This is a genomic window from Bacteroides sp. AM37-9 (assembly GCF_003603455.1).
Taxonomy (GTDB): Bacteria; Bacteroidota; Bacteroidia; order Bacteroidales; family Bacteroidaceae; genus Bacteroides; species Bacteroides xylanisolvens.
In genome coordinates this window covers 1-57671 of the sequence record NZ_QTNF01000037.1, presented here as the reverse complement: position 1 = coordinate 57671, position 57671 = coordinate 1, and the positions used below count along the sequence as shown (strand labels likewise).

At 43.8% G+C, this 57671-nt stretch carries 47 protein-coding genes and 1 pseudogene (1 of these 48 running past the window's edge); 29 read left to right on the top strand and 19 right to left on the bottom strand.

The features are described from left to right. From DW862_RS21090 to DW862_RS21025, 14 genes are all read left to right on the top strand, one after another. Positions 1-6: the 3' end of an AAA family ATPase gene (locus tag DW862_RS21090; RefSeq protein ID WP_008770908.1), read on the top strand. It extends 1752 nt beyond the left edge of the window; 6 of the gene's 1758 nt are visible here — the last part of the coding sequence; its start codon lies off the left edge, out of view; the stop codon is at positions 4-6. 171 nt (positions 7-177) lie between these two features. After that, positions 178-615 carry a DUF6078 family protein gene (locus DW862_RS21085; RefSeq protein WP_008021877.1) on the top strand — a complete coding sequence of 146 codons (438 nt, stop codon included), beginning with the start codon at positions 178-180 and terminating at the stop codon, positions 613-615. 254 nt (positions 616-869) lie between these two features. Next, complete coding sequence (locus DW862_RS21080; protein WP_120070256.1) at positions 870-1871, top strand: tyrosine-type recombinase/integrase; 1002 nt, start codon at positions 870-872, stop codon at positions 1869-1871. Between the two features lie 407 nt (positions 1872-2278). Then, positions 2279-2650: a hypothetical protein gene (locus DW862_RS21075; RefSeq protein ID WP_004314687.1), complete on the top strand. Its 372-nt coding sequence runs from the start codon at positions 2279-2281 to the stop codon at positions 2648-2650. Between the two features lie 36 nt (positions 2651-2686). Beyond that, positions 2687-3985 carry a DUF3575 domain-containing protein gene (locus tag DW862_RS21070; protein WP_120070252.1) on the top strand — a complete coding sequence of 433 codons (1299 nt, stop codon included), beginning with the start codon at positions 2687-2689 and terminating at the stop codon, positions 3983-3985. Continuing rightward, on the top strand, positions 3982-5034 hold the full coding sequence (locus DW862_RS21065; protein WP_118408112.1) for a DUF5119 domain-containing protein: 1053 nt from the start codon (positions 3982-3984) through the stop codon (positions 5032-5034). Before DW862_RS21070 ends, DW862_RS21065 begins: the two co-directional genes overlap by 4 nt. 68 nt (positions 5035-5102) lie before the next feature. Further along, positions 5103-6386: a fimbrillin family protein gene (locus DW862_RS21060; protein WP_008021867.1), complete on the top strand. Its 1284-nt coding sequence runs from the start codon at positions 5103-5105 to the stop codon at positions 6384-6386. A gap of 96 nt (positions 6387-6482) precedes the next feature. Next, the gene (locus DW862_RS21055; RefSeq protein ID WP_117684467.1) at positions 6483-7688 is read left to right on the top strand and encodes a fimbrillin family protein; all 1206 of its coding nucleotides are present in this window, start codon (positions 6483-6485) and stop codon (positions 7686-7688) included. Between the two features lie 35 nt (positions 7689-7723). Continuing rightward, on the top strand, positions 7724-9445 hold the full coding sequence (locus DW862_RS26200) for a fimbrillin family protein (RefSeq protein WP_181981102.1): 1722 nt from the start codon (positions 7724-7726) through the stop codon (positions 9443-9445). Positions 9446-9653: 208 nt separating this feature from the next. Then, entirely contained in the window at positions 9654-11237 is a 1584-nt protein-coding gene (locus tag DW862_RS21045; protein ID WP_229129661.1) for a fimbrillin family protein, read from the top strand. A 150-nt stretch (positions 11238-11387) separates the two neighbouring features. Next, positions 11388-11681 (top strand): nucleotidyltransferase family protein, encoded by a 294-nt coding sequence (locus DW862_RS21040; RefSeq protein WP_117684469.1) that lies wholly within the window; start codon positions 11388-11390, stop codon positions 11679-11681. 24 nt (positions 11682-11705) lie between these two features. Then, positions 11706-12002, top strand: coding sequence for a DUF86 domain-containing protein (locus DW862_RS21035; protein ID WP_004314950.1), 297 nt, complete (start codon positions 11706-11708; stop codon positions 12000-12002). A gap of 116 nt (positions 12003-12118) precedes the next feature. Then, on the top strand, positions 12119-13822 hold the full coding sequence (locus DW862_RS26490; protein ID WP_243636518.1) for a fimbrillin family protein: 1704 nt from the start codon (positions 12119-12121) through the stop codon (positions 13820-13822). Positions 13823-14048: 226 nt separating this feature from the next. Beyond that, entirely contained in the window at positions 14049-15608 is a 1560-nt protein-coding gene (locus DW862_RS21025) for a fimbrillin family protein (RefSeq protein WP_117684471.1), read from the top strand. A gap of 257 nt (positions 15609-15865) precedes the next feature. Here DW862_RS21025 and DW862_RS21020 read toward each other — a convergent pair. From DW862_RS21020 to DW862_RS21010, 3 genes and pseudogenes are all read right to left on the bottom strand, one after another. Further along, positions 15866-16082 (bottom strand): annotated as a pseudogene (locus DW862_RS21020) (sugar O-acetyltransferase); the annotation flags it as partial. 44 nt (positions 16083-16126) lie between these two features. After that, positions 16127-17206, bottom strand: coding sequence for an alpha/beta hydrolase (locus tag DW862_RS21015; RefSeq protein ID WP_120070249.1), 1080 nt, complete (start codon positions 17204-17206; stop codon positions 16127-16129). A gap of 152 nt (positions 17207-17358) precedes the next feature. Then, positions 17359-18204, bottom strand: coding sequence for an AraC family transcriptional regulator (locus tag DW862_RS21010; protein ID WP_004314956.1), 846 nt, complete (start codon positions 18202-18204; stop codon positions 17359-17361). A gap of 384 nt (positions 18205-18588) precedes the next feature. Between DW862_RS21010 and DW862_RS21005 the strand changes: the two genes are divergently transcribed. From DW862_RS21005 to DW862_RS20945, 13 genes are all read left to right on the top strand, one after another. Beyond that, positions 18589-18870, top strand: coding sequence for a tol-pal system YbgF family protein (locus DW862_RS21005; RefSeq protein WP_004307591.1), 282 nt, complete (start codon positions 18589-18591; stop codon positions 18868-18870). Between the two features lie 54 nt (positions 18871-18924). Beyond that, positions 18925-19152, top strand: coding sequence for a ferredoxin family protein (locus DW862_RS21000; protein ID WP_004297419.1), 228 nt, complete (start codon positions 18925-18927; stop codon positions 19150-19152). Between the two features lie 11 nt (positions 19153-19163). After that, on the top strand, positions 19164-20246 hold the full coding sequence (locus tag DW862_RS20995; protein WP_004297418.1) for a 3-methyl-2-oxobutanoate dehydrogenase subunit VorB: 1083 nt from the start codon (positions 19164-19166) through the stop codon (positions 20244-20246). Between the two features lie 7 nt (positions 20247-20253). Continuing rightward, positions 20254-20427, top strand: a complete 174-nt coding sequence (locus DW862_RS20990) for a hypothetical protein (protein WP_004297417.1) — start codon at positions 20254-20256, stop codon at positions 20425-20427. Positions 20428-20439: 12 nt separating this feature from the next. Beyond that, positions 20440-21204: a thiamine pyrophosphate-dependent enzyme gene (locus DW862_RS20985; protein ID WP_004297416.1), complete on the top strand. Its 765-nt coding sequence runs from the start codon at positions 20440-20442 to the stop codon at positions 21202-21204. A 20-nt stretch (positions 21205-21224) separates the two neighbouring features. After that, the gene (locus tag DW862_RS20980; RefSeq protein ID WP_004297415.1) at positions 21225-21767 is read left to right on the top strand and encodes a 2-oxoacid:acceptor oxidoreductase family protein; all 543 of its coding nucleotides are present in this window, start codon (positions 21225-21227) and stop codon (positions 21765-21767) included. 121 nt (positions 21768-21888) lie between these two features. After that, complete coding sequence (locus tag DW862_RS20975) at positions 21889-23940, top strand: putative porin (RefSeq protein ID WP_120070245.1); 2052 nt, start codon at positions 21889-21891, stop codon at positions 23938-23940. Between the two features lie 17 nt (positions 23941-23957). Continuing rightward, a complete protein-coding gene (locus DW862_RS20970; protein ID WP_120070241.1) occupies positions 23958-24797 on the top strand; it encodes a transporter substrate-binding domain-containing protein in 840 nt (279 codons plus the stop codon). Positions 24798-24956: 159 nt separating this feature from the next. Next, positions 24957-25229 carry a hypothetical protein gene (locus DW862_RS20965; RefSeq protein WP_087318853.1) on the top strand — a complete coding sequence of 91 codons (273 nt, stop codon included), beginning with the start codon at positions 24957-24959 and terminating at the stop codon, positions 25227-25229. Positions 25230-25309: 80 nt separating this feature from the next. Next, positions 25310-26296 carry a Gfo/Idh/MocA family protein gene (locus tag DW862_RS20960; RefSeq protein ID WP_004314960.1) on the top strand — a complete coding sequence of 329 codons (987 nt, stop codon included), beginning with the start codon at positions 25310-25312 and terminating at the stop codon, positions 26294-26296. A 155-nt stretch (positions 26297-26451) separates the two neighbouring features. After that, on the top strand, positions 26452-26922 hold the full coding sequence (locus tag DW862_RS20955; protein WP_004314961.1) for a nucleoside deaminase: 471 nt from the start codon (positions 26452-26454) through the stop codon (positions 26920-26922). A 39-nt stretch (positions 26923-26961) separates the two neighbouring features. Further along, positions 26962-27771 carry a fimbrillin family protein gene (locus DW862_RS20950; protein WP_120070238.1) on the top strand — a complete coding sequence of 270 codons (810 nt, stop codon included), beginning with the start codon at positions 26962-26964 and terminating at the stop codon, positions 27769-27771. A gap of 352 nt (positions 27772-28123) precedes the next feature. Further along, positions 28124-29725 (top strand): hypothetical protein, encoded by a 1602-nt coding sequence (locus DW862_RS20945; RefSeq protein ID WP_120070234.1) that lies wholly within the window; start codon positions 28124-28126, stop codon positions 29723-29725. Between the two features lie 429 nt (positions 29726-30154). Here the strand turns inward: DW862_RS20945 and DW862_RS20940 are convergent, their stop codons facing one another. Both DW862_RS20940 and DW862_RS20935 read right to left on the bottom strand, forming a co-directional pair. Then, positions 30155-31825, bottom strand: a complete 1671-nt coding sequence (locus tag DW862_RS20940) for an OmpP1/FadL family transporter (protein WP_120070261.1) — start codon at positions 31823-31825, stop codon at positions 30155-30157. 26 nt (positions 31826-31851) lie between these two features. Beyond that, positions 31852-33180 carry a hypothetical protein gene (locus tag DW862_RS20935; RefSeq protein ID WP_120070231.1) on the bottom strand — a complete coding sequence of 443 codons (1329 nt, stop codon included), beginning with the start codon at positions 33178-33180 and terminating at the stop codon, positions 31852-31854. A 225-nt stretch (positions 33181-33405) separates the two neighbouring features. Between DW862_RS20935 and prmA the strand changes: the two genes are divergently transcribed. After that, entirely contained in the window at positions 33406-34254 is an 849-nt protein-coding gene (gene prmA / locus DW862_RS20925; RefSeq protein WP_087323778.1) for a 50S ribosomal protein L11 methyltransferase, read from the top strand. Positions 34255-34480: 226 nt separating this feature from the next. Here prmA and DW862_RS20920 read toward each other — a convergent pair whose 3' ends face one another. The 10 genes from DW862_RS20920 to DW862_RS20875 form a co-directional block, all read right to left on the bottom strand. Further along, positions 34481-34987, bottom strand: a complete 507-nt coding sequence (locus DW862_RS20920; protein ID WP_118408101.1) for a flavodoxin — start codon at positions 34985-34987, stop codon at positions 34481-34483. A 12-nt stretch (positions 34988-34999) separates the two neighbouring features. Next, on the bottom strand, positions 35000-37036 hold the full coding sequence (locus DW862_RS20915; protein ID WP_008774897.1) for a thiamine pyrophosphate-dependent enzyme: 2037 nt from the start codon (positions 37034-37036) through the stop codon (positions 35000-35002). Between the two features lie 37 nt (positions 37037-37073). After that, positions 37074-38510, bottom strand: coding sequence for a dihydrolipoamide acetyltransferase family protein (locus DW862_RS20910; RefSeq protein ID WP_120070227.1), 1437 nt, complete (start codon positions 38508-38510; stop codon positions 37074-37076). A 108-nt stretch (positions 38511-38618) separates the two neighbouring features. Next, complete coding sequence (locus tag DW862_RS20905; protein ID WP_120070223.1) at positions 38619-39341, bottom strand: lipoate--protein ligase family protein; 723 nt, start codon at positions 39339-39341, stop codon at positions 38619-38621. Positions 39342-39360: 19 nt separating this feature from the next. Further along, positions 39361-40704: a dihydrolipoyl dehydrogenase gene (gene lpdA, locus DW862_RS20900; RefSeq protein ID WP_120070221.1), complete on the bottom strand. Its 1344-nt coding sequence runs from the start codon at positions 40702-40704 to the stop codon at positions 39361-39363. Between the two features lie 76 nt (positions 40705-40780). Continuing rightward, complete coding sequence (locus DW862_RS20895; protein ID WP_120070219.1) at positions 40781-41674, bottom strand: glycoside hydrolase family 25 protein; 894 nt, start codon at positions 41672-41674, stop codon at positions 40781-40783. 168 nt (positions 41675-41842) lie between these two features. Continuing rightward, the gene (locus DW862_RS20890; RefSeq protein WP_120070216.1) at positions 41843-43489 is read right to left on the bottom strand and encodes a diphosphate--fructose-6-phosphate 1-phosphotransferase; all 1647 of its coding nucleotides are present in this window, start codon (positions 43487-43489) and stop codon (positions 41843-41845) included. 206 nt (positions 43490-43695) lie between these two features. Continuing rightward, entirely contained in the window at positions 43696-45075 is a 1380-nt protein-coding gene (locus tag DW862_RS20885) for an efflux transporter outer membrane subunit (RefSeq protein ID WP_008643984.1), read from the bottom strand. After that, on the bottom strand, positions 45075-48179 hold the full coding sequence (locus DW862_RS20880; RefSeq protein ID WP_118408098.1) for an efflux RND transporter permease subunit: 3105 nt from the start codon (positions 48177-48179) through the stop codon (positions 45075-45077). The genes DW862_RS20885 and DW862_RS20880 overlap by 1 nt, the downstream gene beginning before the upstream one ends. 3 nt (positions 48180-48182) lie before the next feature. Beyond that, entirely contained in the window at positions 48183-49439 is a 1257-nt protein-coding gene (locus tag DW862_RS20875; protein WP_004314976.1) for an efflux RND transporter periplasmic adaptor subunit, read from the bottom strand. 270 nt (positions 49440-49709) lie between these two features. On the opposite strand from DW862_RS20875, the gene DW862_RS20870 reads away from it, so the two are divergent. Beyond that, positions 49710-51926, top strand: a complete 2217-nt coding sequence (locus DW862_RS20870) for a patatin-like phospholipase family protein (RefSeq protein WP_008021830.1) — start codon at positions 49710-49712, stop codon at positions 51924-51926. Between the two features lie 397 nt (positions 51927-52323). Here the strand turns inward: DW862_RS20870 and DW862_RS20865 are convergent, their stop codons facing one another. From DW862_RS20865 to DW862_RS20850, 4 genes are all read right to left on the bottom strand, one after another. After that, positions 52324-53787, bottom strand: a complete 1464-nt coding sequence (locus DW862_RS20865) for a carboxypeptidase-like regulatory domain-containing protein (RefSeq protein ID WP_120070214.1) — start codon at positions 53785-53787, stop codon at positions 52324-52326. Between the two features lie 47 nt (positions 53788-53834). Beyond that, positions 53835-55052 carry a hypothetical protein gene (locus DW862_RS20860; RefSeq protein WP_120070212.1) on the bottom strand — a complete coding sequence of 406 codons (1218 nt, stop codon included), beginning with the start codon at positions 55050-55052 and terminating at the stop codon, positions 53835-53837. A gap of 6 nt (positions 55053-55058) precedes the next feature. After that, positions 55059-55808, bottom strand: a complete 750-nt coding sequence (locus DW862_RS20855; RefSeq protein ID WP_004325599.1) for a YjbH domain-containing protein — start codon at positions 55806-55808, stop codon at positions 55059-55061. A gap of 414 nt (positions 55809-56222) precedes the next feature. Continuing rightward, a complete protein-coding gene (locus tag DW862_RS20850; RefSeq protein WP_120070208.1) occupies positions 56223-57176 on the bottom strand; it encodes a tyrosine-type DNA invertase cluster 3b in 954 nt (317 codons plus the stop codon). Positions 57177-57671 lie beyond the last annotated feature (495 nt).

Genomic DNA, 57671 nt, shown 5'->3' with positions numbered 1-57671 from the left:
TTATAATGAACAATCTCTTCACCCTTCACTTTTCCTTGTATTATCCTATCTATAAGCAGTTTATAGGTGAAGGGTGTTCCCTTCACCCATCCTTTCACGTTTTTTCTTTTTCAAATTGTACCTTTCCACAATAAAAGCACTACCTTTGTCAATCATGTATGTAATATACAATATAAAATGAACGACAATAAATTAAAAAACAAAACAGTCCCTTTCAACTACGCCCGCTGCTACAACGAGCAATGTCCGAAAGCTTGTAACTGCCTGCGTCGGGTGGCTGCACTTCTCACTACCGCTGACACGTCCTATATCAGCATCGTAAACCCAATGTGTATTCCGGCCACCGGAATTGACTGTCCCCACTTCCAAAACGCAGAAAAGATACATGTGGCATGGGGTATCAGCCACCTGCTGGACAACGTACCTTATAAGGACGGAACAAACATCAAGCAACAACTGATCGGGCATTTCGGAAAAACGCTTTACTATCGCTTTTATCGCGAAGAACGCTTCCTAAGCCCCGCAGAGCAAAACTATATCCGCCAGCTTTTTCGCCGGAAAGGTATCACCGAAGAACCGGTCTTTGACAGTTACACGGATGAGTATAATTGGTAAAGCTGCGTTCTAACTAGTTTCTAGCCTGCTGAAACTTTTTGTTTCAAGCGCTAGAAACTAAAAGTTTCAAAGGGTGAAACGATTCGTTTCACACCGAGAAACAAACTGTTTCACTACGGGAAACCATTCGTTTCAAGGTATGAAACAAAAAATGGAACTAGTTGAAACATCTTTTGTTTTCTTCGCCCATAAAATTCTTTATCTTGCATCCATAAACATTTCCCCAGTAGGTCTGTTTCAAAAAAGACCGCGGGATGCGGAAATCAAAATTTAAATTTATGGATAAAGAAGAAAAGAATGTTGAGATGGTGCATCTGTCACCATACATGAAGTCGGTGATTGAAAGGTTGACGGCAGACAAGAAACGCCCGGCAGTACATACTTATAATGCCACGCTAAACTCTTTCACGAAGTTTTCCGGCGGACAGGGCACAGAAGAAATGCTGGTAACGGACGTTTTTACGGCAGGCAAGCTGAAAGAGTACGAAGCATGGCTGCGAAGCAGAAATGCAAGCTGGAACACGGTTTCCACCTATATGCGAGTGCTCAAAGCGGTTTACAACAGGCTCGTGGAAGCAAAGCACCTGACTTATGATGCCAGACTGTTTGATAGTGTATATACAAAGGTGGAAGCACAGTCCAAACGGTCGCTTACAGAAGAGCAAATGAATACATTACTGCGCACAGATTTTGAAAAACTGCCCGAAGACGTACAAAATGTACTCGCTTATTTTCTGTTGATGTTTCTTTTCCGTGGAATGCCATTCATTGATATGGCCTACCTGCGCAAACAAGACCTAAAGGAACACTGTATCACCTACTGCCGTCACAAAACCGGAAAGAAAATGGTAGTACGCATTCCGCATGAAGCAACTGCTCTGTTTGAGAAATGCCGGAACAAGAAAACTGATTCCGGTTATCTCTTTCCTATTCTTGACGAAACAACAGAAAACGAAAAGAAACTATACGAGAATTATCGTCAGGCTTTACGCACATTCAACCGCAAGCTAGCCAAAATGGCCGCATTGCTGCTCCCCGGCACTAATATCAGTTCGTACACCGCACGACACACCTGGGCAACACTAGCCTTTTACTCAGGCATTCCCATCGGTATTATAAGCAAAGCCCTGGGACACTCGTCCATCAAGGTAACAGAAACTTATCTGAAACCTTTCGAAAATGAAAAGGTAGATGCCGCAAATGATGAACTGATAATGTCGGTTGTAAAACGTTCTAAAGAAAAGATAGTAGCGTAAACGACCAAATAACAACAGATTAAAAGAGAAACTATTACTTACCAAGTAACGGACGTTTTACGATGCAAAGTAGTGAATATTTCTTCATATATCCAAATATATATTGTAAAATCTTCTTTTATTTTCAATATTAAAGAACTATATACTGACACAAAACCTGACAAAACAACATATTATCACGACTATGCTTCTTAAGGGCATACGCCCCCAGTTCATTTCTGTACTCCAAAAATGAAACATTCTTTCATGCACTTTTCCCGCCAGAAAAGTCTTTCTATTATAAATCAAGCCTACGAAAAAACGCTTTTCACCGCTGCTTAATTATGAACAACAGCCGTTACTTGGTAAGTAATTCAGACGGGTATTTCCGTTACTTGGTAAGTAACAGATAAATTAAAACGCAAAGTATGTTAACACAAGCCACACAAGCAGCAATAGCGATCCTGCATGATATTTCTACAGGTATCTACTTCCGTTCAGCCAACTTCCGGTTTACAGAGGAAGAATGGGAAAATCTGTTCCATAAATTAGAGGAAGGACATATTATACGATTGTTACCGAACTGTGAAGCAAACATAATATCATCCTACGTATTGTGCCGCTCCTTGAACGACCTTTCCTTATTAGATATACTTGAAGCATTGGGCGAACCTATTTATTGTATCCGCCCTACTCCCGAATCCCTCTATTTGCAGAATATGCAAGTCGCTCAAAAGACAGGCGTGCTCAACCAGGTTACGCGGATGCTTCTGACAGGAATCAAAATATCCGACTGGTAACCGTATAGTACACATAAAAATGACACACATCAACTTATGAAAAATAAACCTACATATTTAAAACGCCTCGCTTTTCTTTTCGGTTTACTATTATCCCTTTCTGCTGATATCTTTGCACAGGAGGGGCATACCGAAGAAATTTCTGTCAAGCCTGCCTTGCTTCATTTCCACTTTGACAAAGCTTTGGTAGACAGTGGCTATATGGACAATGGACGCACATTACGCCGTTTAGATGAACTTTTCTCGGACAGTATTCCGACCGCACGGATAGATTCAATATACATACTGTCTTTCGCTTCGCCCGAAGGTGTTCCGTCCTACAACAACCGCCTGGCAATGCGGCGTTCTCATGCGGTGAGGAATTACCTGATATGGAAATATCCCCACCTCGACAAGTGCCGTATCCTTCCGTGTCCGCAAGGTGAAAACTGGCAGGAATTACGCCGTATGATAACAGAAGACGCGAACCTGCCCAAACAAAAAGAAGTGTTGCAAATCATTGATTGCACACCGGAAACGGAAAAGCGCAAGGCGCAGTTGAAAAAACTGGATAATGGTATTCCCTACCATTACATCCGCCAAAAGATATTACGCTATTTGCGCAATGCTTCCATCTGTACGGTCAAATTATATGCCGACACCCTGCCGGCTCTACCCGAGCCTGTCTGTGTAAAGCCGGAATACCAACGGCAAGAACCGTATGCGCATAATCTGCCGAATCCCTTGACAGAAGAAACAAGGCGAACTATGGAGCAAGTCCGACAGCAGGAACAGCTTGCAAAAAATAAACGCCCGCTATTTGCCTTGAAAACGAATCTTCTGTTCGACGTCGCCATGATGCCGAATATAGAAATAGAAGTCCCCATCGGCAAACGTTGGTCCATAAATGGTGAATATATGTTCCCGTGGTGGCTGTTCGACGGCGACAAGTACTCCATGCAAATCCTTATGGGCGGTCTGGAAGGCCGCTACTGGTTGGGAAGCCATCAGAAGCGCGAGAATAGCGAAGTGCTGACCGGGCATTTCTTCGGGTTATATGCCGGAGGAGGTAAATACGACCTTCAGTGGAAAGAGAACGGTTATCAAGGAGAATTCTTTATTGCTGCAGGCATCAGTTACGGCTGGGCAACACGGATTGCACGCAATCTGCACTTGGAATTCAATATAGGTATTGGTATGCTACGTACCGATTACCGGCATTACCATGCACGGGACAACTACCAGACCTTGCTCTGGCAGGAGAATGGCAAATACACCTGGTTCGGCCCTACAAAAGCCAAGCTCTCTCTCGTCTGGCTGTTGAACCGTAAAGTGAGGAAAGGAGGTATAAAATGAGTGATAAGTGGTTAATAACAAGCAGCGGACAGCTACTGTTCTTCTGTCTCTTATGTGTTTCCATCCTGCTTGTCTCCTGCGAGCGTCGTGACCTGACCTACTATGAAGTATCGGAGATTACCCTAACTGCCGACTGGAATGATTCGGGATTGGACGACAAAGAGCAAAAATACGGTGCCACAGCCGTGTTCTATCCGCGGAATGGCGGCGAACCGAAAATCTTCATGATGGGTGACCGTTCGGGCGACGCAGTACGCCTGCCGATGGGAGTGTATGACATCATTGTCTTCAACCGTTCGTTCAACGATTTCAGCAACATTGCTTTCCGTGGCAACAGTTATGAGACACTGGAAGCATATGCCCGCAAAGTGGAGACGCGTGTGGACAAAAAGACACGTGTGGAAACACGCACAATCATTTCCTCCCCCGATGAATTGGCGGCAGCCACGCTGAAAGGTTTCACTGTTACGGAAGATATGCTGGGAAATTATAGCCAGACCACCTACGGGCGGACGGCTCCTTCACGTTCGTCGGAAGAGACGCCGGACGGACTTTACCACCTTCATTTCGTTCCGAAAAAGCTGACCCGCGAAGTGTCCGCCGTGCTTCATATAGAAGGACTGAACAACATACGTTCAGCAACCTGCCGCTTGGGCGGAGTGGCAGAATCTATTTTCCTTGCAACAGGAAAAACATCCGCCAACACGGTGACGCAGGAGTTCACACCGTCAAATCCGGAATTCTCGCCCGGTTCTCCTTTCAACGGTACGTTGAGTTGTGAGTTTGAAATATTCGGTCTCAACGTTATTGATAACAACAACCTGCATCTGGATGCATTACTGGTGGATGGAAAAACTGAATTTGAAGGGGATTGTACCAACGTAAAAATAACGGAAAACGACGACGGAACAGGGAGCGTCACGCTTATTCTGGAAGCCAGTACTGAAAAAGTGCCGGACGTAAAACCAGAAGGAGGAGCCGGTTCCGGCTTTGATGTGGACGTAGACGGATGGGGGAACGAAATCAATACGGATATTCCCATCAATTGACTCTATAAAGATGAATGTGCAATAAATTTATTAATATATAAACAATGAAAAACTAAAGCTAAGAAACAATGAAAACGATTAACGCTATGATGTTATCGCTTGCGGCACTGACGATAGCAGGCTGCTCGCAGAATGAAGTGACAGAAATCAGTCCGGACGCTCACCCGCAGGTGGGATTCGGTGTGTACACGGGAGTACCAACCAGAGGTGTGGACATGACTACGGAAAGTATGAAGGATGATCCGACAGATGCCAATAAATATGGTGGATTCGGCATCATGGCCTACTTTACGGGACAAGATAACTTTGAAACTGTAAAGACCACGGTAACCCCCAGCTTCATGCACAACCAGATGGTAAAGTTTGACGGAACCAACAATGTCTGGACGTACTCTCCGGTGAAATACTGGCCGAACAGACAGAATGACAAAATTTCTTTCTTCGCTTATGCACCTTATGAGAGCGACTGGCAGAACGGCAGCAAATCAGGAGTAATCACCTCGGCAGCCACTGCTCCGGGTATCCCCTACATCAAGTTTAAGCTCAAAACAACGGACAAACTCGACAAGATGGTGGATCTTGTGGTTGCCGACCAGCGTGACAAAACGTATACGGCCGAAAATGGAGGCAAGATCAGCTTTACCTTCGAGCATACGCTCTCGCGTATCTCCTTCCGCGCACAGTTGGGAGCCGGTGACTTCGATGGTATGGACGGTACGAACAGTTTCGTTTATATCACCCACATGTGGATTGTAGGTACGGACCACAGTGCTGACGGCAGTAATCTTTCGCTGATAGACCCGGCATCGCCCGTTAATGCGAATTCCAAATTCTACACCAGTGCCAAATGGTCTGAACTTCACTGGAACTATGAGGCGGATGCCACTATTGCCCAGGCAGACTTCAGTCTCGACAAGATGCTGAACCTGGAAAGTCCGGGTATCGATATATCCACCCCCGCCGCAGGACATGACGCACGTACACAAGGTATCCGAATCACAAAAGCGTCACAAGGGACAGCAGAGAAGGCCGTTCCGCTTTTCAAGGATAAAGAGTACCTTTATCTCATTCCGGTAGGAGAAAAGAGCGGCACAGATCTAACCCAAAACAAGGGTTGTGCCAAAGGAGACATCAAGATAGGTTTCCATTACGATATCGTGTCCAAAGATGCGACTAATGCCGGCAAATTCATTGCCAGCCATGGGGAAGCTTTCATCGAGCTACCGGCAGGACACATGAAACGTAAAGAGTCTTATTTGTATACTCTGAAAATCAATCTGCATAAGATTGAGATTAGTGATGCTACGGTCACTCCATGGGAAGATATCAAAACGGAAGCAACAGTAGAATAATCAAACGCTGATTCCGGCAACCAAAGCCGGCACATCAGACCGGGCAGGGTTGAATGTCCCTTCCCGGTCACCAAAGAAAATGAAGAAAGAAGAAATATGAAGAATCGAACGATAAAAGCCGGACGGCTATTCATTCACAAAAACGGGATACGCGCCGGAGTCACCGTCTTTCTCCTGACGCTGCTCGCCGCATGCGGTGCGGACGACAACACGCCGGACATGCCGCAGGGAGACATTCCTCTGGACTTCGGTGTGTCCGTAGACCAGGCCGTCAGCCGTGCGGCAGAGACTACTGCTTCCAGCCTTTCCTCCATGGGGGTGTATGCCTATTATACAGGCAACAGCAATCTGAGCACTTCGGACAAGCCCAACTTCATGTGCAACCAAAAGGTGGAGCGAACCAACAGTGCATCTCCCTGGACGTACTCACCCGTGAAGTACTGGCCCAATAATCCGGCAGATAAAGTGAGCTTTTATGCTTACGGACCTTACGCCCCAAAAGGGCTGAATGTGTCCGGCACCACACAAAGCGGTCCTCCCACCATGGAGTACACAATACAAGGTGCGGAAGCCGACCAGGCAGATTTGGTCATTGCCGGCGCGCTGCCGAACCAGACGTATGCGAGCAACAACGGAAAGGTGAGCTTTAAGATGTTCCATGCCCTGACGCGGGTGGATATTAATGTGACAAACGTGGATAAGGCGACGGGGATGACAATTACAGTTTTTACAATGGGCAGTTTATTGGATGGAAAAAGACCCCTTCCTTATGATAACGAGGAGTGGAACCTTTTGACAGGTGGTAGTGGGATTCTCACTAAGGTAACCTGTATTCCCACACGCCTCCCATACAGTCCTGCCACAGACGGAACGAAAACAAACCTCGCCACTTTCTTTGTCATGCCCATCCGTAAAGGATTAGCTTACAAGCCTTCCTTTAAGATTGCTTACACGACCCCCGGCAATGTACCCTCCGGCGAGGCTCCGGTGCAGACAATAGAATGGAACGATAAAATTCCTTCGCCCGAAACATGGACTATGGGGGCGCATATCAGCTATAATTTCAAGCTTGAGAAGAAAAAACTCACCATCACCACTTCTACCCATCCCACATGGGATGATGCCGGGACGGGCACCGTCACCGGAAGCGTAGTCATCACCTACGCTGTCAATCCTTCCGACCCCAATTGGGGGACGGGCGGCTCGGGCTCGGTGAACGGCAAGCCCGTGGTAACCCACAGCACCGTGCAGAACGACGTGCAATGGGAGGACGGGGGAACGGAAATCGTGGAAAAGAGTTGATTCCAAGTCGTAAATCCTACTAAAACAAGATAACAATGAGATACATCAAGCACTTATTCGTCCGTTCTTTCTACCAGTGCGCAGCCCCCGCCCGCCTTGCCTTGCTCTGCGCCGGTTTCGCAGCACTGGGCGGTTGTACCAACGAAACAGACAGTGTCGGCGGATCATCCACGGCAGACGGTCACATTCCCCTTGCCTTGGAGATAATGGCAAGCGGCTTCACCGGACAGCCGGACGCCTCGCCTGACACCCGCGCTTCTGAACAGGATAATTATGACACTTGGTTTGAGGAAACCGACGCCATCGGCCTCTTTGCCGTAAGGGGCATCGGTACGCCGGTCGCCGCCATCGTGGACGGCATCAACAATTCCAAGCTGACATACGCCCCCGCCGACGACGCTTCACATAAGCCAACGTGGCAACCGGCAGATGCCGCCACCACCTTATATTATTATGCGGACGTGACCTATATCGCCTACTACCCCTACAAAGACGGCATCGCGATAGACCCCACACAAAGCGCGGCCACTATCCTTGCCTCCTTTTCCGGGAAGACGGAACTGCAACCCGCTGCCGACCAGTCCACCCCCGAAGCATACGCCGCCAGCGACCTGATGACCGCCAGCGGCACGGCCACCGATACCGCCGACCCCAGCCGGAAGTTGCTGTCGCTTACCTTTACCCACAGCTACTCGCTGCTGGTAGTGAAAACCAACATTATGGCGCCTAAGTATGATGCGCCCGACGGAAGCTTCAAATATCATTCCAGATTGCGCGTAGCTGTTGCCGACGCCATTGCCGCCAATGCGGTGCTAAACGACGTAAAGGCATGGAAGAAAACGGATGGAGAGTTTCGCTCCATCGTGAAACCTACGGGAAACAATGCCCTGAGCGGAAGCTACGAGAGAGGTGGCATTATCGTGGAATACAGCGGCACAGCAGGCACGGCAACACAGAACCGGCAAGCTGGCAAATACTATGAACTGACGGTGAACGCCACCATGCCCAACACTCCGGCCACGGCAACGCGCGCCCTTAAGGCAGGCGACTTCTACTATGCCGACGGCACCGTATGGCCTGGAGGCGTGGCGCCCGAGGTAGAAGACGCGCCGATGAAGGAAAGCTGCATAGGCGTGGTCTTCTGGGTGGGTGACCCCGGCACAGGCGATGCACAAGGGCAGGGAGATGCCTTGCTTGCTTCGGAGCATTCCGGATGTACGCACGGACTGGTGGTGAGCCTCACTAATGTCAACACGAGCACCGAGCATTGGAGCGAAACTGCCGAAGCTGTAAACGATTGGACAAATGGGTCCTCAGGACCCGGCATAGATATTCGGGCGACGGATAAATACCAAGGATATTCCAATACAAAAGCACTGACGGCCTACAACAATAACATCCGCACTTCAACCCCTGCATCGCTTATCCTTCCCATCGAAAGCATTCTTGCCTACAGGCAAGCCACTCCGGCACCGGTAACAAGCAGCGACTGGTACCTACCTTCGGTAATGGAACTAAAATATATGTTATGGGGGCAGGGACAGGCTCAGCCACAAACAGGGGCAGGGAGGAAGCTTATGAAAGAGCAATTACTAAAGATTGACCAGTCTTATTATTTAAGCGGACAGCCCTATTGGACCAGTACGGAAATTGATGCCTCCTTAGCTTATGGTATTCCGGGTAATGAAATCTTAACTACATTGAGTAAAAACGCTCAGTACAATACGTTCAACTCACTTGCCATTCTAGCATTTTAACATACATAGCGATATGAAGAAAGATATTTACCTTATCGTCCTCGCCTCCCTTTGCATCCTCCTTGTAACACTGGATAGCTGCACAAGTGAAACAGACATCCTAAGCGGAGGCACCGCCGACGGCACGCCCCTCACCGTCCGCGCCACAGCAAGCGGCTTCCAAGCCCCGGCACAGCCCGGAGGCAGCCCCACCACCCGCACCCCGGTGATGGAGGGCACGAGCACCAAGTTCCAAACGGGCGACGCCATCGGGCTCTTCTGCGTGCGCAAAAACGCATCTGGCACTGAATACATATCGACGGACATCTACAACCTCAAGATGACCTATACCGCAGCGGCGGACGGAACCGGCACCTGGGAAGCTCCTACAGCGGCCTCCTCCCCACTGCTCTATACCGATGCGGTGGCCTACTTTGCCTACTATCCTTATACGGACGCACTGACCACTGCCTCCGTGAACAACGAGCAGGACATCCGCAACTGGCTCAAGACCAATAAACCCTTGGCAACCGATATGCTTACGAAGGAGGTATTCACAGCCAACGACCTGATGACCGCCGCCACCCTGCCTTCGCTGACCGATGCCGACCGCGGAGCACTGGTGCTGAACTTCAAGCACGAATATGCATTATTAGTGATAAAGCCCATGTTAATGAGCCCATGTATTCCTCCCACAGGGGTGACGGCTTACGGCTATCATGCCGAAGCCCGGAAATGGGGAATAGACAGGAATGTAGTACAAGGTGGCGGAGATGACTTCAAGATGAAGATAAACAACAGGAAAGCCAGCGAAATGAGCGACGGAACCTACCGCATACTGACGCAAGCCACAAACACCAGTTCTTCCATTGGATGCGAGTACACTACGTATGACGATGACTTAGGGCTGTGTCCGGTCACCGCCACCGGTTCCGCCATTTCCGGCGGCTTTCAGGCCAATACGTGCTACACATTGGAAGTGCACTGCACAAGTCGTACAGGAAGTACTGCTGTAGAACGCGCGCTACAACCGGGTGACTTTGTATATCAGCATAACGGCAAAATCGAGATTTATCCTGTCGACGGAGCGGTGGATGCCGGTGGAAAAATACCGGACTATGCCAACGCCGTAGGGATAGTGATGACGTGCGATCCCACAAGGATGACGGATGCGGGATGCAACGCAAAGGGTTGGAATCATGCGTACGTAATGGGATTGGCTAACATTTCCTCCGGGCAGAAGACCTTGTGGATGAAAAACGGTCACTCATTATCGACTCCTTACCCTTATCCACCGGTTGCGGATATGAATACAGCGGAAACTTACATGAACGGATATGCTGAAACAGAAACGATGTTGGGAAAAACGCCTCTCAGTGACTACCCTATATTTGCGGCATTACAACAATACCGGAATGATAACGCCGTGCCTGCCGGCATAAATCGCAGCCCGTGGTTCATCCCGAGTATAGGTCAATGGTTTGATGTAATGATAACCCTTTGCGGGAAATCACCGTATGATTTTGTTTCAGTTGGAGAATGGGGTATCTGGCAGTCGGACAACAGCCAAAGAATTGAAATGCTGGGTAAAGCAAATAATTACATGGCTAAAATTGGCATCACATTTCTTATGCCATCTTCTCCTGAAGAACATGAGATCGGTTTTTGGCTAACTTCCCATTTCGCTAATCAAGGTATATGGGCGTTCTATGGTACCGATAGAAGCGGTGTGTTTGCGATAGAATCTACGTATGGAAATTTAGAAAACTATGACGTGCCTATTGCCGTCGCCCGTCCCTTCTTCGCCTTTTAACCGGAGACCGGGAGCGTAGTACATCAAAATATCCTTTGCAACTTTCGTTCGCTTATGCAGACCTGTTGCTTGAAATATCGCTCTTTGACATGCTGGAAACGGAAATTATGATTATCTTTGCAAGCATAGCAAAGTAAAAATTATAGAGTTATGAAATCAACTGCTGAAATATTAGAACTTCTCCGCATATATAAAACACAGTTTGCGAGTAAATACGGTTTCAAGCGTCTCGGTGTATTCGGTTCCGTAGCGCGAGGAGAGCAAACGGAGCAAAGCGACGTTGATGTTTGTTATGAAGGCGAGCCGCCATCACTTCTCACCTTGGAACATATACAGAGCGAGCTTGAAGAGCTACTGGGTTCCCCGGTAGATTTAATAAGAATACGTGAGCGAATGAACGCGCGCTTGAAACAAAGAATCTTAAAAGAAAGTATTTATGTATGATAAAGAATTGGCGCTCAACAGTTGATGATTACCCAACGGGCAGCTGTAGCTGCTACCCCGGATGATTTTTTATTATCGCCGGATGGTATGTTGCGTTTGGATGCTATTTGTATAAACCTAATCGCATTGGACGAAGCTGTGAAAGGTTTGGATAAAATAACAAGAGGTGAATTGCTCCCCGGATATCCTGAGATATATTGGAGTGGAGTAATGAAAATGCGTAATAAGATAGCTCATCATTATTTTGAAATGGATGCTGAAGTTGTATTCAAGACCTTAAAAGAAGACATTCCGATGATGCCCCCATTGTGCACCGCATGATAAAAGAAGTTAGTAGCAGTTTATAAACTTTGTAGTAGAATAATTTCCGTCCCGCCCGCCTCTCCCTCGTGAGAAGCGGGCGGGACGTTCCGTTTCCGGCAGGTTGAAGGCCCGTCGTGCCAGATAGGTGCTATCCTCGTGTAACGGGAAAAATGAACATGATTAGGAATATGATAAAAAAAGACAAGATAGTTATGACGTTTAAAAACAAACATTCCTTCATCAGCGGCTTCCTTGGCGCCGCCCTCCTCATCGCGAGCGGTTGCGCTTTGGGAGGCTGCACGGAAATAGCAGATGAGCCGCAGGGCATCGACGATGCAGGCAACGGCACGCCCCTCACCATCCGCGCCACGGCAAGCGGCTTCGTTTCCTGCGTGCAGGGAGACACCCCCGCCACACGCACACCCACTGAGAACGGCTACACCACGGAGTTCAACGACGGCGATGCCATTGGCATCTTCGCCCTTAAAGAGTATGCAACGCCCGATGTAACTCCCGTTGACGGGGTGTACAACCTCAAGCTGGTCTACACCAAAGCCGCGGACGGCTCGGGAAGCTGGGCGCCCGCCTCTGGCGACACGCACGTGCTGTACAATTACGACGACGACCTGGTTTACGTAGCCTACTATCCTTACCGAGAAGGAATCACTATCAAACAAGACATCGAGACGGAAATTTTCAAAGACCTGGCGGCCAACGCCAAGCTGCAACCCGCCGCCGATCAGTCCACCCCCGCCGCCTATACCGGCAGCGACCTGATGGCAGCCTTTGCCCGGCCTGCGACCGACCCTACGGATGCCAACAAGAAGGTACTGACGCTGGCGTTCGAACATCTGCATGCGTTGCTGGTATTCAAACCGAGCGAAGGTTTTCTACGCTACGTATCACCAGACGGTGGTTTTGAATATCGTGATGAAGCAAGAGAACTGTTAGGCAGTCAGGCATCGGAAGTTACAATAAACAATGTCAAAGCATGTCCCATGGGCAACGGTTCATTCCGTGCCATTATACCGACTTCACTTTCTGCCGCTTCTTTTACCCCCTCAGGTAAATATATCCTGACAGACGGTAAAACTCTAAATTTCACCGGCAGTCCAATGACCACCGGAACACTCACTGCCGGAAGATATTACACTATACAGACTAATACCCAGTTAGGTACCAAAATACGCGGATTGCAATCCGGCGACTTCTTCTACCGGGATGGAAAGCTATTGAACCGGGATATAAACACCATCCCTGACCCAACGAACTGTGTCGGTATCCTTATTACTCCGGCGGGCGGCAGTGATACTAACTATGGAGGAAATTGTGTTAACAACACTGTACATGGCCATGTAGTATCTGTCTATGATGTAGTGACTTGCAAATGGGGACCGAACGGAAATATCGGCACCAATACTTCTGACTCATGGAACGACTGGCGGGGGTACCAACTTACTCAAAAAATGAAACAAGATGCTGATGCCAACTATGGTGGTTTTTCGGCGAGTAATTATGCAGCCGCTTATTATTGTCTCAATTATGGTAATACAGACAAAGGAAAATTGACAGCTGTAAATAACAGTGGCTGGTATTTCCCCTCGGAAGGATTTATGTACTCATGGGCCATATTGCGATGGGGGGATATAAATGCTTCTCTCACCAAATTAGTCAGTGCAGGATATGGACAAAATATTGGTAGCAATCAATATTATTGGGATGCCAGCACTGCCAATAGCGATTCACAAGCAAGAATAGTCAAGCTAAATTCCGGGAGCATGGGGTATGTCGCCAACAGGGACAGGTCGTACAGGGTACGTGCTGTACTGACGTTTTAGGATATAATTGCCGAATAAAATAAAAAAGGTTGCGGTAGTACTATCGGTCGAATATCTGCCAACGAAATGGAGGAGCTTTATCATGATTCTTTACCACGGTTTCATCACGGTAGATTGGTAATCTACTTCGGTTGTTTCTAAGTTTATGTTTGACGAATCTATTACGTACCACCTTAGTATTTTAATCCATCTATAAAAATTATTTTACAATAAATAAGAGAACACTATGCCGTTAAAAAACAAAACATTCTTGTCTAATATTTGTCTCTATACCTTCCTTATCCTTGGAGGTGGTTGTACGGACGAGGCAGGTATGGAGAACATCGGAAATACAGATCGCCGCATCCCTCTTACCATCAGTGCAACGGTGAGTAGTTACACCGCCATTGATAAAAAAAACACCTCCGTCACCCGCACGCCAATCGAGAACGGTTATACCACAGAATTTTCCGATGGTGATGCCATCGGCATCTTCGCCCTCAGGAATTTTGAAACGCCCAATGTAGCCGCTATCGATGGTGTGTACAACCTCAAACTGGTTTATACAAAAGCAGCGGACGGAACGGGCAGTTGGGCACCTGCCACCGGTGATACACACGCATTGTACAGCTACGACGACAATCTCGCCTATGTGGCATACTATCCTTATCGGGACGGCATTACAATCAAACAAGACAATAAAGCGGAAATCCTCAAAGACCTGGCAAACAACGCTAAACTGCAACCGGCCGCTGACCAGTCCACCTCCGCCGCCTATACCGGCAGCGACCTGATGGCAGCCGTTGCCAGCCCCACGGTAGACCCGGCAAATGCGAATAAGAAGGTGCTCACGCTGAAGTTTGAACATCTGCATGCGTTGCTGGTACTCAAACCGATGGGATTAGTTAATTGCGTTCCCCCGGCAGGAGCAAGCTTTGAGTATGCCGGTGGGGTACTGAGGCTGGACGTTACTGCCAAAGACGCTACTATAAACGGCATCAAAGCCCTGCGTATGGACGACGGAACGTTTCGTGCCATCGTACCTTCCCCGGCAGGCGACTTTGTGCCTGCCGGGAGTTATCTAACGAAAGGTGACAAAACGATTCTATATACGGGAACCTCACTAACAGCCGGAAAGCTCGCTGCCGGGAAATACTACACTCAGCAGGTGGAAACAGCGGTCTATACCGACGGAAGCATAACCCGGGCGCTACAAGTGGGCGACTATTTTTGTAGCGATGGTAAGATTATTCCGGGCGAAACATCCATTATCAAAAGAACTTACATCGGGCTTGTCTTCAAGGTGGGGCGATTTACAGCGGATGATAGTGAATATGTCAATGGTAACGGAGAGCCGATGACTAACATTAATGGATATACAGTGGCACTGAAAGATGCAAATAATGGAGCAGTCATCAAGTGGGGGAACAAGAAGTTCGCCTTGGATTCCAATCGTAACGGAAGTAGTCCGTACGGATATTTTAATGGCTTTAAGATAACACAATTACTCAAAGCCGATGGTATAGGTAATTATCCGGCTGCTAATGCATGTATCAGCTACTCGCCTGCCGCAGATGCTAAAACCAGCGGATGGTTTTTCCCAGCCGGAGGACAGATGCTGGAGTTGAGAAATACAAGAGTCGAGTTAATCAAAAAAACTGTTTTCACTAATTATAATTCGGGCAGATATTGGCAATCCGTCCAAAATGGAAGTGGAGATTCGTGGAGTGTAGGTCTGGTAAGCACGAGCACCGCGCAGTCCTATATATCGACGCCTTACTACGTACGTCCTATTGCCGCTTTTTAATATAGAATAAGATAACACTATGCCATTGAAAAATAAAACACTCTTATCTAATATGAATATAATGTAGAAACGGCTTATAACGAATCAATAAGGAAAACAGGCGTAACTGATTATATGGGTTCTAAACAATCTGCAGAAGGTAAGATATTTATTTCAACTACCTTACCTTCATTAGAGTTAGAACGCACCTTTATTAATTACAGTTTCTTCAGGTATAATTCCTATTTCATCAGGAAACAGCCATTATATTATTCGCTCGCTCCATAGCCAATCCTTACACCTGGAAGTATGGTCGAATTTATGCCAATCCAAACCTTGTCTTCAATCACAATCGGACGTCCTCAGGCGTACGATAACCCGTGTTCATCTCGGTTGCATTATGGTAGCGAAAATGTCCGTAATCAGTTCATCGTAACCCGGTTCATCAGGTGAGACCATCTCACCGCTCAAGTCTTTTGCAAAAATATCGTTCATCATTTAATTGTATATAGCTATTACTACTGTTTACTCATAATTTATTATTTCAGGTTCTTTCTGAAGAAGTCCTCCAATTTGTCGAAAGGAATCGTACGGTCGTAGAGATCAGTATGGTTCGCTCCAGGGATAATCATCAGTTCTTTATTATCACCTGTCAACTTTTTGAAAGCATCCTCACTGAAATAACGCGAATGGGCATTTTCACCATGAATAAGAAGTACGGGGCGGGAAATCTCATGAATATAAGCTAATAGCGGCATATTGATAAAAGACAGCGTCATCGTAGGACTCCATGCACCATTGGAATTGATAGAGCGAACATGGAAACCACGGTTAGTCTTGTAATAATCGAAATAATCCTTGGCGAATTGTGGCTCTTCACCGGTGATGCTGTCAGGCAACCCAGGGACACCGGGAGTGATTGTACCACTCTGCGCGTCACGGGTACGGATAACATTCATCATCTCCCTTTTTTTGTTGCGGTCGTCGGCACTATCCTCTGCGTCGAAATAACCATTGGCATTCACACGGCTCATATCGTACATCGTCGAAGCCACTGTAGCCTTGATACGTGTATCCATAGCAGCAGCATTTAGTCCCATCCCACCGAAACCACAGATACCAATAATCCCGATGCGCTCTGCATCCACATCAGACAATGCTGTGAGAAAATCGACTGCTGCGCTGAAATCTTCGGTATTGATGTCCGGTGAAGCTACATTACGAGGTTCACCGCCACTCTCACCGGTATATGAGGGGTCAAATGCAAGAGTAAGGAACCCACGTTCCGCCATTGTCTGTGCATAAAGACCGGATGTCTGTTCCTTTACAGCTCCGAAAGGACCGCTCACAGCTATGGCAGCGAGTTTGCCTTCAACATTCTTTGGTTCGTAGAGGTCGGCAGCAAGTGTGATGCCGTAACGGTTCTTAAACGTCACCTTACGGTGGTTTACCTTGTCGCTTTGCGGGAACTTCTTGTCCCATTCTTGAGTAAGATTCAATGTTTCCATATTATCACTTGTTTCTTGATTTGTTTTACTATTTGTGCAGCCTGCGCCCGCAAGCATGACGGTTCCTAACAAGACTGCGATTGCCACGGATGTAAGATTCGTTGTTTTCATTCTGCTATTACTTAAATGGTTGTTGAATTATTCTTTCTTATTTTACAGCGCAAAGGTAAAGCAAAAGCCCCACAGCGGCATTGCTGTGAGGCTCAAATAGTATTGCTCAAAAGCTCAATATAAAACTATCCCGATTTACACAAATAAGAATTCTATGCAAATATGGCGGTCGGTGATATACCATATTGTTTCTTGAATGCGGTTGAAAAATGGGAAGGATTCTTAAACCCTACTTCTGCGTAGACGTCCACAACCTTTTTACCGCCTTCCTTCATCTTGTTGTAAGCCACCTCAAGACGCTTGCGAATAAGCCACTTTTCAGGTGTCAGGTCACTTATCTTCTTGAAGTCCCGCTTGAACGTGGCAAGGCTGCGCCCGGTATAATGAGCCATTTCCTCCATTGTGAACTCATACATGTAGTTCTCGCTCATAAATTCCAGGATATCTATTTTCCACGGCTCGTTGAAATCGAAAAGCGTCGGGGCAAACCGTTCATCTATATCCAACAAAGCGAGCAGACCTTCCTGTATCTTCAGATTCATAAAATCATCTTTCGGTTTTACTTCAGGATTGAAATAAGGTGTCATTGAAGCGAAAAGGCTTGCGAGTTCCACCGTTTGGGGCAGTTTTATCACACCCGAATCAAGTTTTGGAGTATTGACGGGTACTCTCCGCTGTCCCAATTTGCTATACATCTCACGTAAAAAACGACGTGTAAACATCAGGAAAATACCACAATACCGCTCACCGTTGTACGTTCTCTTATACATTGTTATATGATGATCGCGGGGGATAAAGACACATTCGCCTTTTCTGACATGAATTTGTTCTTTTCCATTATCGAGAATCATCTCACCTGAATACACATAGTTGATAGCATATTCACGAGAACGGTGTATACAACCGCCAAGGTCATCATAATAGAAGCTGTAAAATACATTGTTATAATTGAATATAAGCTTCATTGGTTCTACTTGTTCCGCATCGCCCTTAGTCATAACATTGAGTGTTTTTTTAATTTCCAATCGCAAATGTAACAAAAGAATTCTGTTTCTTAACGGCTCATTATCCTTTTATTTGTGTGAGGGTATTTGAACTATCTAACCGAATTGAATCTTTTGTGGGATGTACAGGAGTTTTCGCTGAAAAATATTCCTTAAGTAACAATCAGGGAAAGCTATAAATAAAAGCATAGGATAACCAAGCATCAGTGTACATAATGTGACAAAAAACGCAAAATTCAAATGAGTTCTCTTTCCCCTGACTATATATTCATAGAATATGCAATAAACTCAAAACGTTGCAAATTTCCGTCCTCATTTGCCCTGTTTACATAAATAAAAACTATCTTTGCGTTTCAGAATCCCGAAAGACGAAAAGAAATGGAGCAAATAGACAACCTAAAAGAGCTTATCAATCAGGGGGATGTGGACACAGCGATTAAGCAATTGGACCAGCTTCTCCAGGACAGTTCTGTCGAAAAAGAGAAAGATACTCTTTACTATTTACGGGGAAATGCCTACCGAAAGAAAGGAGATTGGAAGCAGGCACTGGACAACTACCAGTATGCCATCGAGATCAATCCGGACAGTCCTGCCGTTCAGGCCAGAAAGATGGCAATAGATATCCTCAACTTCTACCACAAGGATATGTTCAATCAATAAAAGAGATGTTTAATCAATAACCGTACTCAAAGATAACGTAATAAAATAAAGATTATGGCAAAAATCAAAGGAGCAATCGTAGTCGACACGGAGCGTTGCAAAGGATGCAACCTGTGTGTAGTGGCGTGTCCGCTCGATGTAATCGCCCTCAATAAAGAGGTAAATATGAAAGGCTATAACTATGCCTGGCAAGTGAAGGAAGATACCTGTAACGGATGCAGCTCGTGTGCAACGGTTTGTCCGGACGGATGTATTTCAGTGTATAAAGTAAAAGTAGAATAAAAGAAAAGAATATGGCAGAAGAAGTTGTATTAATGAAAGGAAACGAAGCCATCGCCCACGCAGCTATCCGTTGCGGTGCCGACGGTTACTTCGGTTATCCTATTACTCCCCAATCGGAAGTGTTGGAAACGCTTGCCGAACTGAAACCGTGGGAAACAACCGGCATGGTAGTACTCCAAGCGGAAAGTGAAGTGGCAGCTATCAATATGGTATATGGAGGTGCAGGTAGCGGAAAGAAGGTAATGACCTCCTCTTCAAGTCCGGGTGTGAGCTTGAAACAAGAGGGAATCTCTTATTTGGCCGGTGCCGAACTTCCTTGTCTGATTGTGAATGTAATGCGTGGCGGTCCCGGATTGGGAACTATCCAACCTAGCCAGGCTGACTACTTCCAGACAGTAAAAGGTGGTGGTCATGGAGACTACAAACTGATTGCCCTCGCTCCGGCATCCGTACAAGAAATGGCGGATTTCGTAGCATTAGGATTCGAACTGGCCTTCAAATACCGTAATCCGGCTATTATCCTTGCCGACGGTGTGATCGGTCAGATGATGGAAAAGGTTGTTCTTCCTGCACAAAAGCCACGCCGCACGGAAGCAGAAGTAATTGAACAATGTCCATGGGCTGCTACCGGAAAAGCAAAAGACCGCAAACCGAATATTATCACTTCCCTCGAATTGAAACCGGAAGCCATGGAAATCAACAACCTCCGTTTTCAAGCTAAATATCGTGAAATTGAAGAAAATGAAGTACGCTTCGAAGAGATCAACTGCGAAGATGCAGAGTATTTGATTATCGCTTTCGGTTCAATGGCACGTATTGGCCAGAAAGCAATGGAACTAGCCCGCGAAAAAGGAATTAAAGTAGGTATCCTTCGCCCGATTACACTGTGGCCGTTCCCAACCAAAGCGATTGCTGCATACGCTGATAAAGTAAAAGGTATGCTCGTTACGGAACTAAATGCCGGACAGATGATTGAAGATGTCCGTCTCGCTGTTAACGGTAAAGTAAAGGTAGAACATTTCGGACGTCTAGGTGGCATCGTTCCCGATCCGGATGAAATTGTAACTGCCTTGAAAGAAAAAATAATCAAATAACGAAACAATGAATCCCGATAAAATAAGAAACGTACTGAACATCCTATTTATGATATTGGCTGTTGCAGCCATCATCACCTACTTTGTAGCAAAAGATGATTTCAAAATGTTTATCTACGTATGCGGCGCGGCAATCTTTGTCAAGCTGATGGAGTTTTTTATACGGTTCACCAACAGATAAGGAGATGAAGTTATGACTAAAGAAGAAATAATCAAACCCGAGAATCTGGTTTACAAAAAACCGACTCTGATGAACGATAACGCCATGCACTACTGCCCGGGTTGCAGTCACGGTGTGGTACACAAACTCATTGCCGAAGTCATTGAGGAAATGGGTATGGAAGATAAAACTGTGGGAATCTCTCCGGTGGGATGTGCAGTGTTTGCCTACAACTATCTCGATATTGACTGGCAGGAAGCAGCACACGGACGTGCTCCTGCTGTGGCGACTGCTGTGAAACGCCTGTGGCCGGACCGTCTTGTTTTCACTTATCAGGGCGACGGTGACTTGGCTTGCATCGGTACAGCCGAAACAATCCACGCTTTGAACCGTGGTGAAAATATCACGATTATCTTTATCAATAATGCGATCTATGGTATGACAGGTGGCCAGATGGCTCCGACTACACTAGTAGGCATGAAGAGCTCGACTTGTCCTTACGGACGTGACGTTGAACTTCACGGCTATCCATTGAAGATTACTGAAATCGCAGCCCAACTGGAAGGAACTGCTTACGTAACCCGTCAGTCCGTACAATCCGTACCGGCTATCCGTAAGGCTAAGAAGGCAATCCGCAAGGCTTTTGAGAACTCCATGAACGGTAAAGGTTCCAACCTGGTAGAAATCGTTTCCACTTGTAGTTCAGGCTGGAAGATGACTCCGGAGAAGGCGAACAAATGGATGGAAGAACACATGTTCCCATTCTATCCGCTGGGTGATTTAAAAGATAAAGAATAACGCTAAAAGTCAACAGAACAATGAAAGAAGAAATAATTATAGCAGGATTCGGTGGACAAGGCGTATTGTCTATGGGTAAGATTCTGGCATATTCCGGTTTGATGGAAGGCAAAGAAGTGACCTGGATGCCCGCTTATGGTCCCGAACAACGAGGTGGAACAGCCAACGTTACAGTTATTGTAAGCGATGACAAAATATCCTCACCGATTCTTAGTAAATACGACGCTGCCATCATTCTGAATCAGCCTTCACTCGAAAAGTTTGAAAGCAAAGTGAAACCCGGCGGTATCCTGATTTATGACGGTTACGGAATTATCAACCCTCCTACCCGCAAGGATATTAAGGTATATCGTATCGACGCAATGGATGCAGCCAACGAGATGAATAATGCCAAAGCATTCAACATGATCGTACTTGGCGGATTATTGAAGCTTCGCCCCATCGTAACGTTGGAGAATGTTATCAAAGGACTTAAGAAAACCCTGCCGGAACGCCACCATCACCTGATTCCTATGAACGAGGAAGCTATCAAGAAAGGTATGGAGTTAATCCGTGAGGTTTAATTAACAGATAATGTACAATGGATAATTGATAATTATTAGCTACGTATAGTACGTATGCAACATAATTTTCAATTATCCATTATCATTAAATCAATTAAAGTAAGTATCTTTGCCTCCAATTATGAGACGAATCTTACTATTATATATAATCTTTTCCGTTATAGGTTTGACAACTGTCCATGCACAGTTCGATAATGGTCGCCAGAGAGTGGACGAAAACGGATACGACCAATACGGTAACCAGGTGGACCCTGCCATGATTCCGGACAGACTGGATAGTGCAAATGTAGAAGTACAGGGGTTACCTCCGAAATTATATATGTGGCGTATTAATAATCAGTTGGGCGACCGGACTATCATCCCGGCGGATACTGTTTATCACCACTTCCAGAATTCAAATCTTACCGAAGGACTTACCGGACATTATAATTATCTGGCCAATATGGGTTCTCCCCGTATGTCACGCATCTTCTTTGAACGTCGTGATCCGGAACCGACTATCTTTATGGAGCCTTTCTCCAGTTTCTTTATTCGTCCTACGGAGTTCAATTTCACCAATAGTAACGTACCTTATACCAATCTGACGTATCATAAAGCCGGTAATAAAATAAACGGAGAAGAACGCTTTAAGTCTTATTTCTCTGTCAATGTAAACAAGAAGCTGGCTTTCGGTTTTAACATAGATTACTTGTACGGACGAGGATATTATAATAACCAAAATACGGCTTATTTCAATGCGGCAATTTTCGGTAGTTATATCGGCGACCGCTATCAGATGCAAGCTATCTACAGCAACAATTATCTCAAAACAAATGAAAACGGAGGTATTGAGGACGACCGATACATCACTGCGCCTGAAGAGATGGCACAAGGGCAAAGAGAATATGAATCAACCAATATCCCGACTGTATTAAGTGCAACGACCAACCGTAATCATGACTTTTATGTATTCCTGACCCAACGTTACAATCTGGGATTCAGCCGCGACATACCGCAGGCCGAAAATGATACGACTCCCGCCAAACAAGAGTTTGTGCCGGTCACTAGTTTTATACATACCATTCAGGTAGAGCGTGCACGTCATAGCTTCAACTCTGATGATGACATGCGTGAAAAGAACTATTATCAAAACACCTATTTGGAACCGGATAATCCGATTGCCAGAGACAGTACTACTTATATGGGTATCAAGAATACCATAGGTATTGCTCTACTCGAAGGATTCAATAAATATGCCAAAGCCGGACTCACGGCATTTGCTTCCTATAAAATCAGCAAATATACTCTTATGAATATGGAGGGGAATCCGTTGCCCGACAAATACAATGAAAATGAAATATTTGTTGGAGGCGAATTATCCAAACGTGAAGGAAATGTACTTCATTACCATGCCATTGGTGAAGTGGGACTCGCCGGAAAAGCAATCGGACAATTCAATGTGAAAGGAGATATCGACCTTAACTTCCCGTTATGGAAAGACACTGTGAGCCTTATAGCCCGTGGTGAAGTCAGCAATAAGCTTGCGCCTTTCTATATGCGTCATTATCATTCCAAACACTTCATGTGGGACAATGATATGGACAAAGAATTTCGTACCCGTATTGAAGGAGAATTAAGCATTGCACGTTGGAGAACACGTTTGAAAGCAGGAGTTGAAAACATAAAGAATTACACTTATTTCAACCAACAAGCAATGCCGGAACAGAAAAGCGGAAGTATACAGGTGTTGTCAGCAAGTCTTAATCAGGACTTCAAGCTGGGAATCTTCCATTTAGATAATGAAGTAACCTGGCAAAAGTCCAGCGACCAGACCGTATTGCCTTTGCCTGATCTTTCGCTGTATCACAATTTCTATATGCAGTTCAAGCTGGCAAAGAAAGTGCTTAGTGTACAATTGGGTGCCGACGTGCGTTATTTCAGTAAATACAATGCACCCGCTTATATGCCGGCTATCCAAAACTTCTATTTGCAACCGGAAAATGACCAGGTAGAGATAGGAGGTTATCCGATCGTGAATGTATACGCAAACTTACACCTAAAGCGTACACGTTTCTATGTAATGATGTATCACGTGAATCAAGGTATGAGCAGCCCGAATTACTTCCTGGCTCCTCACTACCCTATCAACCCGCGTGTACTGAAATTCGGTCTTTCATGGAATTTCTATGATTAACAAAATCTATATGGCTTATGGTAACACGCCCCAAATTGAGACTGGTCAGATATTTAGTGCCCGTAATCATTGTATTGGCAATCATCTTTTCTATCCGCCAATGCGGTAATCAGGAAAAGCCGTCAGGACACCCGCGTGATTATGCAGCCATTGCCAAAGAAGGTGTATTGCGTGTAGCGACTGAATATAACTCGATCAGTTTCTACGTGGACGGCGATACCGTTTCCGGTTTTCATTACGAACTGATACAGGCTTTTGCCCATGACAAGGGATTAAAGACCGAAATAACACCCCTGATGAGTTTCGAAGAACGGCTGGAAGGATTAAGCGAGGGACGTTACGACGTAATTGCCTGCGGTATATTAGCCACCAGCGAACTGAAAGACTCTCTGCTCCTCACCTCTCCCATCACGCTCAACAAGCAAGTGCTCGTGCAACGGAAAGAAAACGGAGAAAACGACTCACTCTATATCCGTAGCCAGCTGGACTTGGCCGGGCGGACACTTCACGTAGTAAAAGGCTCTCCCTCCATCCTGCGTATCCAAAACCTGGGAAATGAAATCGGAGATACCATTTATATCAAAGAAATAGATAAATACGGTTCCGAACAATTAATCTCAATGGTAGCTCATGGAGATATCGACTATGCCGTTTGTGACGAAAGCATCGCACGCGCGGCCGCCGATTCCATCCCGCAGATAGATATAAATACAGCCATCAGCTTTACACAATTCTACTCATGGGCAGTCAGCAAACAATCACCCGCTTTACTCGATAGTTTGAATGCATGGCTGGATAAATTCCAAAAGGAGAAAGAATACCAGAAGATTTATAAAAAGTACTATGATAAAGAATAACCTTATCATTTTACAGATCAGAAGAAAACAATCAAAAACAGAATGTAAGATAGATATATTCATGTCTATTTCCAGAAATAAACTCCCAAAGACTTGACTTTCGCTTTCGAATGTCGTATCTTTACAGAGTTAATGATAAAGTAGTTTCAATTAAACTACATGCAAAGGAGGGAATCGCGATTCTCTCCTTTCTTTTTATCCAGCCGGGAAAAACCTCTCCCCGCCCCGGCTTTTCCTTGCGCTTTGCCCGGTGGTTATGGTTCTTCAGCCGGAGGATCAGCAGTGTTCACCTTGCTTCTTACCGAAATGAAGTATATATCCGCCTCAAACAGACGTTCTGTTTGCCTGAAACAGAGCCTCTGTTCCGATAAAACAGAGCTTCTGTTGAAACAAAACGCAATGTCTGTTTTCCAACTGTCCCTGCTAAGTTAATAATCAATAAAGTTGCTCTTGACAAAAAATAGCTTTATCTTTGGGGTTTGTTAGAACAGACACAATAGGTATATTATATTATGAGTGAAAAGATGATCAAATGGGGCTTCATTGGTTGCGGAGAAGTAACCAAGACGAAAAGCGGTCCCGCTTTCCAGAAAGTAGAACATTCGGAAGTCGTAGCCGTGATGAGTCGTGACGGCGCGAAAGCGAAAGCGTATGCCAAAGAGAGAGGAATCAAAAAATGGTATGACGATGCACAGGAGCTGATAGATGATCCGGAAGTAAACGCTGTCTATATCGCCACTCCTCCTTCTTCACACGCTACGTATGCCATTATGTCCATGAAAGCGGGTAAACCGGCCTATATTGAGAAGCCAATGGCGGTGACGTATGAAGAATGTACCCGAATCAACCGCATATCCAATGAAACGGGGGTTCCCTGTTTCGTAGCATACTACCGACGTTATCTTCCCTATTTCCAGAAAGTAAAGGAATTAGTAGAGAACGGAACGATCGGCAACGTTATCAATGTACAGATTCGTTTTGCCCAGCCGCCACGCGATCTGGATTACAATCGTGATAATCTTCCCTGGCGTGTGCAGGCTGATATTGCCGGAGGCGGCTACTTCTACGACCTTGCTCCGCATCAGATTGATTTGTTGCAGGATATGTTCGGCTGCATCCTCGAAGCAAGCGGTTACAAGAGTAATCGCGGCGGACTTTATCCTGCCGAAGATACATTAAGCGCCTGTTTCCAATTTGACAACGGACTGGTGGGTAGTGGTTCCTGGTGCTTCGTAGCCCATGATTCTGCCCGCGAAGACCGCATAGAGATTATCGGTGACAAAGGAATGATTTGCTTCTCTGTCTTTACTTACGAACCTATCGGACTACATACCGAGAAAGGACGGGAAGAAATCTGTATCGGTAACCCGGAACACGTGCAACAGCCTCTTATCCAAGCAGTAGTAGACCACTTATTGGGTAAGTCGGTTTGCTCTTGCGATGGCGAAAGCGCAACGTTGACTAACTGGGTAATGGACAAGATCTTAGGTAAGCTATAACCCTAAAAAAAGCAAAAAAAAGTTCCTTCTTTTTCCGGATTCTGCCGGTATTGTTAAAAAATTAATAGGGGCATTCCATTGTATATTGTTAGTTTTTTCTATCTTTGTAGAAAGAAGCAAAGAAGAAATGAAACTAACAATATATTTTTTGTGCCATGACTAAAGAAGCTTTAATGAGAAAAGCGATCGAGCTTTCAAAAGAAAATGTTGAAAATGGTGGAGGTCCTTTCGGTGCTGTGATTGCCACGAAAGACGGAGAAATAGTTGCAACAGGAGTTAATCGTGTCACTGCATCTTGTGATCCTACGGCTCACGCCGAGGTAAGCGCCATACGTGCCGCAGCTGCCAAACTCGGAACATTTGATCTTAGCGGATACGAAATCTATACTTCCTGCGAACCTTGCCCCATGTGCCTGGGTGCTATTTATTGGGCACGCCTGGATAAGATGTACTATGGAAACAACAAAACCGATGCCAAAAACATCGGCTTCGACGACTCTTTTATCTATGACGAACTGCAACTGAAACCTGAAGACAGAAAGCTGCCTTCCGAAATCCTACTACATAATGAAGCCCTTACTGCCTTCAAAGCCTGGGTGGCCAAAGAAGACAGAGTAGAATATTAGAAAACCTCTCACTATTATTAACCTATTAATTACCCTCAAATGAAAAGAAAAAGCCTTTTATTTGTTATGGCATCAGTATGCCTGTTCAGTTGTCAACAGCAAGAAGAACTGCAAGATCCCAGTAATGGAGTGATCGACTTTTCTACTTCTATTGACCAAAGTATCAACAATGCTCTTACTCGTAACAGCAGTAGTCTGACACTTCCGTTAAAAAGCAATTTCGCTGCCGGAGATGTTATCTCCATGTCCGTTGCCGAGCAAGATTATCATCCGTTTGCCATAGGCATGGATAGCCCAACCTGGAACGAAGCAGGCACCGATTCGGAAACGGTTACTTTCTATGCTCATTATCCTGAATTGACCGACGAAGCTGCTACTACCAGATCATTGAGCAGCCGCTATCGTGAAATCAAGGGTGGCTTAGAATATTTGTTCGGTACAGCCCAAGCCAACAAAGGTTCTAAGAATGTTGCTCTTTCATTCAAGAGAATGACAACGCCCGTCGTTCTGCTCGACGAGAACAACCAGCCGTACGAAGGTAGAGCAATCGTTAAACTGTTCTTGAAGAACAAAGGTGTGCAAGACCTGTTCAGCGGTAAAATCGAAGCTGACCCCAATGCAAAACCGGAATACATTGATATCCGGAAAGTATCTGAAGGTATCTTGACTAACTTGATTCCACAGCTCATCAAAGCCGGCGAGAAAATAGGAACGGTTATCCTGGAGGACGGTAAAGAAGAACCTATCATCGCAGAGGAGGACATTACCATAGAAGCCGGAACTCCTGTTGCGGTAAAAATGTACGCAAGACGCGGAATCATTGACGAACGAACTCCACTATTCAGATAAGACTAAAGAATAAAAAGTGATACTAATAAAAATCCCCGGAACCGCTGTAGACACTCAGCATTCCAGGGATTTTTTACACACAAAAGTTATTATTGAAAATACCTATATTAGAAACACAAACTAAACCAATTATTATATTCAGTAAAAGAAATAATTCACCTTAAACCGAAAATATTCTTTAAATATCAAAGACGGTCATATATCCAATATTCTAAAATTCAGCCATTAACTTATTTTACACTTTGAGATTTAATAAAAGTATAAAAAACAAAACATTCTTCAATAAAAAATATTATATTTGTAAAACTTCTGCAGAACAAAACAAAATGTATTAACTTAAAAAAGAAATATTATGAAACGAATAACTAAAGTCTCTTTATTTCTGACAATATTATTAATTACGCTTTCATGTAATGATAATACTTTTGATACTACATTAGTTTCTAAAACTAATACTAAATTGATAGAAGATGAAACTTTCTTAAAAAACAGATTTTCAGTTGCACTAGCTAATGTTTTCTGTGAAAGTGAAGCAAGCAGAGAGTTTATAAAGCAAGAAGCATTAAAACAATTTGACTATGAATATGATGTTTTATATATGCTAATAAAAGACAGAGTTATAGAAAATAACCAAACTTTTGAAGATTTATTATTAAGATTTATGAGTAAAGATGAACTTACCTCTCTTTTAAAAAAAATTCCTAATCTCACTATATTTATACCTGCACTCCCTGAAGATTTTTTTTCACCTGAAACATGGAATACTCAAAAAGAAATACCATTAGTTGCATATATGAATAACAATAAACAAATATTATATACAGATAATATAGGAACAATTAATACTATAGAAAGTGACGAAATACCAGCCTTTCCTATTGCTGTGGTTAAACCTTCTGAAAGAGTTTTTCTACAAACATCATCTACAAGAAATAGTGATTCTTCAATTTTAACAGCTCAAAATGGTACTAATTTCATTTTCACACACAAAGAATTCGACAATACCAATCCTACTTCCAAGATGCAAACCAGAGGAGTATCCACTGACTATCCTGAAAAATTAAAAAAAATATATGAAGCAAAAGATTATGCAGATAAAAATGGGATATGGCAAAGGGATTATATTTATTACAACATCTCAAAAAAAGATGGTAGTGGAATATTTCAAAAAAACATTTCTGAATGTATATACTCTTTTGAATTATCAGGTGATCCTAATAATATGTATAGACTAATAGCAGATCAAGGTGACGATCCACATTATAGTGAATATGAAGTCAAAGTTCCCAAGGATCCAAGAGACTCTGGAAGACGTGATTATGCACTATCGTTTTGGTTTGAGGGTAATTTTGAATTTATAGTGAAAATATATGTTAGCAATACTCAACTAATTTCTAATGAAATAATTAAAGCAATTTCTATTTCACCAAATGATTTATTTGAGCTTAATATAGAAAACATCAACACAGGTAGACATCAGATAAAAAAAAGAGCTATAGGCATAAAGAATCTGAAAAAATACTATTTACCTAATCCATTACCTCTTTTTGACTGGAATATAGAACATTATTCTTCTTCTATAAAAATTTCTATAGAAGAAAAAGATAATGAAGTTACGGAACAGAAGCTTATAGAAACAACTAGTAACTTTGCTAGTAACTTTGAATTTAATATAGGACTTGGAGAAACAATAAAAAAAGGTGCTAAATTTGGTGCTTCGGCATCTACTACACAAAAAGTATCAACTACAATAACTACCCATTTGGATAGTGAACAATTAGGAGATGTCATTATTAATTTCGGAGATGACATTGTTATTAAGAACGAAATGGATGCAGTAGTTTCAGGAGTTCCGGGAAGAGCAAGCTATAAAACGACTTATAGACCCGTTTTAAATCCTAAATATACTTCTGGCTATTATAAAATAGAAGTACTTCCTCTCGCTCTATATTAGCATATATGGGGATAGTAAATATAATTATTGATGAGCAAAGTACAAATTCGAGTGGCTTTGCTCATCATTTTTTGTAAAAATGTCTTTTAAGGATATAAAAATGTAAAATCTAGAAGATTTTCTTATGGTTCTTTTCCTTTCATACCATTTTGACCTAAAATCGTCATGTTAAATATATGAATGTAGTAAAAGAGAGGATCTCTTTTACTACATTTTTCATTTTCCTTGATATGCAAAAAGTTTTTTCTACTTTATTCTCACACCCGATATTTACAAACTTACTTACTAGGAATCAGTCGTCTTCTATTTTTTCCATTTTAAGAACATCATGAATAAAAATCCCCGGAACTACTGTAGACACTCAGCGTTCCAGGGATTTTTTTACACACAAAAGTTATTATTGAAATTGAAAACTGTTTCTTTATTAGATTAGAAGCGCAGACCTACGGTAAACAACACTTGACTACGTGTATTCGTTACTTTCGTTGCTTCCGGTGAACCAATGGCTATATCACCACCATCTACAAATCCATTCACAAACGGATAGAAATTTTCTTTATATGTAGAGTATTTATAAGCCAAATCAGCATAAAACATTGATCCACGATAGCCAATACCCAGTGTGTAATTACTCAATGATTTGGAGTTTGAAAAGTCTGTATCTGTCTGAATAGAGTTAATAGCCAAATCTTTGAAAGCATCCTGATGGAAAGCCGCAGTACTATAATTATATCCTGCCCTAAAAGCAAACTGTGGAATCACCTTATACTCTAGACCAAGACGGACTGTACTAACCCCTTTCAACATAGACGTCGTACTATTCTCAAATTCATAAGCAGAAGAATTACCTTCAGTATCTTTAAACTTCATGGAAGAATAATCTTGATACTCATACTCTGCTCCTAAAGCCAAGCTCTTGCCTACCGTATATCCCAAACTTACATTATAAGTCCAAGGAGTCTGAAGATCGAAAGGAAGGATCATATCCCCTTTTCCCGGAAGATTATCCCATGATCTCACGTCATATCCCTTTATTTCTCCAGTTACAACATCCATCACATCCGATATAACTTGTGCACTCGTTTTATAATCCAAACTATAGAATATTGGCGTATGTATAGCTAATCCAACTCGAAAAGGCGAATATTCAAAAGGACGAATAATAGCTCCCAACTTCACGTCAAAGCCAGACCCCTTTATTCTATTCCAACTCTGCAAACTATATCCTTCATCGTTTCCATAATCCTCATCATAAAAAGTATACTTATTATAATCTACAGAATAAGCACCCAGCGTCAATCCCAAATATACCCGATCATTAAAATTAAACGATACATTAAAATCATATTGATCAATTCCCCCGCGTTCTTCCGAACGAAAATTTGCATATCCATTATCTAACATTCCTTCAAAATGTCCAGGAGAGATATAAAGAGGATTACCATTTATATCCTTATACTGTACCTCCTTCCCTTGTTCATCCTTATAGGTATAAGGAATATTGTTTACCCCTCCTGTTTTGTCATGTATTGTAATATCTCTAATCAGCCCAGCATCAGCTCCAAGAATAGAAAGCCACCCAATACCATTATCCGTATAAGGCGAATCTCCCCATTTTTCAATGCCAGCTGCTTGAGATGCCATTAGATAGGTTTGTGAGTAAAGCCCCAAATTACCTTCCATGCGCATGTTGTTATTAAAGGATTTCGCTTTATGATAATTAAAACCGAAATTCACAAAACGCAGCGGAGTTTCATTACCAATCTTAGAAGAAAATACAAACCCGATGTTATTAAAATCTCCTTTAGTTAAATCGGAATTAAACTTTTTCCCCAAATACTGGCTTTCATTCCCATAAAGAGAAAGCCCAAATGAAGTCATTACATCATTACTGCGATAAAGGCCAATACCTGCCGGATTAGTCCCCATCGTAGATATGTCTCCTCCAAGAGCACCCATAGCTCCACCCATACCCACAAATCGAGCAGTGCCATTCAAATCTTTTCCTGTTAGTTTGGCACCGTCATATATCGTTTGTGCCATTCCCCAAGGCGCTATCATTAGCATCCCCAAAGCAATTAAAACACTTATCTTTTTCATTCCTGTCAAAACCATTTAATTAATACTTATCTTCTGGCACTGCTACTACGAGAGGAACCTCCACCTGATGATGATCTAGAAGAAGAACCACCGCTCGAATAACTACCCCGAGAGCTACTGCCACCTGACGAAGCTGGAGAATAACTACGTGAAGAAGAACGAGAAGTACCATAGGAAGAAGAACGGGTATTACTATTACTTGCTGGAGAATAACTACGCGGTGCTTCTGAACTTCCACGACTATAAGTTGATCTTGCACTACTGCTTCTAGTAGTGGTTCCAGACGAACGCGAATAACCAGAAGAACCAGTCGAACGGGAAGATGAAGAACTTCCGCTACTTCTAGTACTACTTGGACGAGAATAAGTAGCACTGCTACGACTACTTGAGCCACTGCGTTCACCTGAAGTCCGTGTACCCACTACACGTCTGGAAGTAGTTCCCCTACTATAAGTAGAACCAGAAGAACGAACAGAACTACCTTCTGAACGAACTGCAGAGCCTCCCCGAACAGAAGAACCACTGGAACGAACGGCACTCGAACCATAACGACGAATAGTAGAAGGATTCCTGTAACTGCTTTGTCCGGAAGAACGACGGTTTGTATAGGTAGGACCTGTCCAACGACCGCTTCCACCTCCGCCCCAGCCCCAGCTAGGACCACCATGCCAATGGTGATGATGTCCCCAATATCCGCCGCCATACCAGCCACCCCAGTAGCCGCCACCCCAATAACCGGGGTAATATCCCCAAGAGTAATAAGGACGATTCCATCCCCAGCCATAGTTCCATCCCCAGCCGTAAGAGCCATAACGCCAATCCCACCAAAGCGGGTTACTGAACGTCGGGAATGCATAAGCATACATACCATCGGTATATACGTTCCAGTCCCATGAATTCGGACCGTAAACTACATCCCAGTACAACGGACTGCTGATACTGATAGCAAAACGCGGATTGCGGAAACGAATGATACGTTCAGCGTATTCATAGTCGTCTGTTGTACCATTGAATTCGCCCGTCACCCATTCTCCGTCCAAATCCGGATTAGATTTTTCCTTTATATATAAGGTATCATTATCCATTACGAATTCATTTTCACGTGCATCGTAACGGCGGTTATATTCATCCACATCCCGTGTTCTTCCCTTACGGTCCTGAACAACTACTGTAGTACCCGGTGAAGTATAGATGTTAGTCGTCACCTGTTTCTTCGGTTCCTTCTTAACTGGAGTTTCTTTCTTCTCCTGTTTGTCTTTAGAAGGTACGAAGTAAAGGTCGTCATCAACGCTTTGTGCAAAGATACCTATCGGAAGGCACAAGGCAAATAGCAAGAAATAAACAATCTTTCTCATATCATCTCGGTTTATGTAATTACTTAAACTTATTCACGTTACAAAGATAAGGAAGAGATTTTTCGTCCGGGGGAGATTTTCCCCAAAGGATAATAGGGAAATCCCTATTTCTAACTATCTTTGTAGAAGATACAACGCTCACCGGCATAAAGTTCAGGCAAACTTGACTTTCTATACCCGGATTGCTGTATCTTTGCACATTATTCACCAGCATTAAAAACAACTATGAAGTATTTTGAGTTCACATTCCGCACCCAGCCTTGTACCGAAACCGTCAATGACGTACTGGCTGCCATATTGGGTGAAGTCGGATTTGAAAGTTTTGTTGAGTGTGAAGGCGGACTGACCGCATATATCCAACAGACATTGTGTGATGAAAACGCCATCAAGATTGCCATCAACGAGTTCCCCCTACCCGATACGGATATTACTTATACATATACCGAAGCGGAAGACAAGGACTGGAACGAGGAATGGGAAAAGAATTTCTTCCAACCCATCATTATCGGAAACCGATGTGTGATCCACAGCACTTTCCACCAAGATGTCCCCAAAGCGGAATATGACATCGTCATCAATCCTCAAATGGCCTTCGGAACAGGACACCACGAGACTACCAGCCTCATCATTGAAGAATTATTGGACAGCGAACTGAAAGATAAATCCCTGCTCGATATGGGCTGCGGAACTTCGATTCTTGCCATCCTCGCACGTATGCGGGGCGCACGCCCCTGTACAGCCATCGACATTGATGAATGGTGCGTACGAAACTCCATCGAAAACATCGAATTGAACCACGTAGACGATATTGCCGTATCAGAAGGAGATGCCTCGTCGCTTGCAGGAAAAGGACCTTTCGACGTTATCATCGCCAACATCAACCGGAATATATTACTAAATGATATGAAGCAATATGTTGCCTGTATGCATACGAATTCCGAACTCTATATGAGTGGATTTTATGTAGACGACATTGCCGCCATCCGCGAAGAAGCGGAGAAGAACGGACTGACTTTCGTTCATTATAAAGAGAAGAATCGTTGGGCAGAAGTGAAATTTATTTATAAAGGATAAGAGCCAACAAATATCTTTAAAAGAGAAAGCTCCCTTATCATTAAGAGATATAAGGAAGCAAGCAAAAATCGCAGTCGATATACGCTATAAACAAGCGTAAGGCTCCAGATTAATGCAGAAAAAAAATAGTGACGGTATACGCTTGGGATAGTGACGCTATCCCAAGCGTATACCGTCACTATTTGCATCGGATAGCGTCACTATCTTATAAAGAGAAACAAAGTCGTTACGCGAACTCTTTTTTGACCTGTTGGCACCATGCTTTGATTTTCTTTTCCGCCTGTTCGGACTGATTATCCAAATCGACAACCAACCCGCACCACTGCTCGCCACGTAAAGCCTTGGAACGTTCGAAAGTGTAACCTTCGGAAGAAGTAAAACCGACCAAGGTAGCCTCATCCTCTTCAAAGACTTCTGCCAGCAAACCGATTCCATCTGCAAAATTTTCCGGATAGCGTATCTGATCTCCCAAACCGAAGATAGCAACCTTCTTACCTTTCAATTTCATTGTTCGGAGTTCCGGCAACAGTTCGTCCCAATAAGTAGGAAGTTCCCCGTCAAACCAGGTGGAAGCACCCACAATGAAGCAGTCATAAGCAGCAAAATCATTCTGCCAGGCCTGCTCGATAGGCACTACTTCTATCTTGTCTTCACCAAACTCTTTCTGTATTTTCTCTGCCACCCAACTCGTTCTTTCGGCTTTGGTAGCATAAAACAAACCTATCTTTTTCATCATTCTTCTCTTTTAATATTCCAATAATTTCCGTGCAGCTTCGTATATCTTAGCTTCGTCCGGCAAAATTTCTTTTTCCAGTATCGGATTGAAACCGACGGGAGTAAACGTAGAACCGACACGCTGCACCGGTCCGTCGAGATAACGGAACATTTCCTCACCAATCATTGCTGCAAGCTCCGCACCGAAACCGGAGAATACTTTATCTTCATGTACAACCAATGCTTTGCTGGTCTTCTTGACCGATTCAAAGATTGCCTCTTTATCCAGCGGAATCAGAGAACGAATATCGATCACTTCTACTTTCCAACCACCCTCTTTCTCCAATCGTTCGGCGGCATGCAGACAGAAATGGGTTGTATTTCCATAGGTGATAATACTCAAATCCGTACCCTCACGGCGGATACGTGCTTTTCCGAAAGGTACTTCAAAGTCTTCCGGCACCACAGTGGCGGCTTCTACCGAATTATACAATGCTTTCGGTTCGAGAAACAAAGTAAATCCCTTAGAGCGCATACTAGTACGTAACAATCCAGCTGCATCATCGGCAAAAGAAGGGCAGACAATTCGTGCTCCCGGCAATGTAGTCAAAGCTCCTTCTATATTTTGAGAGTGATACAACCCTCCACCGATATAACCTCCGGAAGCCAACCGCAGCGTTATATTCGGGGCAAACTTACCATTGCTACGCCAATACTCATGCGTACATTCTACATATTGTTCTACGGCAGGCCAGAAGTAATCAGCAAACTCTGCTCCCTCTATCACGACATGGATTTTAGGATCAAAGCGGCTCATTCCGTTGGCGGTACCTACAATATAATCTTCGGCAATCGGCGCACTGAACACACGGGCTTCGCCGAATTCCTGCTGCATCCCTTTGGTGACATTAAACACGCCGCCTTTCTCTCTGTTTGCTACGTCCTGTCCCCAGATAAACGTATCGGGATTGTAACGGAATTCGGCTTTCAATGTCTCGTTAATGGCATTTACCAGGAAGGTCTTTTCGCCCTCTGCTTCATGAGTACCTTCTTTGTACTTCTGGGGTTGATAAGGTTCGGGCATCACAAAATCGTAAATACTCTTAGGATCAGGATCGGGAGCAGCCAATGCTTTTCGGTTGGCAGCCGACAGTTCTTTCTTTGCGTCAGCTTCGATCTGTTGCAATTCTTCCTCCGTCAGGCGTTTGTAACGCAACAACATCCGGCGGAATTTCATTAGCGGATCGGCATCTTTTACGTATTCCAGTTCGTTCTCATCCCGGTACAGGGTATGTTTATCCGAGTTGGAATGGGAACCGATACGAACACAGTTGGCCTGCACAATCACCGGATTACGGGTTTCCCTTGCATATTCGTGAGCTTCGGTCATGGCATTCATCGAGTCGAACACATCTTTTCCATTGCAATAGATGATCTTCAGATTCTTGAAACCGGAGAAGTTCTCGGCAACTTTGCGGTTGGCTGTCTGTTCCGATTTAGGGACAGAGATACCATATCCGTTGTCCTGTATCACAAAAATGACAGGAAGACGTTCAAGGCTGGCGCCATTGATAGCCTCATATACAAATCCTTCGGAAGTGGCAGATTCTCCGTGAGAAGTGATGGCGACTCCTTTATGTCCATAATATACCATTGCCCGTGCCACACCTGCCGCATGAAGGTCGTGTGTACCCGTTGCAGAAGAAATGTTTTCGATGTGCCATTCCGGTTTGGCGAAATGGTTCGACATGTGACGTCCGCCGCTGCCCGGGTCTGTCGCTTTCGAGATACCATTCAGGATGATTTCTTCCGGAGTCATTCCGGCAGAAAGTACAGTCAGCATATCGCGGTAGTAAGGAAACAAAAAGTCTTCGCCCAAAGTGAATACCTGACCGATGGCAAGCTGAATACCATCATGCCCTGCGTAAGGAGCATGATAAGACCAACCCAAAGATTGTAGCAGGTATGACGGTGCTTTTTCATCCAAAGCACGCCCCAATGTCATCAGATGATACCACTTTTTCAGGGTTTCTACATCTGTTGTTTTTATATCATATTTCTTTTTCATAGTGAATGAAGTTCTTAATGAGTGAAACAATCAGTTATCAGCCTTGCCAGTTTTCGAGGTAGTCGGCTATAAAGTGAAGGAAGTTACCTCCCAACATTCCGTCTACTACCCGATGGTCGTAAGACAAAGACAGATACATTTTATGGCGGATGGCAATCGTATCGCCTTCCGGTGTTTCTATCACAGCAGGTTTCTTCTCAATATACCCTACTCCCAAAATAGCAACCTGCGGCTGATTAATAATCGGTGTACCGAACAGGCTCTTGAACGTTCCGAAATTGGTAATGGTAAATGTACCGCCATCAATATCTTCCGGCATTAATTTATTATCCCTTGCTTTCAGGGCTAAAGAGTCAATGGCAACTGCCAGGCCGTTCAGATTCAAACGATCGGCGTCATGCACCACAGGCACAATCAGATTTCCATCATTCAGAGAGACGGCAATACCTACATTGATATGTTTCTTAAAGAGGATGTTATATCCGTCTACCGACACATTCACTTGAGGATAGGCTGCCAATGCTTTCGCTACGGCCTCGGTTATCACAGGCATATAAGTCAACTTCACTCCTTCGCGACGGAAGAAAGCATCTTTGTTCTTTTCACGCCAACGCACCAGCTTGGTGACGTCTACTTCTACCACATTGGTTACATGAGGAGATACTTTCTTAGACATAACCATGTGGTCGGCAATAATCCGGCGAACACGATCCATCTCTTTCACTTCAACTCCAGGCATGGCAACAGGAACAGACGATTTGGATGAAGTAGCAGCCGACTGTGCAGCAGGGGCAGATGCAGCCGGAGACGTTTTCGGAGTTATCGGTTCGGGAGCAACAACCACCGACGGTTTGTTTGCAGCCGGAGCAGCAACGGCAGAGGCTGGCTTCTGTTCAGCCATATCTCCTCTTTTCTTCTTTTCAATATAGTCTTTTATATCTTTCTTACTCAATCGCCCTTCATAACCCGTACCTTGTATAGCATCCAACTCTTCTTTCAGAATCTTAGCCTCCCGCGCCAACTGAATCACAACAGGAGAATACCAACGTTCTTCCTCAACAGCAACGGGTTTGGATGTATCAACGGAGGTTGATGCAGTATTCACTGATTGACTCTTAGCAATGTCTGCTGCTGATTGTGATGTTCCGGAAACATCAGCGGCAACCTGACTGGCATCAGCTCCTTCGTTTGTGGCACCTTCGCTTGCCGGCTCCGTACCGGATGATTCTTCGCCATCCAAATCAATAATGGCGACAACTGTTCCTACAGCTACCGTGTCACCTTCCTTATATAAAATCTCCACCACTTTTCCCGCTACGGGAGAAGGGATTTCTGCACTTACTTTAGCAGTATTCACTTCAAAAAGCACATCGTCTTCCTGAATCATGTCACCCACCTTTACAGACCAAGAGACAATGGTCCCTTCGGTTATACTCTCGCCTAACTTAGGCATTTTTATTTCGAATTTTGACATAGACAGTAAATTTATTATTCAACCTTAGATATATTACAACAATGGGCTGAAATAGAAAGTTTTAAGTTAAGTAAATTTTAACCGGAGGCCAATCGGTACAACCAAGCATCAACGGCTATATATCCACTCTTTCTGAATATATTTCTCTTCCCGGAGCTGATTGATGGCTTCTATCTCCTCCCTGGTGAAAGCACTGACGGATTGCGACTTACTGAAATACAGAAAAGCCTTTTCTTTAAAATCAGTGACAGTCCCCGCCGACAAATGCTTGCGGATATTGGTTACTTCACTCCGAACGGAAGGAACAGCATATACAGACGATAACGTTTCATCATCGACCATCGGTTCCGGATTCAATGCTTGATGCAACGCTGTAAGGTCCGTATCATACAATAGCGTGCAATGATACAATACCCGATCCTTGTACAGGCATTGCGCACTTCCTGATATTTTCAATCCATTCAGATAAATCCCCAATCGTTCGCCTCCTGTTGCCATCAGTCCCATAGAGTTCAGGAAATCCAACGTCCGCTGCAAGTACGTGACAAACTCCGGCAAGCGGGGAGTCGTTTCTATAAAAGTCAGATTGACATTGCCCAAATCATGGTACACTGCTCCCCCACCGGAAAAACGACGGGCAATATGTACCTGCTCCCGTTCCGCCCATTCCTGATCGACTTCCGACCGTAACCGCTGATGCTTCCCTATTACCACAGAAGGAGTGTCCTGCCAAAGCATGAAAATGTCTTCATTTCCCTGCTTCAACAGATATTCTTCTGCAGCCAAGTGAAAGTAAATATCAGTAAACGGACTATAGATACATCGAATCATAGGTCAGACAGAATAAGAGTTAAAACATAATCTCGTGATAAATCTCTCCGACCGTAGGATGCGGGAATACAGTCTTCTGAAATTCTTCCACCGTATAGCCTCTCTGAATAGCAATACCTGCGATCACTATGAGTTCCGACGCCGGATTTCCCAACATGTGGCAACCAATTATCTTCCCTTCTTCATCCTGAATCAACTTACAAAGGCCGTTTCCCTGTTCATTCTCGGCTACGAACCGACCGGAATAAGCCATCGGTAATTTGGACACACGGTAAGAAAGTCCTGATTTTATCAGTTCTTCTTCTGTCTTTCCCACTCCTGCCACTTCGGGATTGGTATAAACAACTCCCGGAACACAATCGTAATTTATCCGGTCTTCCACTCCCAAGATATGATTGATAGCGACTTCCGCTTCACGAATAGCGGTATGTGCCAATAAAGAATAACCTGTAATATCCCCACAAGCATATACACGGGGATGCGAAGTCAACAGATGTTCATCTACTTTGACCCCGTTCCGATGCAATTCTATATTCAGCTTGTCCAGCCCCACTCTGGATAAATTTGCCTTACGGCCTACACTAAGCAAGATTTTCTCCGCTTCAATAGCGGAAACTTTGCCTTCTTTTTCTATCACGACTCCATGAGCGTTCACTTCCACTACTTTCGTATTCAAATAGAAAGTGACTCCCCGTTTGGCATATTCGGCGCGAAGCATACCGCTCGTTTCCTTATCCATCGCTCCCAAAATCTCCGGCATCATTTCTACCACATGCACCTTTACTCCCATGCTGTTGAAGAAAGAAGCAAATTCCATCCCGATCACTCCACCGCCAATAATAACAAGCGTCTTGGGAAGTTCTTTTATCTCCAACGCCTCCTTGGAAGTCCAATAACTGACTCCCGACAATCCCGGTATGGGAGGAATCACTGTATCGGAACCGGTACATACCAGCAAGTATTTCACGGAATAAGTTTCTCCATCACAGGTGATGCGGATCATCCCCTCGTTCTCTCCTTCTATAAAAGCTTCTTTCTCCACGATCGTCACTCCGTAAGAATTCACAGTCATCTTCACGCCACCCGTCAACATTTTCACTGTTTTGTCTTTGCGGCTCATAATCTTGGATAAATCGAACGAAGGAGAATCGGCAGAAACGCCATATTTGGAAGCACTTTTAATGCTATCCAGTATTTTAGCAGAATATAACAAAGTTTTAGTAGGAATACACCCCTCATTGAGACACACTCCACCCATTGCCTTTTTCTCAAAAAGAACGGCTTTTAATCCGTTGGCCCCTGCCCGTTCGGCAGCTGTGTACCCGGCAGGACCACCACCAATAATAGCTATATCAAAGTTCATAATCGTATCTTTTTTAGTAATAATACGATTATAACAAATGAGAGAAGAGATAAGTTGTTGGGAAAAGAAATACCTGTTACTTAATTGTCAGCTTTTTAAGTTCCTCTAACGAGCCATTAAACACGTTCAGGTCTACGTCTTCTTTGATGCCGGGAACACTTCCTACATCAGTATGTTGCCAAAAGTCCCATTTCCCCTGATACTTTACAGAGTCAACATAATAATGGGCAATCCAGTAAGGGTATGTATTGAAGATGGAATCGTCCAGATAACGGGTTTTAAATTTATAAGAAGTATAAAGAATAGGTTTCACTCCATAATGAGATTCCACCCGGTCCAGCCAGCGTTTAATGCCTTGCTGCAATTCCTTTTTTTCCTTCCGCCCGGTCACTTCCACATCAAGTACGGGAGGTAAATCACCCGTATCCAGTTTCACCGTACGAATAAAGAAGTCCGCCTGTTTCAAAGCATCCGTACCAGGAATATAAAAATGATAAGCACCACGGATAAATCCATGATTACGTGCATTGGCGAAGTTCGCCTCAAAGGTAGTATCGTTATGGTCTCCTCCTTCTGTAGCTTTCATAAAAACGAAATGCAAAGGAGTAGCCGTCTCTTTATTCTGCAACAGTCTTTTCCAATCAATCTTTCCCTGATAATGAGAAATGTCAATACCATGAATATCATATCCGTCAGGGATACAAACTCCGTATTCCTTTAAACCATGACAAGGTTTCCATCGATAAGCATAAGGACGGATAAAGAAATAATAAAAAGCAATGGAAAAACAACCAACAATCATCACTGCCAAAATGTTACGAATCCAGACAGGCATCACAGTTCGATGCTTCATCTGTTCCTTTTTTGAGGTACGGGAAGTTTTGGAAGAAGAGGTCGTTCCCTTTTTCTTGGTAGTGGAAACGGTTCTTTTCTTCTGTACGGCAGACATCGGGTTGTTGCGTTGCGGCATTTACTTTAAACGATCAATGTTTTTAGAGATAGGCACGGATTACGCGAATTAACACGGTTTTTTAGTTATTTCTTATAAACCGTGTATTCCGTGTAGTCCGTGCCTGAAAGAATCTTTCATTGCAGCTGTTATTGCAACTGTTACATCAACAACTGCTCTGAAGTGTATTTATTTAGCTTGTTCCAGCTGCAAAGTCTTAGTTGCCTGGTCGCAAACCTCTGTAGGACCGAAGTACTGGATCGGACCCGGATATACATAATCCGTTTCGATAGCCCAACGATCACGTTGCGCAGCAAATGCCTTGAAAGGAGCGCCATCCAGTTTCACCAATGCTTTCTGGATAACCGGTTTCATTTCACCGTGGCGACGTTCCATGTTCATCATCATAGTGATAGGCACACCACCAGCAATCCATTCAGCAGCAGGAGCAGTTGTATTGCGTACAGAAGACATATAACCAGTCTTGCCGTTAGCAATCAACATAGAAGCTGTGTAACCCAGAGAGTAGCAATAGTCAGCGTCAAAGTTTGACGGAGCAGCACAACGTCCTTCATAACCGAAGAAGTGGTGTTGAGCAGCAAATTTACCAACATACTTGCCTTCTTCTTTCCATGCAGCCAACTTAGTAGCTACCATTTCAGACAACAGCTTTTCTGTTTCGATCAGTGATACCTGAACGTTTCCGTGCGGGTCACGATCCAAAGTCAACTGACGGGCAACACCTTCCGGCAGACTTGCGTAGATAGCAGAGTTTTCCGGAGAAAGTTTGCGGATGATATAACCACGTTGGTGAGATTTCTTAATCTGACCGAATTCTTCAGCATTAGCAGCCAGGAAGTCGTTCAATTCAGCAATCAGGCGTTTCATGGCAGGAATGAATTCTACCAATCCTTCCGGAATCAATACAGTACCGAAGTTGTTTCCCTGTGCGGCACGGTCAGCTACCACTTTAGCGATGTAAGTCACTACATCGTCCAAAGACATATCTTTAGCTTCTACTTCTTCAGAAACGATACATACGTTAGGCTGTACCTGCAAAGCACATTCCAGTGCGATGTGAGAAGCCGAACGACCCATCAATTTGATGAAGTGCCAGTATTTACGTGCAGAGTTACAGTCACGTTGGATGTTACCGATTACTTCTGCATAAGTCTTACATGCTGTATCGAAACCGAAAGAAGTTTCAATCATATCGTTCTTCAAGTCACCGTCGATTGTTTTCGGGCAACCGATTACCTGTACACCATACTTCTTAGCAGCATAGTATTCAGCTAATACACAAGCGTTTGTGTTAGAGTCGTCACCACCAATGATAACCAATGCTTTGATGCCAAGTTCTTTGATGATTTCATATCCCTTTTCGAACTGGCTTTCTGCTTCCAGTTTCGTACGTCCGGAACCGATGATATCGAAACCACCTGTGTTACGGTATTCGTCGATAATATCAGCAGTCAGTTCCATATAGTTGTGATCTACCAGACCACCAGGACCCAGGATAAAACCATATAATTTGTTTTCCGGGTTCAATTTCTTGATACCGTCGAACAAACCGGAGATTACATTGTGTCCGCCCGGAGCCTGACCACCGGAAAGAATTACACCTACGTTCATAGCGGGAAGAGCAACAGCTTCACCAGCTTCGAATGTAATCAACGGCATTCCATACGTGTTCGGGAATAATGCTTTGATAGCTTCCTGATCGGCTACAGATTGAGTAGCAGCACCTGCTACAGCCTTAACAGCTCCTGATGCCAATGCTTTCGGAAGTTTGGGCTGGTAAGCAGCCCTTGCGATTTGCAATGCACTTTTAGTCATTTTCTTTAATTTTTTATTTAAAGGTGTTAGTAAGTTTCTTGTCAAACTTGAAAAGCGTTGCAAATTTCGCACTTTTTTCCGAATTATGAAAATTCTTCTGTTGTTGTTTTTAAGACAAAAGGAAGAAGAAAGAAAAATTAAGGCTACCTCCCGGTGCGGGAGATAGCCTTTACGTTTTCTTCAATGAGTGAATCGATATGATAATTCTAGGGATTTTGTTCCCAGCCTCCACCAAGAGCCTTATAGAGTTGAACTACCGCAATCAACTCGTCACGGATAGCATTACTCAACCCAATCTGTGCATCAAAATATCCACGTTGGGCATCCAATACATCCAGATAATTAATGACTCCATTGATGTATTGCAGTTGTGCCAGGTCCATATAGCTCTTGGCCGAACGTTCCAAATTGGCACGAAGTTCATACACTTCCTTGATCTTGTTGAAATTGACAATTGCATTACGTGTTTCCTTGAAAGCTTCCAGTACGGCTTTTTCATAACTATGTACTTCAGCTTCATAAGCAGCCTTTTTTGCTTTCAATGCCGCACGGTTCTTTCCCCAGCCAAAGATCGGAGTTAATAAAGCTCCTTCCATCACTGCATAAGGAGATTTCAAAAGTTCCGACAAAGAAGTACTTTCACTACCGAAACCACCTGTCAGGGCAAGACGCGGGAACATATTTGTATAAGCCACTCCCACTTTCGCATTGGCAGCAATCAATTTCTGCTCTGCCTGACGGATGTCGGGACGGCGTTCCAACAATGTAGATGGCAATCCAACAGGAAGTGTTTCCGGAGAGTTAAATTCCTGAAGCAAACGGGAACGGGCTATCTTATTAGGATATTCACCGGCAAGATAAGCAATATCGTTTTCTTTCAGGGAAATTTTACGTTCCAGATCAGGAACCAAAGTTGCCGTACGCGCCAATTCCACTTGTGCCTGCCGATAGGAAGTCTCGGAGGTCAATCCACCGGCAAACCGGATACGTGCCAAACGTACTCCTTCTTCACGGGCTTTCAATGTTTGCTTTACAATGTCAAGCTCTGTATCTAGGGCTACCAGTTCATAGTAAGCCTGTGCCACTTCAGCAACAATCGTCATCCGCAATGCGCGTTGTGCCTCGATAGATTGCAGATACTCGGCAATACTGGCCGAACGTGCCCAACGCAGATTTCCCCAAAGATCAAGTTCCCATGAAACGAGAAATTGTGCTTCAAAGGTATCTGATCTCTTGAAAGCGTCTCCTCCATGATTTTCAAGTTCACGTTCTGCCGTTACTTTTCCTTTGATATCCGGAAGTAACGCAGCGGTGGAAATACGTTTCTGCGCTGCCATTTCTTTCACACGGGCAGCGGCAATCAACATATCCTTGTTGTGATCCAGTGCACGTTCAATCAGGCTTCTCAAGGTAGCATCCGTATAAATATCCCTCCAGTCCTGATCGCCGAAGCTGATCGAGTCTTGCGCTCTTTCCAAGCTGTCGGGCAAATGAAGATCAGGACGGACATAGCTTTTCCCTACCTTGCAGGAAGTCAAGACCCCGGCAAGTAACAGGATAGCAATATATAGTTTCTTTCGTTTCATTATTTCTTATGTTTTAAAATTTTCGACTTTGTTTTATACACCATCACAAAGAAGAACGGCACAAGAATGATACCGAATACAATGGCAAATATCATTCCGAAAAATACACCTGTACCGATTGCCTGCCGGCTTGCCGACCCCGGACCGCTTGCCAATACCATCGGAAGCATACCGAGTACGAATGCGAGAGAAGTCATCAAAATCGGACGGAAACGCAATTTGGCTGCGTAGATAGCCGACTGCACCAGGTCTTCACCTTTATCTACCTGTACTTTTGCAAACTCTACAATCAAAATCGCGTTCTTAGCGGCAAGTCCCACCAGCATTACCAGACCAATCTGGAAATAGACATCGTTCTCCAATCCGCAAACCCAGACTCCTAAATAGGCTCCCAAAGCGGCAACAGGTAAAGAAAGCAATACGGCAATAGGCACTGTCCAACTTTCGTATTGCGCAGCAAGGAAAAGGAAAACGAACAGGAATACCAATGCCATCACCATGCCTGTCTGACCTCCCGCCTGCTTCTCCTGATAAGAAAGACCACTCCATTCAAGACCGATATTATCGGGAAGATGGTCACGGGCAATCTGCTCCATGATCTCCATTGCCTGTCCGGAACTATATCCCTGTGCAGCTGCTCCACGAATAACGGCCGTAGTAAACATATTGAAACGTTTAATACTTCCCGGTCCTGTGGTATAGGAGGCATTTCCTAAAGAAGTCAATGGTACCATCGCTCCATTGGAGGCTTTCACGAAGAACAGATTGATGTTGTCTTTGTGTTCCCGGTAAGGAGCTTCCGCCTGAATGTAAACCTTATATATACGGTTGAACATATTAAAGTCATTCACATACACCGAACCGGTATAAGCCTTCATGGTAGAGAACACATCAGCCAGTGGCACACCCAGCATCTTTACTTTGTCACGGTCTACATCGAAATAGAGTTGCGGTATTTCCGATTGCAAGGAAGATGACAGTCCTGCTAATTCTTTGCGTTTGGATGCGTAGTACATTAATGTATCTGCCGCGTCTACCAAATTATCGAAAGTGGCTTCTCCACGGGCTTCCAATTGCATTTCAAAACCTCCCGAGCTACCCAGTCCCGGAATAACCGGAGGAGTGGACAGATAGACTTTACATTCTGGATATTCCCTCAAATGTTTTTCCACCGTATCCATAATCTTCTCAATAGTGGTGTTCTTCCGCTCTTCCCAAGGTTTCAGGATCACCGTCAGTTCAGCACGTCCCTGGTTACTTCCAACACGCGGACTACTTCCTGTTACGTTCTGTATATATTCAATATATGGATTCTTTTCCAAATAAGCAATGGCGCGTTCTGTTACGATACGGGTACGTTCCAAAGTAGCTCCTTCCGGCAGTTCCAATTCAATCTTGAAATATCCCTGATCTTCCACAGGCAAGAAACTGGTCGGAATAATGCGGTGAATCAGCATAATAGCGATCAACACCATACCAAAAGCACTCAAAACCCGGCGAGGATGCTTGATCGTACGAGTCACAGCAGCCACATATTTATTGCTACCAATACCCAGCCATTCATTAATCTTCCGGAAAACGATATTCTTTTTCTTTCCGTTATCCGGCTTCAGAATCAATGAACACATCACCGGGCTCAATGTCAGAGCCACTACCGTAGAAATAAGTACGGACACCACAATCGTCACCGTAAACTGGCGATACAACTGCCCTGTAATCCCACTTAAAAAACTAACCGGAACGAACACTGCCGCCAATACCAGTGATGTGGCAATCAAAGCACTAGCAAGTCCGTTCATCGCTTTCTTCGTTGCTTCGTATGGGCTTAGATGTTCCGTTTCCATGATATGTTCTACGCCTTCCACCACCACAATCGCATCATCCACAACAATACCGATGGCAAGAATCAATCCGAGTAATGTCAGTATATTCAGCGAGAAACCGAAAATCAACATGAATCCGAAAGTACCGATCAATGAAATAGGCACCGCTACTACCGGAATCAACGTTGCACGCCAGCTCTGCAAGGATAGATAAACCACCAATACAACTAATACCAACGCTTCAAACAACGTCTTATATACTTCATGAATAGATTCGGAAATATAGGTCGTCATATCGAACGGAATCTCATAGCTCAATCCTTCCGGAAAGTTCTTGCTAATCTCATCCATAGCCTCTTTGACCCTCTCGGCTACTTCCATCGCATTTGCTCCCGGCAACATATAAATGCCAAGAACAGCAGCATTCTCGCCGTTGATACCACTTTCTGTGTTATAAGAAGAGGCCTCCAACGATACACGCGCCACATCTTTCAATCGAATAATGGACCCGTTGGCATTGGCACGCACTACAATATCTTCAAACTGTCCCACGGAAGACAAACGTCCTTGAGTCGTAATAGGAATGGTAATATCCAGTCCCTGTACCGGCTGTTGCCCCAATACACCAGCTGCCGATTCACGGTTCTGATCCTTCAATGCATTCTGTAAATCCTGCACGGTCAGTCCAAAGTTTGCCAACTTATCGGGTTGCGCCCATATCTGCATCGCATAATAGCGGCTACCGATATTAGATACACGTCCAACCCCAGGAATACGGCGAATTACATCGAGCACGTTGATAGTAGCAAAGTTACTCAAATAAATTTCGTCGAACTTCGGATCAGTAGAAGTCAAACAAAGCGTCATCAACTGACTGGGAGCCTGTTTTTCTACTGAAATACCATTCTGAATGACTTCCGCCGGCAGACGGGATTCCGCCAGTTTCACACGGTTTTGAATCTCAACGGCTGCCAAATCCGGATCAGCAGATACATCAAAAGTGACCGTTGCCGAAAAACCTCCGGAGTTAGAACTGTTTGATTCCATATAAAGCATACCCGGCGTACCATTGATTTCCTGCTCAATCGGAGTGGCTACTGCCTGCGACACGGTAAGTGCGCTGGCACCCGGATAGGATGCGCTGATCTTCACCACCGGAGGGGTAATCTGCGGATATTGATCCACCGGAAGCATCGTCAGACCAATAATGCCGACAATCACAATCACGATGGAGATTACGGCCGAGAAGACCGGCCTATCTATAAAAAAAGTAACTTTCATCGTTTATTCTCCTTTCGCGTTATCCTTCGTTCCGGTAGTGTTTTCTTTTACTCCGGTCACTTCATTTTTTGTCGTAGTTATACTGTCCCCAGCTTCGGCTTCCGGATCACTGACCCGTACTTTCATGCCCGGAGTCAACTTATGGAACCCTTCTACAACCACCATTTCTCCTTCTGCCAGTCCTCTTTCTACCACCACATTATTCCCGACTTCCGGTCCTAATTCGATAAAACGTTTCTCTACCGCATTATCTTTGCGCATGGTATAAATATATGCTCCACCCTTTTCGATGGTAACGGCTTTCATCGGAACAACCAGTGCACCTTCACGAACATCCAGCAACAACTTTACCTTTGTAAATTGTCCCGGCAACAATACTTGTTTCGGATTCGGCATTTCTGCACGTACAGAGAAAGTTCCGGTTTGAGGATCGACTTGCGGTTCGGCAAAATCCACATATCCTTTAAATGGATAGACGGTATTATCTGCCAATGTAATGGTAATATTCGGCTGCCAGGAACGGGTGGAATCCTGCTGTCCCAAATTAATGTTTCTTTCTTTACTCTTCAAATAATCGAGTGCTGTCATACTGAAATCCACCAATACTGTATCACTCTTCACAATGGTAGCAAGCAATGATTTTCCTCCGGGGCCGACTAACGTACCCAAGTCCACATTTCTTTCACTAATGTGTCCCGATAAGGGCGAACGAACAATGGTATAACCCAATTCCAGTTCAGCCTGTGCCAAATCCGCCTCGCTCATGGCTACCGTTGCCTCGGCACTTTCATAAGCGGCTTCCGCATTATCCAAGTCCAACTGACTTGCAGCGTTCTGTTCAAACAACGGACGGATACGTTTTAAATCACGTTCCGCTTTCAAAGCCTGCGCTTCGTCTTTTTTCAATTGCGCTCTGGCTTTATCTGCTTTGGCACGATACTGGTCCTGGTTGATTACAAACAAAACCTGATTCTTATTGACATATGTCCCTTCGGCAAAAAGCATATTTTCCAGATAACCTTCCACACGGGCACGTACTTCGACGAACTGTTGGGCACGAATACGCCCCACATATTCCCCGTATATCTCTACGTCGTCTTTCACTACCGGTTCAACAATGACTGTCGGCATTTCCGGCGCAGCCTTCTGAGGTCGGGTCAGTATCCAATACACACCCAACACAACTACCATACACATAATAGCAGCAATGGTTCTCTTTCTCCTCAGTTTCAACTCATGTTTCGAAAAGAATAATCTCATATCGAATCTTATTATTTAATTTAACTTATGTTTGTTCTATATCCTTATTTACAACTCATATACCAAAAATGCGTTACCTGCATTATTTGCTTAAAATCAAAGCATTAGATATTTCTTCGTTTTGCAGAAAGTGTGGAAATTCACTGTATGGTGTAGAAAAAATCCACATTTCCGACTTTTGGAACATTTTTTTAGTTCCCATTTCAACAACTAAACAAATTATGCTCTACATTTGTATTATATTAAACATCAACACTAGACCACATCCTAATGAAAAAACAAATCTTTTCAACATTAGTTTTATCAATTGGCATCTTATTGCCTTTTTCTTTGCATTCTCAAGAGCAAAGGAAAAAGGTAGGTGTCGTTCTAAGCGGTGGCGGTGCCAAAGGAATGGCACACATCAAAGCACTGAAAGTAATTGAGGAAGCCGGAATTCCTATTGACTATATAGCCGGCACCAGTATGGGAGCTATCGTAGGTGGTCTGTATGCCATCGGTTATACTACGGAACAATTGGACAGCATGGTACGAAAACAAGATTGGACATTCCTGTTGAGCGACCGTATCAAACGAAGTGCCATGTCATTGACTGATCGTGAGCGGTCTGAAAAATATACAGTCTCTATCCCTTTCACCAAAACTCCCAAGGATGCTGCTGCCGGAGGACTCATGAAAGGGCAAAATCTGGCTAACCTATTTTCAGATCTCACTGTGGGGTATCATGACTCCATCGACTTCAATAAACTTCCCATTCCTTTTGCTTGTGTAGCGGCCAATGTTGTCAATGGAGAGCAAATTGTATTCCATGACGGAATACTCTCAACCGCTATGCGTGCCAGTATGGCTATTCCGGGTGTATTCACTCCGGTACGGCAAGACAGTATGGTATTAGTAGACGGCGGCATTGTAAACAACTATCCGGCAGATGTTGTGAAAGCCATGGGAGCCGATATTATTATCGGAGTAGACGTGCAGAATGCTTTGAAGAAGGCTGACAAGCTCAACAGCGTCCCCGATATTCTGGGACAGATTGTAGACATCACCTGCCAGTCTAACCACGAAAAGAATGTAGACCTCACAGACACTTATATCCGTGTCAATGTGGAGGGATATTCATCTGCCAGTTTTACTCCGGCTGCCATCGACACTCTGATGCGAAGAGGCGAAGAAGCGGCTAAAGAACAATGGAATTCGTTGCTTGCCTTGAAAAAGAAGATAGGAATAGCCGAAGATTATACTCCGAAGCAACATGGCCCTTATTCTTCTCTTTCCAATGCACGCACAGTTTATGTGACGGACATCTCATTTTCCGGTGTAGAGGTGGATGATAAAAAATGGCTGATGAAGAAATGTAATCTGAAAGAAAACAGTGACATTACCACTCAACAAATAGAACAGGCCTTGTATCAATTACGTGGCAGCCAATCCTATTCCAGTGCCAGCTATACGTTGAAAGAGACTCCTGAAGGTTATCACCTCAACTTCCTGTTGCAGGAAAAATACGAAAGAAGAATCAATCTGGGCATCCGTTTCGATTCGGAAGAAATCGCGTCTTTATTGGTGAATGCAACGGCAGACCTCAAAACTCATATTCCTTCCCGCCTGGCTCTTACCGGTCGATTGGGTAAACGATATGCTGCCCGCATAGACTATACGCTAGAACCGATGCAGCAACGTAATTTCAACTTCTCGTATATGTTCCAATACAACGATATCAACATTTACGAGGAAGGTGACCGTGCCTATAATACAACGTATAAATATCATCTGGCAGAATTCGGTTTCTCCGATGTATGGTACAAGAATTTCCGCTTCGGACTTGGTCTGCGTTTTGAATATTACAAGTATAAAGATTTCCTGTTCAAGAAACCTGAAATCTCCGATCTGAAAGTGGAATCGGAACATTTTCTAAGTTATTTTGCCCAAGTGCAATATAATACATACGATAAAGGACGCTTCCCTTCTAAAGGAAGTGACTTCAGAGCCGCCTATTCGCTTTATACGGATAACATGGCACAATACAACGACCATGCTCCATTTTCAGCATTGAATGCTTCGTGGGCAAGTGTCATCCCTGTGACCCGCCGTTTCTCCGTCATTCCTTCCATTTATGGACGTATCCTGATCGGAAGAGATTTTCCTTATCCGCTGCAAAATGCCATTGGCGGTGACGTACCCGGTTTCTATATTCCACAGCAATTACCATTTGCCGGGGTCACCAATCTGGAATTGATGGATAACACCATCATGATTGCGTCTATTAAGTTCAGACAACGTATGGGAGCCATTCATTATCTCACGCTGACGGGTAACTACGGGCTAACGGATAGTAATTTCTTCGATATATTGAAAGGCAAGCAATTATTCGGTGTTAGTGCAGGTTATGGAATGGACAGCATCTTCGGACCATTGGAAATATCGTTGGGATACTCCAATCAGACGGACAAAGGAAGTTGTTTTGTGAATTTAGGGTATTACTTCTAGTCAAATCTAGTCAAAAAGAATATAATAACACTCCAAGGAAGACAGATTTTAGCAATACTACTTCGCGTAATACAATATTTTCAAAAAGCAAAAGAGGAGACCGCTTCACAGTGATCTCCTCCCTCTATACTCTATATGAACATGCCCCAAAGGGTTTATTAAAAAAGGAACATATTCAAAAGGGTTTTATTAAAAATATTACATATCGATTCAATGAATCGTTTCAAATCATATCAACGATCTTCACAGACAGTTGATATTCAGGGAAATGTGCATCAAAATAAAATCTGATGCGTGGCCCCGATTAGGTAAAGATGTACCTCTGTACTTTTTCCTAATCGGCTAAGGCAGGGATTCAATGCTACAAACGAATCCAAGCCCCTTACTATAAAACATCTTAAATACTACCACCCTTACCGCCGCTATGTGTCGGATTATAAGTAACCGTCTTATATTGATGATCCGTTCCGGTATAACGAGTTGCTGTAATCGAAACCGTCTTGTTTTGACCATTAAACTTTACATTAGCCGTCAATGTGGTAGTACGAGCTTTTGCATAGCAAGTATAACTCATAGTGGTGTATCCGTTTACATTTACAGTGTTATAAACACGTTCAGTTTCCGTAATGCCAGATACCGATCCCATTAATGAGAACATACGAGTTTTCATGAAAGCAACCATTGCATTCACCGTTTTTGTATCTTCAGCACTAGCACCAGCTCCTAATTGCGATTTTACTTCAGCAACAAGAGCAGCATCATTCTTATCATAGTCCCAACCAGACTTTTCCTTATATTTCAGTTCAATACCAGTCACTGCTTTAGCATTCTCGCTATTATCACGACTAGCTTGTCCTAGAATAGTAGTTGTCACAGTTTCATTACTAATCTTGCTGTATACTTTATTCTCTATAGCATAAGCAGAGAAGTGATCGACATCGGCTGTATACGCAGTGACAGCTCCACCTTCTGTAGTAGAAGATATATTTTTAATTACATTTCCCTGATTATCTTTTGCATCTCCCCATTCTCCTGTATCTGGATTCTGATAAGTAAGTATCATATCAGCATCAGCGAATGTTATTCCAGGGATAGGGTTAGGAATAGAAATCGTAACCTTTTTTGCAAATTGCAAACCAGACGGTTCAAATTTAGCAGCAGCTAAAGGGATGCTTTTAGGTATATCTTTATTCACTTCTTCAGCCTTTACTTCAGTAGTTACTTCTGCAGGAGCAGGAACAAAGGTTGTTACACTGATGTCTACTTTACCATCTTTAACAATTTCTGCATTCTCTCCTGTTGCCTCAATTGCACCTGCCGGTATTGCCAATTCGACTTTTACGAGTGGTTTATCCTCTACCACTTCTTCCGGAGCAACTTCTCCCGGCTCTTCAATTGCCAGATTCGATTCACTCTTATCCTCTACCTTAGTTTCTTCTGCTGCCGTTATTGACACAGTCTCTTTCGGACTCTCCTTTGTCAGAGCCAGAGCTACCGTTACCACACTACGATTCTCTGCATTCTCTGCAATGACAACTGACGTTTTCTGTGAAAGATATCCATTAGAAGACGCTTCAATACTATAAGTACCTGTAGCACTTTCTGTAACAGAGAACTTACCATTCGAGTCGGTTGTGTAATTTTTACTACCCACTTTTACCTTTACCCCATTCATTGCTGTTCCTCCGGAAGTCACCGTACCCATAATGTAATACTCCACTACCGGTTTTGGAGTTTCAATTACTTCCCCTTCTGCCGGTTTCGGATCGTCATCATCATCGTGACAGGCTACTGTCGCAAAAGTTAACATACCCAAGGCTATTGCCATGGCACCCACATAAAACCATTTTACACTTTTCATAATGTTTCAATTTTGTTAAAAATACTAGTTAAAATATCAATCATGTTTCACTTCTCACTCGTTTTAATCAAATAATATCGAATATAATCCGGCTGCCAGAAATGTGAATTCTCTGCCGACTTAGGTTCAACACTATAACTTTCGCCCAACGAACGATGGGCATATTCATTCCCGCTACGCATATCATACTGAAAAGCAAAATATTCGGGAAGCATTACCCGTAGCAGATGTCGCTTGCGTTTCTTTCCCGGTAATGGAATAGAAAAGTTGAATCCTGCATTCGTTGCTCCATTTGTATACATACCATATATACCTACAATATATTCGCCGAAGTAGCGTGAAAGAGTTCCGCGTACTCCATAATCGCCATAAATAAAGCGATCTCCTTCTACTTTCACCAAGGTATTCACTTCCGGAATATAATATCCTACACTAATTTGTCCATTGACTCTTTTCCATTGACTCATTTTCCATTCGCTACCATAGAAATGAGCAGAGCCGGTTATTCCTCCTCCACCTTCTACCGTCCACCGACCATTTGCTGAAAAATAGCCGATGCCTGCTGCAAGTCCTTGACGGTCATTCGAGAAACTACCGCCTGTGAGGTATCCTTTCCAATGATTAGCCAAGCGAAAATCCTGACGAAAAGTCATGTATCCCAGGCGAACGCAGTTCCACTTGCCATCTTCATTACTTACAATAGGCAAAGAAACCTGCATCCGTAGCGAGGCGCCTTTCCATAATTGCATTTCCACGGCAGGTTGCAACTCGAGAGCCGCTTTATACAACTTATAAGTTACATTATTGACTAACATCACGTTGGGATATACTACCAAATCGACCTTACCGAAAGAACTTTCTTTTCGTTTTACGCCTTTCAGCTGCCGTACAGCAGTTTCGGTAGAAGTAGTTATCCCCATCTTACGATACACTTCATCCAACGCACATTCACCGGACTGATATTTTTGAATCAATTCTGCAGGGATGGTTATGCATAATTGTGGTAAGGCATTATCTAATATAAGTAGCTGCAAAGTCGGTATTTCCGGTATAGTAACCAAATGGCGTATGGCAATACCGATTCCATTATAAATACCTCTATAAGCAGAGGTCTCAAAAGCCGCAGTTATCGTGTCCCTTTTCTCCACAACTGAAATATTCTCCATATCCAACTCTTTCAGTGTCTCACTCACACGAACAGGCTGTGCCTGTAACAAAGAAATACCACAGAGAAAAACAGCGGTCACACTAACAATCCTTTTCATCTTCTTTTAATGCATTAATGTACATTCATACCGCAGACCGGCGGAAACACATGTAAATTCACGAGTAAACACATTGACGGACAAATGCTTCCAAAAGCGCATGGCAGCACCCATATTCCATCCACGCGTATCATATTCCACCATCAACTTCAATTCTTTGCAAAAAGAAGGCGTATAGCGGACACCTCCGAAAGGTCCTTTATTAAATACACGACAATCACCTTGATGAATATACCATCCGGCCGTTACAGCCAATTGGTCTCCCGAACGAAACCCGATAGTCTTTGTCAACACACCATAATAAGCTCCCCAATACGGAGTCTTCTTCTCCGTCAAAAGATCATCTCCACCAATCACAACAGCTGGGAAATAGCGACTTTCTTTTAGCGGACGAATACGAATCGTATTAGAACGGTCCTGATTATGATAACCCGTCCTGCCTGTACCGGTTGTCATTTTGAGTAATGTCATCCGGTAAGTGAATTCGATAAAAGAAAAAAGAGTCATATCTACAAAATAGTTCATGGTAGGAAAACTGAAAACCGATGGAGTAACTTGCTCGGGTAAGAAATTGACTCCTCCCATAAATGTACCGGTCTCCTGCATTTCAGCGGTAGGTATCATCAACTGCCCCGTTGTTCCCATGGAATATTGCGCGTGAACCAGACCGCTCATCGGAATGAGTATCAGAAATAGAATACTACCTTTTAACGAAATAAATGGCTTATTCCTAAAAGCCGCTTTAGTTTGTTTCATCTTTATTTGTATGTTATACTTTTAAATAGAGATATTCTCAAAACTTTTTTGATTAATCCACTATTTTTACCTTATATAATTCTGTTACTTCTTAGGTAACAGTAAACACACAACCAAGACCAATCGGAATGAGAATAGAGAAAAACATCGACAATTACAGTGATAGAAGAGTTTTTGCCTTTAGCGAAGGGGGAAATTCTTTTTAAGACAGGACATATAAATCAGAGGGCATGAAGATATGATTATTTCATGTTCGGATTTTTTTTTGCCGTATGCATCAGATAAAACGAAAAAAAATGGGGGAATATTTGTTTGCTATTTATATTTTTGTCTATCTTTGCGTCATATTTGATTCCGTTACCTAAGAAGTAACAGATACATTTAAATACTGATTATTAAAGTTTTGTCTATCTATTACCTACTTACATTGTAATTTTTAACGTAAGATAAATTCTTTCTATTTACTTCTGTGCGTTCTCTTAATCCAAAGCCTTTCAGATATATTTGTGTGGTTTTAATAGATTTGTGTCCCAGCGATTCACTAATCATTTCAATCGGAACTCCGCGATACTTAGCAGTAGTGGCCCAAGAATGTCGGAAGGTATATGAAGTGACGGGCGAATTCAAGCGCAACACTCTCGCCAAATCCTTCAAAGAATTATTAAAACGACGAAGAGCAGACTGATATTCTTTATATGCTTTTTCATCTTTCCGCTTCTTATCACCATGCAGAATATCGAATAAATAGTCGGGACAATCAGGAAGAGCGGGTTTATTGCTTCGAAGCTGATTCACCATCTCTTTTGCACTTTCCAGAATTTCCAGGCTTATAGGTGTTTTAGTCTTGATACGGTTATATTGAAGCACATTCCGGTCTAAAGCCGATTTCTCCAAATGCGCCAAATCCGCGAATGACATTCCACAGAACTGAAACATCAGAGCTGCAATCGTCTGCGTACGACGCAAACGTTCGGATTTCGGGTCCTCATACAGTAGTTTGTGCAATTCGGTCACAGGCAATGCTTTCTTTTGCCGGATATCCACGCCTGTATAGACATCATGAAACAACCGGGGAACATAAGGGGCACTTCCCGCTTCTACTCCCCGATTATAGATACTACGCAACATACGCATATAAGTAGAAACCGTATTGAGTTTTAACCCGGACTCGTAAAGATGCTGTCCATAGCATCGTAAACATTCCCGGGTGACTTGCCTGAACGATATGTTACCTGTTCTACAAAACTTACTAAAAGAAAAAAGAGCATTCTTATAAACATGAGCGGTAGAATATCGCCCTTCTTTTCGCAAACGCTCAATGTACGCTCCGGCACATTGGCTAAATCCATTTTTATTCATTTTTTGCATCACTAGTTATTTTAGATTATATAATATAAGAGAAAGAACAAAAGTAAGCTACTTTATGATTTCAACTATTATAAAAAAAGAAAAGTAAAAGAAAACCTTCACTCGCGTGGAAGTTATTCTTTTACTTTCCTATAACGTTCTGAATTTATTCACCATATAGGCCGCAGAAGTGAATCTTATTCATGTCTGCACTGTTTTCACCACAGAGTACACAGAGGGCACAGAGGTGAATCTGTTTTATGACTTACGGTTGTGACCCTAATTTTGATGCGTAATCCTCCTACTATAAAGTTGAAAAAACATGAAAACATCTGCCACCTGCAACTAAACGCGTGTAATGCACTAGTTGATAAATAGTTGGAGCGTTGCAGATACCTGCGGCAGATAGGTTGCAGATAAAGTATCTGCCACACAGTATAAACCTTACATAAGCCAATTCTCTAGGAGGGCAAAAGTTTATTGTATACATTAACTTCCCGTTTCCAGGCGGGGAAC

What these genes read in the sequence shown, in the direction of transcription:
- DW862_RS21085 (WP_008021877.1), top strand. Translation starts at nt 178, where the DNA reads ATGAACGACAATAAATTAAAAAACAAAACAGTCCCTTTCAACTACGCC.
- DW862_RS21080 (WP_120070256.1), top strand. Translation starts at nt 870, where the DNA reads ATGCGGAAATCAAAATTTAAATTTATGGATAAAGAAGAAAAGAATGTT.
- DW862_RS21075 (WP_004314687.1), top strand. Translation starts at nt 2,279, where the DNA reads ATGTTAACACAAGCCACACAAGCAGCAATAGCGATCCTGCATGATATT.
- DW862_RS21070 (WP_120070252.1), top strand. Translation starts at nt 2,687, where the DNA reads ATGAAAAATAAACCTACATATTTAAAACGCCTCGCTTTTCTTTTCGGT.
- DW862_RS21065 (WP_118408112.1), top strand. Translation starts at nt 3,982, where the DNA reads ATGAGTGATAAGTGGTTAATAACAAGCAGCGGACAGCTACTGTTCTTC.
- DW862_RS21060 (WP_008021867.1), top strand. Translation starts at nt 5,103, where the DNA reads ATGAAAACGATTAACGCTATGATGTTATCGCTTGCGGCACTGACGATA.
- DW862_RS21055 (WP_117684467.1), top strand. Translation starts at nt 6,483, where the DNA reads ATGAAGAATCGAACGATAAAAGCCGGACGGCTATTCATTCACAAAAAC.
- DW862_RS26200 (WP_181981102.1), top strand. Translation starts at nt 7,724, where the DNA reads ATGAGATACATCAAGCACTTATTCGTCCGTTCTTTCTACCAGTGCGCA.
- DW862_RS21045 (WP_229129661.1), top strand. Translation starts at nt 9,654, where the DNA reads ATGGAGGGCACGAGCACCAAGTTCCAAACGGGCGACGCCATCGGGCTC.
- DW862_RS21040 (WP_117684469.1), top strand. Translation starts at nt 11,388, where the DNA reads ATGAAATCAACTGCTGAAATATTAGAACTTCTCCGCATATATAAAACA.
- DW862_RS21035 (WP_004314950.1), top strand. Translation starts at nt 11,706, where the DNA reads ATGATTACCCAACGGGCAGCTGTAGCTGCTACCCCGGATGATTTTTTA.
- DW862_RS21025 (WP_117684471.1), top strand. Translation starts at nt 14,049, where the DNA reads ATGCCGTTAAAAAACAAAACATTCTTGTCTAATATTTGTCTCTATACC.
- DW862_RS21015 (WP_120070249.1), bottom strand. Translation starts at nt 17,206, where the DNA reads ATGAAAACAACGAATCTTACATCCGTGGCAATCGCAGTCTTGTTAGGA.
- DW862_RS21010 (WP_004314956.1), bottom strand. Translation starts at nt 18,204, where the DNA reads ATGACTAAGGGCGATGCGGAACAAGTAGAACCAATGAAGCTTATATTC.
- DW862_RS21005 (WP_004307591.1), top strand. Translation starts at nt 18,589, where the DNA reads ATGGAGCAAATAGACAACCTAAAAGAGCTTATCAATCAGGGGGATGTG.
- DW862_RS21000 (WP_004297419.1), top strand. Translation starts at nt 18,925, where the DNA reads ATGGCAAAAATCAAAGGAGCAATCGTAGTCGACACGGAGCGTTGCAAA.
- DW862_RS20995 (WP_004297418.1), top strand. Translation starts at nt 19,164, where the DNA reads ATGGCAGAAGAAGTTGTATTAATGAAAGGAAACGAAGCCATCGCCCAC.
- DW862_RS20990 (WP_004297417.1), top strand. Translation starts at nt 20,254, where the DNA reads ATGAATCCCGATAAAATAAGAAACGTACTGAACATCCTATTTATGATA.
- DW862_RS20985 (WP_004297416.1), top strand. Translation starts at nt 20,440, where the DNA reads ATGACTAAAGAAGAAATAATCAAACCCGAGAATCTGGTTTACAAAAAA.
- DW862_RS20980 (WP_004297415.1), top strand. Translation starts at nt 21,225, where the DNA reads ATGAAAGAAGAAATAATTATAGCAGGATTCGGTGGACAAGGCGTATTG.
- DW862_RS20975 (WP_120070245.1), top strand. Translation starts at nt 21,889, where the DNA reads ATGAGACGAATCTTACTATTATATATAATCTTTTCCGTTATAGGTTTG.
- DW862_RS20970 (WP_120070241.1), top strand. Translation starts at nt 23,958, where the DNA reads ATGGTAACACGCCCCAAATTGAGACTGGTCAGATATTTAGTGCCCGTA.
- DW862_RS20965 (WP_087318853.1), top strand. Translation starts at nt 24,957, where the DNA reads ATGCAAAGGAGGGAATCGCGATTCTCTCCTTTCTTTTTATCCAGCCGG.
- DW862_RS20960 (WP_004314960.1), top strand. Translation starts at nt 25,310, where the DNA reads ATGAGTGAAAAGATGATCAAATGGGGCTTCATTGGTTGCGGAGAAGTA.
- DW862_RS20955 (WP_004314961.1), top strand. Translation starts at nt 26,452, where the DNA reads ATGACTAAAGAAGCTTTAATGAGAAAAGCGATCGAGCTTTCAAAAGAA.
- DW862_RS20950 (WP_120070238.1), top strand. Translation starts at nt 26,962, where the DNA reads ATGAAAAGAAAAAGCCTTTTATTTGTTATGGCATCAGTATGCCTGTTC.
- DW862_RS20945 (WP_120070234.1), top strand. Translation starts at nt 28,124, where the DNA reads ATGAAACGAATAACTAAAGTCTCTTTATTTCTGACAATATTATTAATT.
- DW862_RS20940 (WP_120070261.1), bottom strand. Translation starts at nt 31,825, where the DNA reads ATGAAAAAGATAAGTGTTTTAATTGCTTTGGGGATGCTAATGATAGCG.
- DW862_RS20935 (WP_120070231.1), bottom strand. Translation starts at nt 33,180, where the DNA reads ATGAGAAAGATTGTTTATTTCTTGCTATTTGCCTTGTGCCTTCCGATA.
- prmA (WP_087323778.1), top strand. Translation starts at nt 33,406, where the DNA reads ATGAAGTATTTTGAGTTCACATTCCGCACCCAGCCTTGTACCGAAACC.
- DW862_RS20920 (WP_118408101.1), bottom strand. Translation starts at nt 34,987, where the DNA reads ATGAAAAAGATAGGTTTGTTTTATGCTACCAAAGCCGAAAGAACGAGT.
- DW862_RS20915 (WP_008774897.1), bottom strand. Translation starts at nt 37,036, where the DNA reads ATGAAAAAGAAATATGATATAAAAACAACAGATGTAGAAACCCTGAAA.
- DW862_RS20910 (WP_120070227.1), bottom strand. Translation starts at nt 38,510, where the DNA reads ATGTCAAAATTCGAAATAAAAATGCCTAAGTTAGGCGAGAGTATAACC.
- DW862_RS20905 (WP_120070223.1), bottom strand. Translation starts at nt 39,341, where the DNA reads ATGATTCGATGTATCTATAGTCCGTTTACTGATATTTACTTTCACTTG.
- lpdA (WP_120070221.1), bottom strand. Translation starts at nt 40,704, where the DNA reads ATGAACTTTGATATAGCTATTATTGGTGGTGGTCCTGCCGGGTACACA.
- DW862_RS20895 (WP_120070219.1), bottom strand. Translation starts at nt 41,674, where the DNA reads ATGCCGCAACGCAACAACCCGATGTCTGCCGTACAGAAGAAAAGAACC.
- DW862_RS20890 (WP_120070216.1), bottom strand. Translation starts at nt 43,489, where the DNA reads ATGACTAAAAGTGCATTGCAAATCGCAAGGGCTGCTTACCAGCCCAAA.
- DW862_RS20885 (WP_008643984.1), bottom strand. Translation starts at nt 45,075, where the DNA reads ATGAAACGAAAGAAACTATATATTGCTATCCTGTTACTTGCCGGGGTC.
- DW862_RS20880 (WP_118408098.1), bottom strand. Translation starts at nt 48,179, where the DNA reads ATGAAAGTTACTTTTTTTATAGATAGGCCGGTCTTCTCGGCCGTAATC.
- DW862_RS20875 (WP_004314976.1), bottom strand. Translation starts at nt 49,439, where the DNA reads ATGAGATTATTCTTTTCGAAACATGAGTTGAAACTGAGGAGAAAGAGA.
- DW862_RS20870 (WP_008021830.1), top strand. Translation starts at nt 49,710, where the DNA reads ATGAAAAAACAAATCTTTTCAACATTAGTTTTATCAATTGGCATCTTA.
- DW862_RS20865 (WP_120070214.1), bottom strand. Translation starts at nt 53,787, where the DNA reads ATGAAAAGTGTAAAATGGTTTTATGTGGGTGCCATGGCAATAGCCTTG.
- DW862_RS20860 (WP_120070212.1), bottom strand. Translation starts at nt 55,052, where the DNA reads ATGAAAAGGATTGTTAGTGTGACCGCTGTTTTTCTCTGTGGTATTTCT.
- DW862_RS20855 (WP_004325599.1), bottom strand. Translation starts at nt 55,808, where the DNA reads ATGAAACAAACTAAAGCGGCTTTTAGGAATAAGCCATTTATTTCGTTA.
- DW862_RS20850 (WP_120070208.1), bottom strand. Translation starts at nt 57,176, where the DNA reads ATGCAAAAAATGAATAAAAATGGATTTAGCCAATGTGCCGGAGCGTAC.